This window comes from Photobacterium sp. AWH4_225 (assembly GCF_056158405.1).
Genome location: NZ_JBSWTF010000002.1, coordinates 65,172 through 122,842, shown reverse-complemented (window position 1 = coordinate 122,842; position 57,671 = coordinate 65,172). Strand labels below are relative to the sequence as shown.

Annotated in this window: 49 protein-coding genes and 1 tRNA gene (2 of these 50 cut by a window edge); 22 read left to right on the top strand and 28 right to left on the bottom strand. The window is 51.7% G+C overall.

Going from position 1 to position 57,671, the window contains the following annotated elements; genetic code table 11:
* The 8 genes from arcA to ACXAD4_RS16740 all read left to right on the top strand — a co-directional run.
* Positions 1–696 carry the 3' portion of an arginine deiminase gene (gene arcA / locus ACXAD4_RS16775; protein ID WP_107299565.1) on the top strand. It extends 525 nt beyond the left edge of the window, so only the last 696 of its 1,221 coding nucleotides appear in the window; the start codon falls outside the window, past its left edge; it ends in the stop codon at positions 694–696.
* Between the two features lie 136 nt (positions 697–832).
* Positions 833–1,744 carry a carbamate kinase gene (arcC, locus tag ACXAD4_RS16770; RefSeq protein ID WP_475242907.1) on the top strand — a complete coding sequence of 304 codons (912 nt, stop codon included), beginning with the start codon at positions 833–835 and terminating at the stop codon, positions 1,742–1,744.
* Between the two features lie 127 nt (positions 1,745–1,871).
* Positions 1,872–2,882 (top strand): ornithine carbamoyltransferase, encoded by a 1,011-nt coding sequence (locus ACXAD4_RS16765; RefSeq protein WP_107299567.1) that lies wholly within the window; start codon positions 1,872–1,874, stop codon positions 2,880–2,882.
* Positions 2,883–3,324: 442 nt separating this feature from the next.
* A complete protein-coding gene (pyrB, locus tag ACXAD4_RS16760) occupies positions 3,325–4,254 on the top strand; it encodes an aspartate carbamoyltransferase (RefSeq protein ID WP_475242906.1) in 930 nt (309 codons plus the stop codon).
* A gap of 15 nt (positions 4,255–4,269) precedes the next feature.
* A complete protein-coding gene (gene pyrI / locus ACXAD4_RS16755; RefSeq protein ID WP_317523820.1) occupies positions 4,270–4,734 on the top strand; it encodes an aspartate carbamoyltransferase regulatory subunit in 465 nt (154 codons plus the stop codon).
* Positions 4,735–4,935: 201 nt separating this feature from the next.
* Positions 4,936–5,874 carry a serine protease family protein gene (locus tag ACXAD4_RS16750; protein ID WP_475242905.1) on the top strand — a complete coding sequence of 313 codons (939 nt, stop codon included), beginning with the start codon at positions 4,936–4,938 and terminating at the stop codon, positions 5,872–5,874.
* Positions 5,875–6,112: 238 nt separating this feature from the next.
* On the top strand, positions 6,113–6,592 hold the full coding sequence (locus tag ACXAD4_RS16745) for an arginine repressor (RefSeq protein ID WP_317523911.1): 480 nt from the start codon (positions 6,113–6,115) through the stop codon (positions 6,590–6,592).
* A 115-nt stretch (positions 6,593–6,707) separates the two neighbouring features.
* Positions 6,708–7,094 carry a RidA family protein gene (locus tag ACXAD4_RS16740; RefSeq protein WP_039456204.1) on the top strand — a complete coding sequence of 129 codons (387 nt, stop codon included), beginning with the start codon at positions 6,708–6,710 and terminating at the stop codon, positions 7,092–7,094.
* Between the two features lie 65 nt (positions 7,095–7,159).
* Here ACXAD4_RS16740 and idi read toward each other — a convergent pair whose 3' ends face one another.
* The 8 genes from idi to nudF all read right to left on the bottom strand — a co-directional run bounded on the left by idi (position 7,160) and on the right by nudF (position 15,600).
* A complete protein-coding gene (gene idi / locus ACXAD4_RS16735) occupies positions 7,160–7,690 on the bottom strand; it encodes an isopentenyl-diphosphate Delta-isomerase (RefSeq protein WP_475242904.1) in 531 nt (176 codons plus the stop codon).
* An 82-nt stretch (positions 7,691–7,772) separates the two neighbouring features.
* Entirely contained in the window at positions 7,773–8,495 is a 723-nt protein-coding gene (locus ACXAD4_RS16730) for a 1-acylglycerol-3-phosphate O-acyltransferase (protein ID WP_475242903.1), read from the bottom strand.
* A 173-nt stretch (positions 8,496–8,668) separates the two neighbouring features.
* Complete coding sequence (gene parC, locus ACXAD4_RS16725; RefSeq protein WP_475242902.1) at positions 8,669–10,933, bottom strand: DNA topoisomerase IV subunit A; 2,265 nt, start codon at positions 10,931–10,933, stop codon at positions 8,669–8,671.
* Between the two features lie 105 nt (positions 10,934–11,038).
* Positions 11,039–12,922 carry a DNA topoisomerase IV subunit B gene (gene parE, locus ACXAD4_RS16720; RefSeq protein ID WP_475242901.1) on the bottom strand — a complete coding sequence of 628 codons (1,884 nt, stop codon included), beginning with the start codon at positions 12,920–12,922 and terminating at the stop codon, positions 11,039–11,041.
* A gap of 153 nt (positions 12,923–13,075) precedes the next feature.
* The gene (yqiA, locus tag ACXAD4_RS16715; protein WP_475242899.1) at positions 13,076–13,654 is read right to left on the bottom strand and encodes an esterase YqiA; all 579 of its coding nucleotides are present in this window, start codon (positions 13,652–13,654) and stop codon (positions 13,076–13,078) included.
* Positions 13,655–14,479: a 3',5'-cyclic-AMP phosphodiesterase gene (gene cpdA / locus ACXAD4_RS16710; RefSeq protein WP_475242897.1), complete on the bottom strand. Its 825-nt coding sequence runs from the start codon at positions 14,477–14,479 to the stop codon at positions 13,655–13,657.
* 30 nt (positions 14,480–14,509) lie between these two features.
* Positions 14,510–14,938: a DUF1249 family protein gene (locus ACXAD4_RS16705; RefSeq protein ID WP_317523829.1), complete on the bottom strand. Its 429-nt coding sequence runs from the start codon at positions 14,936–14,938 to the stop codon at positions 14,510–14,512.
* Positions 14,939–14,964: 26 nt separating this feature from the next.
* On the bottom strand, positions 14,965–15,600 hold the full coding sequence (nudF, locus tag ACXAD4_RS16700; RefSeq protein ID WP_475242895.1) for an ADP-ribose diphosphatase: 636 nt from the start codon (positions 15,598–15,600) through the stop codon (positions 14,965–14,967).
* A gap of 279 nt (positions 15,601–15,879) precedes the next feature.
* Here nudF and tolC point away from each other — a divergent pair, with 279 nt between their 5' ends.
* A complete protein-coding gene (gene tolC / locus ACXAD4_RS16695) occupies positions 15,880–17,163 on the top strand; it encodes an outer membrane channel protein TolC (protein ID WP_475242893.1) in 1,284 nt (427 codons plus the stop codon).
* A gap of 89 nt (positions 17,164–17,252) precedes the next feature.
* On the opposite strand, the gene hldE is transcribed toward tolC, so the two are convergent.
* From hldE to ACXAD4_RS16680, 3 genes are all read right to left on the bottom strand, one after another.
* Positions 17,253–18,683, bottom strand: coding sequence for a bifunctional D-glycero-beta-D-manno-heptose-7-phosphate kinase/D-glycero-beta-D-manno-heptose 1-phosphate adenylyltransferase HldE (hldE, locus tag ACXAD4_RS16690; protein WP_317523832.1), 1,431 nt, complete (start codon positions 18,681–18,683; stop codon positions 17,253–17,255).
* Positions 18,684–18,814: 131 nt separating this feature from the next.
* On the bottom strand, positions 18,815–21,670 hold the full coding sequence (gene glnE, locus ACXAD4_RS16685) for a bifunctional [glutamate--ammonia ligase]-adenylyl-L-tyrosine phosphorylase/[glutamate--ammonia-ligase] adenylyltransferase (protein WP_475242891.1): 2,856 nt from the start codon (positions 21,668–21,670) through the stop codon (positions 18,815–18,817).
* Positions 21,671–21,810: 140 nt separating this feature from the next.
* Positions 21,811–23,412 carry a methyl-accepting chemotaxis protein gene (locus ACXAD4_RS16680; protein WP_475242890.1) on the bottom strand — a complete coding sequence of 534 codons (1,602 nt, stop codon included), beginning with the start codon at positions 23,410–23,412 and terminating at the stop codon, positions 21,811–21,813.
* A gap of 171 nt (positions 23,413–23,583) precedes the next feature.
* Between ACXAD4_RS16680 and ACXAD4_RS16675 the strand changes: the two genes are divergently transcribed.
* Complete coding sequence (locus tag ACXAD4_RS16675; protein WP_475242889.1) at positions 23,584–24,357, top strand: potassium channel family protein; 774 nt, start codon at positions 23,584–23,586, stop codon at positions 24,355–24,357.
* Between the two features lie 60 nt (positions 24,358–24,417).
* On the opposite strand, the gene ACXAD4_RS16670 is transcribed toward ACXAD4_RS16675, so the two are convergent.
* Positions 24,418–25,935 carry a CYTH and CHAD domain-containing protein gene (locus ACXAD4_RS16670; protein ID WP_475242887.1) on the bottom strand — a complete coding sequence of 506 codons (1,518 nt, stop codon included), beginning with the start codon at positions 25,933–25,935 and terminating at the stop codon, positions 24,418–24,420.
* A gap of 184 nt (positions 25,936–26,119) precedes the next feature.
* Between ACXAD4_RS16670 and ACXAD4_RS16665 the strand changes: the two genes are divergently transcribed.
* The 3 genes from ACXAD4_RS16665 (at position 26,120) to ACXAD4_RS16655 (ending at position 28,845) form a co-directional block, all read left to right on the top strand.
* Positions 26,120–26,800: a TIGR00153 family protein gene (locus ACXAD4_RS16665; protein ID WP_039456252.1), complete on the top strand. Its 681-nt coding sequence runs from the start codon at positions 26,120–26,122 to the stop codon at positions 26,798–26,800.
* 32 nt (positions 26,801–26,832) lie between these two features.
* Positions 26,833–28,101: an inorganic phosphate transporter gene (locus tag ACXAD4_RS16660; protein WP_107299584.1), complete on the top strand. Its 1,269-nt coding sequence runs from the start codon at positions 26,833–26,835 to the stop codon at positions 28,099–28,101.
* A gap of 129 nt (positions 28,102–28,230) precedes the next feature.
* Positions 28,231–28,845 carry a TIGR04211 family SH3 domain-containing protein gene (locus tag ACXAD4_RS16655; RefSeq protein WP_475242885.1) on the top strand — a complete coding sequence of 205 codons (615 nt, stop codon included), beginning with the start codon at positions 28,231–28,233 and terminating at the stop codon, positions 28,843–28,845.
* A 92-nt stretch (positions 28,846–28,937) separates the two neighbouring features.
* On the opposite strand, the gene ACXAD4_RS16650 is transcribed toward ACXAD4_RS16655, so the two are convergent.
* Positions 28,938–29,924: a general secretion pathway protein GspB gene (locus ACXAD4_RS16650; protein WP_475242884.1), complete on the bottom strand. Its 987-nt coding sequence runs from the start codon at positions 29,922–29,924 to the stop codon at positions 28,938–28,940.
* Positions 29,924–31,654, bottom strand: a complete 1,731-nt coding sequence (locus ACXAD4_RS16645; protein WP_475242883.1) for an ExeA family protein — start codon at positions 31,652–31,654, stop codon at positions 29,924–29,926. The genes ACXAD4_RS16650 and ACXAD4_RS16645 overlap by 1 nt, the downstream gene beginning before the upstream one ends.
* 204 nt (positions 31,655–31,858) lie before the next feature.
* Between ACXAD4_RS16645 and ACXAD4_RS16640 the strand changes: the two genes are divergently transcribed.
* On the top strand, positions 31,859–33,085 hold the full coding sequence (locus tag ACXAD4_RS16640) for a multifunctional CCA addition/repair protein (RefSeq protein WP_475242881.1): 1,227 nt from the start codon (positions 31,859–31,861) through the stop codon (positions 33,083–33,085).
* A gap of 114 nt (positions 33,086–33,199) precedes the next feature.
* On the opposite strand, the gene ACXAD4_RS16635 is transcribed toward ACXAD4_RS16640, so the two are convergent.
* The 3 genes from ACXAD4_RS16635 to folB are packed head-to-tail and all read right to left on the bottom strand — an operon-like array spanning position 33,200 to position 34,856.
* On the bottom strand, positions 33,200–34,003 hold the full coding sequence (locus ACXAD4_RS16635) for an undecaprenyl-diphosphate phosphatase (protein ID WP_475242880.1): 804 nt from the start codon (positions 34,001–34,003) through the stop codon (positions 33,200–33,202).
* Positions 34,004–34,011: 8 nt separating this feature from the next.
* Positions 34,012–34,500 carry a 2-amino-4-hydroxy-6-hydroxymethyldihydropteridine diphosphokinase gene (gene folK / locus ACXAD4_RS16630; RefSeq protein WP_475242878.1) on the bottom strand — a complete coding sequence of 163 codons (489 nt, stop codon included), beginning with the start codon at positions 34,498–34,500 and terminating at the stop codon, positions 34,012–34,014.
* Entirely contained in the window at positions 34,497–34,856 is a 360-nt protein-coding gene (folB, locus tag ACXAD4_RS16625) for a dihydroneopterin aldolase (RefSeq protein ID WP_475242877.1), read from the bottom strand. The genes folK and folB overlap by 4 nt, the downstream gene beginning before the upstream one ends.
* Before the next feature lie 209 nt (positions 34,857–35,065).
* Here folB and plsY point away from each other — a divergent pair, with 209 nt between their 5' ends.
* Positions 35,066–35,689, top strand: coding sequence for a glycerol-3-phosphate 1-O-acyltransferase PlsY (gene plsY / locus ACXAD4_RS16620; RefSeq protein WP_107299592.1), 624 nt, complete (start codon positions 35,066–35,068; stop codon positions 35,687–35,689).
* 75 nt (positions 35,690–35,764) lie between these two features.
* Here plsY and tsaD read toward each other — a convergent pair whose 3' ends face one another.
* Positions 35,765–36,787 (bottom strand): tRNA (adenosine(37)-N6)-threonylcarbamoyltransferase complex transferase subunit TsaD, encoded by a 1,023-nt coding sequence (gene tsaD / locus ACXAD4_RS16615; RefSeq protein WP_317523847.1) that lies wholly within the window; start codon positions 36,785–36,787, stop codon positions 35,765–35,767.
* A gap of 184 nt (positions 36,788–36,971) precedes the next feature.
* Between tsaD and rpsU the strand changes: the two genes are divergently transcribed.
* The 7 genes from rpsU to ACXAD4_RS16580 all read left to right on the top strand — a co-directional run bounded on the left by rpsU (position 36,972) and on the right by ACXAD4_RS16580 (position 44,735).
* Positions 36,972–37,187, top strand: a complete 216-nt coding sequence (gene rpsU / locus ACXAD4_RS16610) for a 30S ribosomal protein S21 (protein ID WP_005301411.1) — start codon at positions 36,972–36,974, stop codon at positions 37,185–37,187.
* A 27-nt stretch (positions 37,188–37,214) separates the two neighbouring features.
* Complete coding sequence (locus ACXAD4_RS16605; RefSeq protein WP_317523860.1) at positions 37,215–37,658, top strand: GatB/YqeY domain-containing protein; 444 nt, start codon at positions 37,215–37,217, stop codon at positions 37,656–37,658.
* A gap of 175 nt (positions 37,659–37,833) precedes the next feature.
* Positions 37,834–39,594, top strand: a complete 1,761-nt coding sequence (gene dnaG / locus ACXAD4_RS16600; protein ID WP_475242875.1) for a DNA primase — start codon at positions 37,834–37,836, stop codon at positions 39,592–39,594.
* A 93-nt stretch (positions 39,595–39,687) separates the two neighbouring features.
* Entirely contained in the window at positions 39,688–41,529 is a 1,842-nt protein-coding gene (rpoD, locus tag ACXAD4_RS16595; protein WP_475242874.1) for an RNA polymerase sigma factor RpoD, read from the top strand.
* Between the two features lie 194 nt (positions 41,530–41,723).
* Positions 41,724–41,799: transfer RNA gene (locus ACXAD4_RS16590), tRNA-Ile, on the top strand.
* 612 nt (positions 41,800–42,411) lie between these two features.
* Positions 42,412–43,824, top strand: a complete 1,413-nt coding sequence (pykF, locus tag ACXAD4_RS16585) for a pyruvate kinase PykF (protein WP_475242873.1) — start codon at positions 42,412–42,414, stop codon at positions 43,822–43,824.
* A gap of 242 nt (positions 43,825–44,066) precedes the next feature.
* Positions 44,067–44,735 carry a GntR family transcriptional regulator gene (locus ACXAD4_RS16580; RefSeq protein ID WP_475242872.1) on the top strand — a complete coding sequence of 223 codons (669 nt, stop codon included), beginning with the start codon at positions 44,067–44,069 and terminating at the stop codon, positions 44,733–44,735.
* Positions 44,736–44,746: 11 nt separating this feature from the next.
* Here ACXAD4_RS16580 and ACXAD4_RS16575 read toward each other — a convergent pair whose 3' ends face one another.
* The 10 genes from ACXAD4_RS16575 to ACXAD4_RS16530 all read right to left on the bottom strand — a co-directional run.
* Positions 44,747–44,875 (bottom strand): hypothetical protein, encoded by a 129-nt coding sequence (locus ACXAD4_RS16575; protein ID WP_261396954.1) that lies wholly within the window; start codon positions 44,873–44,875, stop codon positions 44,747–44,749.
* Between the two features lie 148 nt (positions 44,876–45,023).
* Positions 45,024–45,521, bottom strand: coding sequence for an acetolactate synthase small subunit (gene ilvN, locus ACXAD4_RS16570; RefSeq protein WP_317523877.1), 498 nt, complete (start codon positions 45,519–45,521; stop codon positions 45,024–45,026).
* Between the two features lies 1 nt (position 45,522).
* Complete coding sequence (locus ACXAD4_RS16565) at positions 45,523–47,241, bottom strand: acetolactate synthase 3 large subunit (protein WP_475242871.1); 1,719 nt, start codon at positions 47,239–47,241, stop codon at positions 45,523–45,525.
* 598 nt (positions 47,242–47,839) lie between these two features.
* Complete coding sequence (locus tag ACXAD4_RS16560; protein ID WP_475242869.1) at positions 47,840–49,654, bottom strand: AMP-dependent synthetase/ligase; 1,815 nt, start codon at positions 49,652–49,654, stop codon at positions 47,840–47,842.
* A 296-nt stretch (positions 49,655–49,950) separates the two neighbouring features.
* A complete protein-coding gene (gene leuO, locus ACXAD4_RS16555; RefSeq protein ID WP_475242868.1) occupies positions 49,951–50,907 on the bottom strand; it encodes a transcriptional regulator LeuO in 957 nt (318 codons plus the stop codon).
* Between the two features lie 348 nt (positions 50,908–51,255).
* Positions 51,256–52,362 (bottom strand): MJ1255/VC2487 family glycosyltransferase, encoded by a 1,107-nt coding sequence (locus ACXAD4_RS16550; RefSeq protein WP_475242867.1) that lies wholly within the window; start codon positions 52,360–52,362, stop codon positions 51,256–51,258.
* A 14-nt stretch (positions 52,363–52,376) separates the two neighbouring features.
* Positions 52,377–52,880, bottom strand: coding sequence for a phosphatase PAP2 family protein (locus ACXAD4_RS16545; protein ID WP_475242866.1), 504 nt, complete (start codon positions 52,878–52,880; stop codon positions 52,377–52,379).
* A 152-nt stretch (positions 52,881–53,032) separates the two neighbouring features.
* On the bottom strand, positions 53,033–56,143 hold the full coding sequence (locus tag ACXAD4_RS16540) for an efflux RND transporter permease subunit (protein WP_475242865.1): 3,111 nt from the start codon (positions 56,141–56,143) through the stop codon (positions 53,033–53,035).
* Positions 56,140–57,504 carry an efflux RND transporter periplasmic adaptor subunit gene (locus ACXAD4_RS16535; RefSeq protein ID WP_475242864.1) on the bottom strand — a complete coding sequence of 455 codons (1,365 nt, stop codon included), beginning with the start codon at positions 57,502–57,504 and terminating at the stop codon, positions 56,140–56,142. The genes ACXAD4_RS16540 and ACXAD4_RS16535 overlap by 4 nt, the downstream gene beginning before the upstream one ends.
* Positions 57,498–57,671, bottom strand: partial view of a TetR/AcrR family transcriptional regulator gene (locus ACXAD4_RS16530; RefSeq protein ID WP_475242862.1) — the 3' end only. Its footprint extends 474 nt past the window's final position; the window shows 174 of its 648 coding nt (coding positions 475–648); the start codon falls outside the window, past its right edge; its stop codon occupies positions 57,498–57,500. The genes ACXAD4_RS16535 and ACXAD4_RS16530 overlap by 7 nt, the downstream gene beginning before the upstream one ends.

The window sequence follows — 57,671 nt, the reverse complement described above, 5'->3', positions numbered from 1 at the left end:
GCCCGCCAGCGTGAAACCAACCATGTTCGCGCTATCTACCGCTGGCACCCAACCTTCGCAGGCCAAGACTTCATCAAGTACTTCGGCGACGAAGAGAAGATGTACGACAACTCAACTATCGAAGGCGGCGACGTATTGGTTATCGGTAAAGGCGCAGTGCTTATCGGTATGTCTGAGCGTACGACTCCACAGGGTGTTGAGCAGTTGGCATCTAGCCTGTTCAAGCATGGCGAAGCGAAGCAAGTTATCGCGATGCAGCTACCTAAGCACCGCTCTTGCATGCACCTAGATACAGTAATGACGCACATGCGTGAAGATACGTTCTCTGTTTACCCAGAAGTTGTGCGTAAAGACGTACAGTGCTGGAGCCTAACTGGCGACGAATCTGGCGCGGTGAAAGTGAAAGAAGAAGGCTACTTCGTTACTGCTATCGAGAAAGCACTAGGTGTAGACAAGCTAAACCTAATCACTACTGGTGGTGACAGCTTCGAAGCTGAACGTGAGCAGTGGAACGATGCGAACAACGTACTAACTGTTAAGCCTGGCGTAGTTATCGGTTACGAGCGTAACACCTACACCAACGAGAAATACGACAAGGCAGGCATCACAGTCCTACCTATCCCAGGTGATGAGCTAGGCCGCGGCCGTGGTGGTGCTCGCTGCATGAGCTGCCCAATCGAGCGTGACGGTATCTAATACCGAAGCACTTAGCCAAACCTGACGGCCGGTGCTCGGCACCGGCCACACAACAGCAAGACCTCTCAGAATCGATTTAGGCGAAAAGCCAAACAAAACACAATAACACTGAGAGTACATCAAGAGAGACGATCACATGACCAAACAAACTGTTGTAGTGGCACTGGGCGGCAATGCCCTACTTCGCCGCGGCGAGCCACTCGAAGCTGATATCCAACGCCAGAACATTGCTAAGGCAGCCCAAACCATTGCGGAAATTGGCAAAGAATACAATGTGGTTCTAGTGCACGGCAATGGCCCACAGGTTGGCCTGCTAGCCCTGCAAGGGTTGGAGTACAAAAAGGTTAACCCGTACCCATTGGACGTACTGGGCTCAGAGACCCAGGGCATGATTGGCTACATGCTAATGCAGGAGCTGAAGAACCTGCTGCCGGAGCAAGACGTTTCCTGCATGCTAACCCAAATGACCGTAGACCCGAATGATCCTGCCTTTGCAGATCCAACCAAGCCTATCGGCCCAGTCTACGAAGAAGCCGAAGCCCGCGAAATGGCTGAGAAATACCACTGGACTGTCAAGCCTGACGGCCAGTACTTCCGTCGCGTCGTACCTAGCCCGCTTCCAACCGGGATTGTTGAAAGCGATGCGATCACCACCCTGATCAAACAAGAGCACCTAGTGATCTGTACCGGCGGCGGCGGTATCCCGGTGAAAAAAGAAAATGGCAAATTGGTTGGTGTAGAAGCGGTTATCGACAAAGACATGTCTGCGGCATACCTTGCCCAGCAGCTTGATGCCGATGCCCTGCTGATCCTGACCGATGCCGATGCGGTTTACCTTGACTGGGGTAAACCAACCCAGAAAGCACTGCGCAGCACCAACCCACGCGAGCTGGCTCAGTACGCTTTCGATGCTGGCTCCATGGGGCCAAAGATCGATGCCTCATGTGACTTCATCAAAAAAGGCGGCAAGCTGGTTGGTATCGGTGCCCTTGCAGATGGCCTAGCCATCCTAAAAGGTGAAGCTGGCACAAATATTATTGCAGAATAAAAGAATATTTATTCACAAAACACAAATAATACGTTAAACAATACATAATAGCTTCCGGCGGCGGGGCAACCATTACAACCCAGCCCTTCCCCGGACAGAGAGATACAGATTCAGAGAGGATAACATCATGGCTTTTAACCTTCGCAACCGTAACTTCCTAAAACTTCTAGACTTCACTCCACGTGAAATCCAGCACCTGCTAGAGCTATCTGCTGAGCTGAAAAAAGCGAAGTACAACGGTTACGAGCAGCCTCGCCTAACTGGCAAGAACATCGCACTGATCTTCGAGAAAACATCTACTCGTACACGCTGTGCATTTGAAGTAGCAGCATTCGACCAGGGCGCACAAGTTTCTTACCTTGGCCCATCTGGCTCTCAAATCGGCCACAAAGAATCAATGAAAGACACCGCCCGCGTTCTTGGCCGCATGTATGACGGCATCGAGTACCGCGGCTTCGGTCAGGAAATCGTTGAAGAGCTAGGCGCTTACGCTGGCGTGCCAGTATGGAACGGCCTGACTGACGAATTCCACCCAACACAAATCCTGGCTGACTTCCTGACTATGATGGAGCACGGCCGTGGCAAGCAGCTACACGAAATGAAATTTGCCTACCTAGGCGATGCGCGCAACAACATGGGTAACTCCCTAATGGTTGGCGCAGCGAAAATGGGTATGGACATCCGCCTAGTGGCACCTAAGCAGTTCTGGCCTGAAGAAGCACTTGTTGCTCAGTGCCGCGAAATCGCAGAAACCACTGGCGCGAAAATCACTATGACCGAAGACGTACAAGAAGGCGTTGAAGGCGTAGACTTCCTATACACTGACGTTTGGGTATCTATGGGTGAAGCGAAAGAAGCATGGGCTGAGCGTATCAACCTAATGCTGCCTTACCAGGTCAACATGGACATGATCAAAGCCACTGGCAACCCACACGTTAAATTCATGCACTGCCTACCTGCCTTCCACGGTGAAGACACAACTGTTGGTAAGCAGCTAGCAGCAGAATACCCAGTACTGGCACAAGGCTGTGAAGTAACTGATGAAGTGGTTGAGTCTGACTACTCTATCGTATTCGACGAAGCAGAGAACCGTATGCACACCATCAAAGCTGTGATGGTTGCCACACTGGGTCAGTAATCGACTCTCTTGAGTGTAACAACTCTCAAACCCATACCGGCCTTCGGGCCGGTATTTTTATGCCTGCCAAAAACACAAAGCTCACTCTCTTCGTTCAAAAACAAACCCTTACAGCTCACAGGGTTAGAGTGCTATTCCTAGCCCGTAAAACACCCCTGTAAAATGCATAAAATTCCGCTAAATGAATACTTTAGGCAAACGCTTGCGTTCGCTAAAAATGGGGGTATAATCCTTCGCAATTTGTCTAGAGAGAGATAAAAAATGCGCCCGTCTTTTCAGCTAAACCTGATGACCCTTCGCCGATTTTCGGCGGAAGCGCCGTTTTTTGTTTTTCCTGTTTTTGTAAAAAGAGCCTCCTTTTTTAAGGGGGCTTTTTTTTGCCTGCTGTCCACACCAGCCGGCACCTGTCGTTCATCATCGTAATTAAAAGGGAAGAGAAGCCATGGCGAATTCGCTATTTCAAAAGCACATCATTTCCATTCCGGAACTGAGCCGTAGTGAGCTTGAGCTAGTTGTCGAGACTGCAGGCAAACTTAAAGCCGAGCCGAACCCTGAACTTCTGAAGAACAAGGTTGTTGCAAGCTGTTTCTTTGAGCCATCTACCCGTACCCGCCTGTCTTTCGAGACGGCTATCCAGCGCCTGGGCGGTACCGTAATTGGTTTTGACAACGGTGGTAACACATCACTGGCGAAGAAAGGTGAGACCCTAGCCGACTCGGTACAGGTCATTACGTCCTATGTTGATGCCTTCGTCATGCGCCACCCACAGGAAGGGGCAGCACGCCTTGCCTCTGAGTTCTCCAACGGCGTACCTATCATCAACGGTGGTGACGGTGCCAACCAACACCCAACCCAGACCCTGCTTGATCTGTTCACTATCTACGAAACCCAGGGCACGCTGGATAACCTGAATGTTGCCTTCGTCGGTGACTTGAAATACGGCCGCACGGTTCACTCCCTGACCCAGGCGCTAGCCAAGTTCAACAACGTGAAGTTCTTCTTTATCGCCCCAGAAGTCTTGGCGATGCCAGATTACATCTGCGAAGAGCTGGACGAAGCAGGCATCAGCTACAGCGTTCACAGCACAATGGAAGAAGTGATCCCTGAGCTGGACATCCTGTACATGACCCGCGTCCAGAAGGAGCGCTTCGACGAGTCGGAGTACGCCCACATGAAAGCCGCTTACATCCTTACCGCACCAATGCTGTCCGAAGCGCGCGACAACCTGAAAGTACTGCACCCGCTACCACGTATTGACGAAATCACTACCGACGTCGACAAGACCAAGCATGCTTACTTCTTCCAGCAAGCAGAAAACGGTGTGTACGCACGTGAAGCCCTATTGGCACTGGTCCTAAACGAAGCAATCTAAGCAGGAGATAAAATAATGGCGAAGGAAACACAACTACAGGTCGAAGCGATCAAAAACGGCTCAGTGATCGACCACATTCCTGCGAACATTGGCTTCAAGGTACTGAAGCTGTTCAAGATGCACAAAACCAACCAGCGCGTCACCGTTGGTCTGAACCTGCCGTCTTCGGCGCTGGGTGCGAAAGATCTCATCAAGATTGAAAACATCTTCATCAGTGAAGAGCAGGCAAGCCAGCTGGCTCTGTATGCACCACAGGCGACAGTGAACCAGATCGAAAACTACGAAGTCGTGAAGAAGCTGAACCTGACCCTGCCAGAGCAAATCAACGCTGTGTTCAAATGCCCGAACACCAACTGTATTTCACACGGCGAGCCGGTCGACAGCAGCTTCAAGGTTATTACCAAAAAAGAAGATATCCAGCTCAAGTGTAAGTACTGCGAAAAAGTGTTCTCGCGCGAAATCGTGACAGAGAGCAACTAAGCAGCGTAAGAAGTGCTACGCTAACCGGCTGAAAAGAGTCTTAATTGCGACATTTCCTGCCCTAGGAAAAAGAAAGCCTGCTCAACTTTGAGCAGGCTTTTTTATTCTCATTTCCGGCAAAGAACACTCCCACCTTCCTCACTACCTTTAAGTTTCCGGCCCCGCGTGCCGGCAATACAAAAACAATAAAAGGCTAGTGGAATGAAAAAACTTGCGCACCTTATCAGAGCAGTCTGGTGCCTGCTTACCCGACCCTGTCACATCATACTTACTTCCGTTTTATTATCCGGCTGTGTCGCCAGTAACGGCCCTGTCCAGCAGACCTACCAGCACTCCGCCAATGAAATGGTGGTGATTGGTGTTCCAATGCTGATGGGGGGATTCGGCTCTGCCGTCCCAGTCAACAATGATTATATGATAACTGCGAAGCATGTAGCCCAACTGTCCTGGGATGCTGGGGTCATTTACCACCCGGCCTGCGACTTGGCACTGATCCCTCGCAAGTCCAGCGCCCAGCCAACCTGGGGACTGATCTATCCCGACCAATCTGTGATCCACCACGGTCACTCATTGGTGGGCACCACCGTCAGCGGTGAAGGCAAATATCTCCAGGATGTGGTCGACACTAATACCGATTGCCTCTATTCCCTCAGTGATGCGCCTGTCATGTCGGGTATGAGCGGTGGGCCGGTATTTAACGAAGAAGGCGAAATCGCTGGTATCACAGTCGCTATTGTCAATAACCCGGAAGATCTGCAAAACTTGAAGCCGGCAACCCGGTACAGCCAGTTTGTCCCTTCTCCGCTGATTTTCGACTGGCTGGACGCGCTGGGTATCGAAGTGAAATCGGCCAGCTCCGAGCTTGCCGGCATCAAGGTGTCGGACTATGTCACCACTCTCAACCGCCCAGGTACGGATACCGTACAAGTAGCCAACAACAACACACAGGCAGCAGTGGACAATACGCAGAGGCGTACCTTTCTGCCTGTCACCCAGTACAGTACTGATACCCCGAATAATTTATCGGGCCTGAATCTTCCCGAGGAAAATGATGGTGTTGCCGCTAACCAGTCCAAGCCATCGGTCAAGTTAAATCCTCGGACCCTACTTGATCAATCGGGATATAATTCCTCATTCTAACCAAATAGATGGCGTTTTGTTTTGGTGATAGGGGTCAATAAATTACTCTGACATTGTTGATATGATGCCCTTGCAAGATTATGCAACCGAGGCATTATATCTTGCGACAGGGTAGCCATTATATCGCGCCGATAAGAAGCACAGACTTCCAGACAAATCAGACGGGGCGAAGGCTGCTAACGAGATACGATCAAAGACCCAACAGAATAACAAGGAGTTGCCCGTGAGTGGATACAGTATGCACGGAGCGATGGACGCTTTCTGTCAAGAAGAAAGCATCACTTCCGCCTGCAAACGACTATTGCAGCAACAGAGCTTTTCAACCCAAGATGATATCCGCAAACAGCTTATCGCAATGGGTTTTGAAGATGTGAGCCAATCGACAGTGTCCCGCCTGCTTTCAAGGCTGGGCGTCGCTAAAGTGCCCAACGCCTACGGCAAGAAAGTCTATTGCCTGACCGTTGAGAGCGAACCGGTACAGGTCGGCTCTTCTATCGCTTCACAGATTGAGTTTATTACCCACAACCAGTTGGTTGTCGTGGTGAAAACCCACCCTGGCGGTGCCCAGCTGGTCGCCAGGCTGATCGACATCCAGCCCCATGCCGAGATCCTCGGTACTGTAGGCGGTAATGATACCGTGATGGTGGCACCGAAGGACATTAGCCGCATCGATGAGTGCGAGAAAGTGGTCAAGGCAAGGCTCGGGATCCCTGCCTAAGCATATCCATGCTGTCTTTTTGCCCAGCCTATCTGAAACCCTTTGACCTCTTCGCCATAGGGTTGCAAACTAGACCTCTAACGATGACCTACAAATATTTTAGTAAGGACAAGTAATGACTCAAGTACTTCACACAGAGCAGGCTCCAGCTGCAATCGGCCCTTATGTACAGGGTGTTGACCTAGGTAACATGGTTCTGACTTCAGGCCAGATCCCAGTGAACCCTCAAACCGGTGAAGTGTCTGACGATATCGCTGAACAAGCTCGCCAGTCACTGGAAAACGTTAAAGCTGTGGTTGAGTCTTCTGGCCTGAAAGTGGCTGACATCGTAAAAATGACGGTTTTCGTAAAAGATCTGAACGACTTCGGTACGGTTAACGAGGTATACGGCAAGTTCTTCGACGAGCACAATGCACCATACCCAGCTCGCTCTTGCGTTGAAGTAGCACGCCTGCCAAAAGACGTAAAAATTGAAATCGAAGCGATCGCCGTTCGCAAGTAATTGCCCTCGGCTCGCTGCACAAAAAAAGCTGCCTCTGGCAGCTTTTTTTGTTTCTGTCTTTATCGTCAACCATTTGCCAAGGTCAGTGACAACACCTGCGGAAACCAAGCGGTAAAACGTTCAGGTTCTTGGTCCAAAGCCATCTGAAGTTCACTTTGCGTCCACCAGCGGTAGGTTAAGACCTCATCGGGATTGGGCGTGATCGCGATATTGGCAGCCTCAGCGACCAACACATGATCCAATTCGTGTTCGACCAAATCATTGTCCAGCTCGGCGTGATAAACGAAACTGGCGACATCTGACAATGCACGGATATCGACAATGCCCATTTCCTCAGCCAAGCGGCGGATCCCAGCCTGCTCCATGGTTTCCCCTTTACGGGGATGCGAGCAGCAGGTGTTAGTCCACAGCCCACCACTGTGATACTTACCCAAGGCACGTTGCTGCATCAGGAATTCCCGCTCATTGTCACCGTCGCGGTACAGCAGGACCGAAAAGGCCAAATGCAATACACCGTCCCGGTGCGCCTGCATTTTTTCCTCTACGCCAAGCTCCCTGCCCTGCGGATCGACTAATATAACCTGTTCTTCAATCATGGTTCTTCAACTACACAAAAACAAAAAGGACACGCTGGGGCATGTCCTTAATCATTCACACAATGGCAAGAGAGCTGGTTAATTAACGTGCTGAGCGGCTGTCCGCTTCTGCATTGAGCTCTTCCAATTTCGCCGCCATCAGATCACGACACTGATTCGACAACTGACGGACATCTTCTTTGGTCAGCCCATCTACTGGTACAGGTGGTAACATTTCAACGATCACCACACCGTTGTCCCATTTGTTAAGTTTAACATTTTCCGTGCTACTACACACAATCGGCACCACCGGAACACCAGCGCCGATAGCTGCATGAAAAGCGCCGGTTTTGAACGGCAGCAAACCACGGCCGCGCGAACGAGTACCTTCAGGGAACATCCATATAGAAACATTGCGCTCTTTGATTTGCTCAATCACCTGGCCAATGGTACCGACAGCCTTGCTGCGGTTGGCACGGTCAATCAAGATGTTCCCGGTGAGCCAGTAAAGCTGGCCAAACAACGGCATCCAAGCAATGCTCTTCTTGCCCACAGTAACGGTACGAGGTTGAATAGCGCCCGATACGGTGAACATATCGTAGTTATTCTGGTGGTTCGCCAGGTATACGCTTGGTACAGGCTGCTCTCCCTCAGGGAAACGAAGCTCCAGCTTAATGCCGAAGATACGGGCCATCTTGCAGAAATGACGACCAACGATATAAACATTCTTGGGATTACGAGGGCTGAGCAAACAATAGCCACAGCCAAATACAAACATGAACACAGCAAATACTGCGACAGCAATCATGCGCAATAGAAACAACATCAGACTCTCCTCAGCGTACAAGCGTTCGCTAGTATACTTAGGCTGCGGGAAAAAACACCTTTTATGTGCAGAAATTAGACCACATCCTACCTCTTTCTGCCCCGAACTGCGGGAAAACACCCCAAAAAAAAGCCCTCCATCAGGAGGGCTTCCATTATGCTTCTTTAGCAAACTTATTCAGCATCAGGCTCTTGTGGAGCATCAATTTCAAAACGCGTCACCCGCTGCAGGCCACGAGGAAGCATACTGCCACGGCGGCCACGCTCACCACGGAAGTTATCCAAATCAGCCGGCTTAAGACCCAGCTTACGCTTGCCAGCATACAAGGTCAGATGGCTGCCTTTTGGCAGTACCACCAACTGGGACAGGAACTCTTCCCTAGCCTTAGAGCGGGCTGCCGGGATATTGATGATCTTGTTACCCTTACCTTTACCCAGCTGAGGCAGCTCCTTGATTGGGAACAACAACATCCGGCCCTCATTGGTGATGGCCAAGATCTCATCATTTTCCAAATCCGCAATGCACTGAGGCTGCATCACCTCGGCCTTTTCCGGTACCGTCAACAAGGCTTTACCGTTCTTGTTCTTCGACACCATATCGCTACACTTACAGATGAAGCCATAACCGGCATCCGAGCCCATTAGCCATAGCTGATCATCATCGGCCATCATTACCTGGCGGATGTGGCTTCCCGGCGTCAGATTTAGGCGGCCAGTGACTGGCTCGCCCTGGCTGCGTGCCGATGGCAGGGAGTGGGATTCAAGCGCATAGCTGCGTCCATCAGAGCCAAGGAAAACCGCTGGCTGGTTGCTCTTGCCGCGGGCATGGGCCAAATAGCCATCCCCCGACTTGTAGCTCAGTGAGGTTGGGTCAACCTCATGACCTTTAGCATGGCGGATCCAACCTTTCTCTGACAATACAACGGTGATCGCTTCCGATGGGATAAGCTCTCGCTCGGTCAGTGCCTTGGCTTCTTCACGCTCTACCAATGGTGAGCGGCGGTCATCACCGTACTTCTCGGCATCAGCCAAGATTTCTTTCTTGATCAGAGTGCTCAGGCGACGCTCTGATCCCAGTAGCTTCTCAAGGTGATCGCGCTCTTTCGACAACTCATCCTGCTCGCCACGGATCTTGATCTCTTCCAGTTTGGCCAACTGACGAAGCTTGATCTCCAAGATTGCGTCCGCCTGGATAGCAGACAGACCGAAACGCGACATCAGTTCGGCTTTCGGATCATCCTCGGTGCGGATGATCTCGATAACCTCATCAATGTTCAGGTAGGCTGCCAGCAAGCCCTCAAGGATATGCAAACGGGCATTGACCTTGTCCAAGCGGTGCTGCAAGCGGCGACGTACGGTAGTACGACGGAATTCAAGCCACTCCGAGATGATCTGCACCAGCCCCTTAACCTGCGGACGGCCATCAAGACCCAGCATGTTGAGGTTTACACGGAAACTCTTTTCCAGATCGGTCGAGGCAAACAGGTGGTTCATCAGCTGCTCGCTGTCCACGCGGTTAGAGCGCGGTACAATCACGATACGGGTTGGGTTCTCGTGATCCGACTCGTCACGCAAGTCTTCTACCATAGGCAGCTTCTTGGCGCGCATCTGGCTGGCGATCTGCTCAAGCAGCTTAGAACCCGACACCTGGTGTGGCAGCGCCGTGATCACAATATCACCGCTTTCCTTGTGCCAGACCGCACGCATCTTGATACTGCCGCGACCTGTTCGGTAGACCTTCTTCAGGTCTGTCTTCGACGTGATGATCTCCGCTTCGGTCGGGTAATCCGGTCCCTGAACGAATTCCATCACCTCATCAAGTTCTGCCTTCGGGTTCTCGATAAGATGCACTGCCGCATTGGCCACTTCACGGGCATTGTGCGGCGGGATATCGGTAGCCATACCAACGGCAATACCGGTCACACCGTTAAGCAAAATATGCGGCAAGCGAGCTGGCAGCATCTTCGGCTCTTTCATGGTGCCATCAAAGTTCAGCCCCCAGTCAACCGTGCCCTGTCCTAGCTCATTGAGCAGGACTTCCGAGAAGCGCGACAGGCGCGATTCGGTATAACGCATCGCCGCGAAAGATTTCGGATCGTCCGGTGCACCCCAGTTGCCCTGACCGTCAACCAGCGGGTAGCGGTAGGAAAATGGCTGTGCCATCAGAACCATAGCTTCGTAACACGCCGAGTCGCCGTGCGGGTGGTATTTACCCAGTACATCACCGACGGTACGGGCTGACTTCTTGTATTTCGCGGTTGCCGACAGGCCCAGCTCGGACATCGCATAGATAATACGGCGCTGTACCGGTTTGAGGCCATCGCCGATAAACGGCAGGGCACGATCCATGATCACGTACATGGAGTAATTGAGGTAGGCATCTTCGGTAAACTTCCGTAGCGGAAGCTGTTCAACGCCATCCATTGAGACATCAGTCATCGTTGGGTATTCCGTTTACGTTTCCAGCCCGGGCATCTTCGCACGGGCCATCAAATCATCAGGTAGGGCCGACTGGCAAGCTTATTGACCAACCGCCCCAATCAATCACACTTCGGCCATGTCGCCTTTGCTCTGCAGCCAGTGGCGGCGGTCTTCCGCCCGCTTCTTGCCCAGCAGCATATCCATCATCTCATTGGTCTGCTCATCGTCATCGATAGTCAGCTGAACCAGACGGCGGGTATTCGGATCCATGGTGGTTTCGCGCAACTGGAGTGGGTTCATCTCACCCAGACCTTTGAAGCGCTGTACGTTGACCTTACCTCGCTTGTTGCTCAAGCGATCGAGAATGCCGTCTTTCTCGGCGTCATCCAAGGCATAGTAAACTTCCTTGCCAAGGTCGATACGGTACAGCGGCGGCATCGCAATATAGACGTGACCAGCACGCACCAGAGATTCGAAGTGACGGACAAACAATGCGCACAACAGGGTGGCAATATGCAGACCATCCGAGTCAGCATCGGCCAGGACACAGATCTTGCCGTAGCGCAAACCGCTCAAATCATCACTGTCCGGGTCGATACCCAAGGCCACCGAAATATCATGGACTTCCTGCGAAGCCAGTACCTGATCGGCAGAGACTTCCCAAGTATTCAGAATCTTACCGCGCAGCGGCATGATGGCCTGAAACTCACGGTCACGGGCCTGCTTGGCAGAACCACCCGCCGAGTCACCCTCGACCAAGAACAGTTCGGTGCGAGACAAGTCCTGCTGCGAACAGTCTGCCAGCTTGCCCGGAAGTGCCGGACCCGAGGCGACCTTCTTACGCACCACTTTCTTGCTGGCACGCATACGGCGATGGGCATTGGCAATACAGACTTCCGCCAGTTGCTCGGCGATCTGCGGACGTTCGTTCAGCCACAGGCTGAAGGCATCTTTGACCACACCGGAAACAAACGCGGCGCACTGGCGTGATGACAAGCGCTCTTTGGTCTGGCCGGCAAACTGCGGATCTTGCATCTTAACCGACAGCACATAGGCACAGCGGTCCCAGATATCATCTGCAGTCAGCTTCACACCACGCGGTAGCAAGTTGCGGAACTCACAGAATTCACGCATTGCATCCAATAGGCCCTGACGCAAGCCATTGACGTGGGTACCGCCCTGCGCGGTAGGAATCAGGTTGACGTAACTTTCGGTGATCAGCTCGCCGCCTTCCGGCAGCCACAGCAATGCCCAGTCAGCAGCTTCAGTCTGGCCACTGAACACACCGGTAAACGGCTCTTCCGGCAACAGGGTATAACCCTTGACGCCTTCGGCTAGATAGTCCTTCAAACCATCTTCATAACACCAGCGGAAGGTTTCATCGTTGGTCTTGTCGGTAAAGACAATTTCCAATCCTGGGCAAAGCACCGCTTTGGCCTTGAGGTTACTTTTCAGGCGAGAGACAGAAAATTTCGGGCTATCGAAATATTTGGCATCCGGCCAGAAGTGGACACTGGTTCCCTTGGCACGGCGGCCACAGGTACCGATCACTTCCAGCTCGCTGGCCTTGTCACCGTTTTCAAAGGCAATTTGATATACCTGGCCGTCACGTTTTACCGTGACCTCGACGCGGGTCGACAGGGCGTTAACCACCGAGATCCCCACCCCGTGCAAACCACCGGAGAACTGGTAGTTTTTGCCTGAGAATTTACCACCGGCGTGGAGCTTACATAGGATAAGCTCGACCCCAGACACCCCTTCTTCCGGGTGAATATCTACCGGCATCCCCCGGCCGTCATCAATCACTTCCAGTGACTGATCCGCATGAAGAATGACCTCTACCTTGCGGGCATGGCCAGCCAAGGCTTCATCGACACTGTTATCGATGACTTCCTGGCCTAGATGGTTAGGCCGTACCGTGTCGGTATACATCCCCGGACGGCGGCGTACTGGCTCAAGGCCATTTAGAACCTCAATGGCTCCAGCGTTATAGCTTTGCTCTGTCATAATTACGGAAAGTTACGGAAAAATTTCTGCCACAATAGTCAGTAACCCCAGCTCGGTTGTCAAGCTGGGGTCGAATATGTGGCCCACAATTGTGAGTCGAATTTGATCCAAGTCGGGACAAATTCCTCTCAAGCAACAGGTGCTCGGAAGGTATTACAAGCCCAAGAATCGAATGATTTGTTCAGGGTAACGATCAAATCCGACAAAACTATGATCCCCTTCGGGCTCAACCGTTTGCCGGCAGGCCGAGTATTTCTCGACAGCCTGGCGGTAATCCAGTACCTCGTCACCTTCTTGTTGGAGCAACCATAGCTGCTCGGGGTGGCGGAGTTTGGCCACATCCATCTGGCGCAGTTCATCCATATGTTTGGGCTCTAGGAAATAGCGCTCCCCGGTATAAGGGTTTTCCTGCTCACCCAGGTAATCCTGCAATAATTCGTAAGGTTTAACTGCTGGATTAACCAATACCGCAGGAAGCTGATAGCGGTCATTGAGCCAAGTGGAGATGAAGCCCCCCAGCGAGCTGCCGACCAAGCCTATCTGGTATTCATGACGCAATGATTGCACCAGCTCATCAATAAACACTTCAGCCTGATCAGGATAGCAGGGCATCTGCGGGATCTCGACCCGGATATCCGGTCGCTCAAGACGGCAGTATTCCGCCATAATCGTTGCCTTGAGGGATTTCGGCGAGCTGTTAAAACCGTGGATATACAGTAGCAACGGCTTCATCTAGTAACCTGCTGATTCAAAATTCGGGGTAAAGTCATGGCCTTCCAAGCGATAGACCTTTGTTTCAAGGCGTCCATCACTGTGCAATGTCAGATAACGCCAGCCCGGACCTTTCTGATCCAAGGCAAAGTCATGAGAATCAGGCTGGAACTGGATACAGGTCGACGGTGTCGCCAGTACCCTGACATCCTGATGAACTCGGTCCAGCTCCTGGTGGATATGCCCGCACAAAATCGCCTTAACCTGCGGATAACGGCCAATAACCTGCCAGAACGGTTCGCTGTTGTGCAGCTGATGCTGATCCAGCCAAGTACTACCTGCCGGTAGCGGATGATGGTGCAACAGAACTAACGCATGGCGCTCTGGGTGAGCCGACAAAGACGCGTCTAGCATCTCGAGCTGTTCTTGGCTCAGCTCACCGTGCGGTACCCCTTTGACCTGGCTGTCCAGCAAGATCACCTGCCAGTGGTCACCCGCCAGTACCTGATGGCAAGGCTTGATCTGCGGCGATGGCAACACCGCCTGCATGCTAGGCTGGTAATCATGGTTACCCGGCAACCAGAAACATGGCTGCGGCCAGCGCGCGATACCATCGCAAAAGCGCTGGTAGGAATGTTCGGTATGGTCTTGGGAAATGTCGCCCGTCGCCACAATGGCGTCAAAAGGGCGTGCAGCAGTATCTACCGCATTCAATACGGCATGAAAGCTGTCTTTTGTCGCGACCCCCAGTAAACTGCCGCCGTCATCGGCAAACAGGTGGGTATCGGTAATTTGCAGGAGAACCACACTATCGCGGTTCGTCTGTGGCAGAGTAAAAGTCTGCAAAACGTCAAAAACCTTGTCTATCTGATTCTGTTAACAAACCGACTGTCTGCTGATCCCGTTTTTTAGGCAATACGCCAACCAGTCTCCCAGAAAACGGTTAACTTGATGCTTCTCATCTTTCTGATGCATCCGCATATTGGGGTAATCATACCTTGGCTTCAGACGCGAAGTCTGCTGAGCGGAACACACTTCTGCGACCCTGGCGTCGTGGTACAACCTGATCGTCATTTTCGGGATCAGGTAATCCGGCAGCGATTCTTCTGCCTGGAGATGTATTTCAACCACCGTGGTATAACGGGTCGACTCAGTAATGGTCAGATGATATTCCTGTTCCGAAACACAATAAATGCATTGGTCCCCTACCTGATCGCTTTTTGGCAGCAATGGGAGCAACTTCGCATAGTTAGTTTCGTAAAGTCGCATGATACCAGCAAAATCAACAGTGTATCTTCTATTCAATCGGTATCCTCAGTGAGTGTGGTTGTCTAACGGGCAGCCTGCAACCGAGTGTAGTTCAATTGCAACCATTGCAGGGCAATGATCGAGGCTGCATTTTCAATTTTACCAGATTCTACCCACTGGTAAGCCTCTTCCCGAGAAACCACATGCACTTTGATATCTTCGCCTTCCTCTTCCAGGCCATGGATACCTTCTGCCGTGGTGCTATCCACCTCACCGACAAAAATATCCAATGTTTCCGAACAGCCGCCCGAGCTGGACAGGTAGCGGGTAATTTTATGGAGCAGGCCGACTTCAACCCCCGCCTCTTCCACTGACTCTCGGCGGACAACATCATCTACCTGTTCACCAGGCTCGATAATGCCGGCCACAATCTCCAGTTGCCATGGCGAACAATCAGCTGCCATCGCCCCGACCCGGAATTGCTCAACCAACACCACCTGATCGGTGACGGGATCATATGGCAACATAGCTGCAGCATGGCCGCGCTCAAACATTTCGCGGTCCAATGGCTGACTCCAGCCCCCTGCAAACAGGCGATGGCGAAAGCGATACTTCACCATACGAAAAAAACCTTGGTACAAAGGCTCCTGTGAGATGACTTCAATGTCATCTTGGGAAAACTGCCCAGGTCCGACTTGCTTAGCGCCTGTTTTTGCCATGGTTTTTATTCCTTTTGCCCTTACTCACACGGCCTCCGGCCGACGAAGGCATATATCATTCCATTCCCGCCAAGGATCGGCAATGATTTAATTCAACATTTATGACAATTATTGTGATTTTTTTTAAGTCGCTTTTCGCCACGAAAAGCTTAAAATCACATTTAATCCAGTAAAATATCGTAAAATAAAGTAAATTGTTCAATGATCAGTTTCAGGCAAGGAAACATAGGTTAAACTGGAGCCTTGCTCTTATTTTTGTCAGGACCAGGAAAGGCATACATGAAAAAATTGCTTCCGCTTTTTGTTAGCTTTGCGCTTGGCGGTCTTAGCCATACTGCACTGGCTGATGATCTCGCCGAAATCTACCAACAAGCAAAACAAAATGACCCTCAGTTGCTGCGTGCGGCTGCCGATAAAGACACTGCGTTCGAAACGATCAATTCAACCCGAAGCGCATTGCTACCACAGATTGACTTGACTGCTGGCTACAACACCTACCACATGGACTCTAACCTTGATGATGGTTTCAATGTTGGCCTTGGACTTAGCCAGTCTATCTACAACCGTACCAGCTGGGTAAACCTAGATATCAGCGAAAAGGTAGCGCGCCAGAGTGATGCATTCTATGCCACCACTCAACAAGGCCTGATCCTGCGTGTTGCTGACGCCTACTTTGCCGTGCTTCGCGCAATGGACGACCTAGAATTCGTCCGTGCCGAAAAAGCCGCCGTTGGCCGCCAGCTAGAGCAAACCAAGCAACGATTCGAAGTGGGCCTGTCAGCGATCACTGACGTTCATGATGCCCAGGCTCAGTACGACACCGTACTGGCTGATGAAATCCTGGCAGAAAACTCACTGACTAACAGCTACGAAGGCCTACGTGAAATCACCGGCCAAGAGCATACTGACTTGAGTATTCTTGATACCCGCCGCTTCAGTGCCAGCGCGCCTAAGTCCCGTGTCGAGAGCCTGATTACAGATGCTGAAACAGAAAACCTCAGCCTACTGACTTCCCGTATCTCACAAGATATCGCCCGCGACCAAATCGCACTTGCAGAGTCTGGCCACCTGCCAACCCTGTCGTTCAACGCCGGCTATAACTACGATGAGCCGTCAAACTCTGACGATGGCACGCTAACCGCTGGTATTAACCTTGCGCTACCTGTTTACACTGGTGGTCGTGTGACCTCGGAAGTGAAACAAGCCCAGTACGGCTATGTGGCAGCAAGCGAAGATCTGGAAGGCTCTTACCGCAGCGTTGTCCGTGACGTTCGCGCCTTCTACAACAACATCAACGCTTCTATCGGTGCCCTGCGTGCTTACCAGCAGTCTGTGGTTTCTGCCCAGTCTGCACTTGAAGCGACCGAAGCCGGTTTCGATGTTGGTACCCGTACCATTGTTGACGTACTGGATGCGACCCGTCGCCTATATGATGCCAACCGTCAGCTGGCCAATGCCCGCTACGACTACATCATCAGCCAGCTTCAGCTAAAACAAGCCGTTGGCTCACTGAACGAACAAGATATCTTGGACGTTAACGCCGGTCTGGTAAAAACGAAGTAATCGTAGCCCAGCTTAAGCTAACCGCATAAAAAAAGCGCCATCAGCAATGACGGCGCTTTTTTAATGTCTGTGGCAAGAGGAAAGGCCTATTAGCCCCGCCCCCCTTTAATTGCTTCGATGATCTCTGTGGTCGAGCAACCGTCCTCGAAGTTCAGCACCCGAACCTCACCACCAGCGGCAATCACTTCCTGGCCACCGGCAATTTCTTCCGGCTTGTAATCACCACCTTTGACCAATAGCGTCGGCAATATCTCACTGATCAAGCGTTGTGGGGTTTCTTCACTGAACGGCACCACCCAGTCAACCGCACCTAGCCCTGCCAATACCGCCATACGGCGATCTTCAGGGTTAACCGGACGGCCTGGACCTTTGAGTGTCTGAACCGAGCTGTCAGAGTTCACCGCGACAATCAGGCGATCGCCAAGTTTGGCTGCTTCATTGAGGTAAGCCACATGACCGGCATGCAAGATATCGAAGCACCCATTGGTCATCACCACTTTCTCGCCCCGGGCTCGTGCCGCTTTAACCGCTTGTTTCAGCTGGGCTTCACTGATCACGCCAAAACCGCTGTCCTGGCTGCCGTGAATAGCTTCGGTCAGTTCAATGGTCGACAAGGTCGATGTACCCAGTTTGCCCACTACGACACCCGCTGCCGCATTGGCCAGCTTACAAGAGTCAGACAGTGATTTACCTGCAGCCAGAGAAGCCGCCAGTACAGAAATCACCGTATCACCAGCACCGGTCACATCGTAGACCTCTTTGGCCTGAGTCGGCATGTGCAGCGGCTCTTGGCCTTTTTGCAGCAAGGTCATACCGTGCTCACTGCGTGTCACCAGCAGTGCTTCCAGCTCAAAACGCTCAATCAATGCCAAGCCTTTTGCCACCAAGTCTTCTTCAGACTGGGCTTTGCCCGCCACCGCTTCGAACTCTGACAAGTTCGGCGTCAGCAGGGTTGCACCGCGGTAGCGTTCGAAATCCGCCCCTTTCGGGTCAACCATCACTGCAATACCAGATTTACGAGCCAACTGGATCATTGCCTGGACATGCTCAAGGGCCCCCTTGGCATAATCCGACAACACAACCACCTTGCTTGATGCCAGCGCCTGCTCCATACGAGGCAAAATCACATCCGCCGGCACATTATGGAAACCTTCTTCAAAGTCCAAACGGATCATCTGCTGACCGCGGCTCATCACTCGTAGCTTGGTAATAGTTGGATAGTCCGGCAGGGTCACAAAATCACAGCGAACATCCAACGACGAAAGCTTTTCCGACAGCGCACGGGCCGGCTCATCAATACCGGTCAGTCCAACCAAACGGGCATGACCGCCCAGTGCGGCGATATTCATGGCCACGTTGGCCGCTCCACCCGGACGCTCCTCTACCTGATCGACTTTTACTACAGGAACGGGGGCTTCAGGGGAAATACGACCTGTCGGCCCATACCAGTAGCGATCCAGCATGACATCACCCACGACCAGCACGCCTGCTTGATCATAATCAGGAAGAGTCAGTTTCATTTTTTTCTCCGGGATTGTGATAACCCCCAAATATTAACACAAAGCCAAATTAGCATGCATCTGCTCGGGGGATTTCAACGGTGATTCAACTACAAAGGGCGAGAAACCGTCCTCGCCTTCATAGTCCAATATTAAGCCTCAGGCTCCAGCAATGACTGCCAGATCGCCTGTACACATTGGCGCTCATCAGCAAAACGTCCTTCTTCGACATAGGCAGGTAGCCCCAGCAAACTCAGGCGATGGATTTCATCCCGCATCGCACAATAGGCCTGCTTGAGCTTCATTGCTTGCTCCGGCGCCAAAATATCGTAATCGGCCATGGTATCGAACAAGCGGACATTGTCCGACCAGCGAGTCAGCGCTTTCTCTTCGGCGGCATGCTGCAAGACCAAGTACTGGGCCAGAAACTCAATGTCGGTGATCCCGCCCTTGTCCTGCTTGAGGCCGAACATCCCGGCTTTCTTGCTACCAAGGTGATCGCGCATCTTGTGGCGCATATCGACCACTTCCTTACGCAGCGGCTCGGCTTCTCTGCTGGACATCAGAATGGATTTTCTCACATCGGCAAACGCCTGCTGCAACGGGGTATCGCCATAAATCATTCTCGCCCTGACCAAGGCTTGATGCTCCCAGGTCCAAGCTTCTTTTTGTTGGTAATCGGCAAACGCTTCCATGGTACTGACCAGCAGCCCCGAAGCACCGGATGGGCGCAAGCGCACGTCCACTTCGTATAGCACCCCAGAAGCGGTGCGGGTAGAGAACAAATGGACAATACGCTGGGCGAGGCGCAGATAGAACTGCCTGCCGTCTATTTCCTTGCGGCCATTGGTATATACGTTATCCGGACAGTCATGAAGGAACACTAAGTCCAAATCGGATCCGTAACCGAGCTCCCAGCCACCGACCTTGCCGTAGCCCAATACCGCAAAGCCTCGCCCGCTGCGCTCGAGCAAATGCCTCGGCTCACCGAATTTTTCCACCATCTGCAGCCAAGCCTGGTTAACCACGGCAGCAACAATGGCTTCTGACAGGTAGGTCAGATGATCGCTGACCTTCATCAAAGGCAGTGCGCCAGCGATATCTGCCGCAGCGATACGCAGCAGCTGAGTCTGTTTGAACTGGCGGATCGCCTCCATCTGCTGTTCCATGTCCTCTTCCGGGATCCGGGCAAGGAATTCGCGCAACTCGTCACCGTAGTGCTCAAGCGGCGTCGGGTTGTAGAGATGCTGGGGATCAAGCAGCTCATCGAGCAAAATCGGATATTGAGCCAGCTGGGTAGCAACCATCGGGCTGGCCGCACACAGGCGCACCAGTTGCTCGAGTGCCGCCGGATGCTCGCTGAGCAGCTCGAGGTAAGTGGTTCGGGTTGCGATCCGGACAATGAGTTTACTGACCCGCTCCAGCACTGCTGGGGCATCGTCACGGGTTACAATCAGCATCAGTACCGCGGGCATCAGCTTGGCGAGAACTTCCCGGCCGCGGGGGCCAAGCGTGCGCTTCGATAGCTCGGCCTTCATATTGGCCAGAACTGAAAGTTGGCTCTCTGCCTCCGGGGCATTGAGCTCAGCAAGGATCGCGGTCACCACTTCAGGATCTTTGATCATGGCCCACATTTCATGGAACTGAGCCGTGGCTTCACTTTGCGACTCTTCCTCATCGCTGCCAATGATGTCATCAAACACCGCATGGATTGCCGCCATATGGCGGCCAACAGCCAGCTCTAGCCCTTCCCAATCCGCAAAGCCCATCGCCAATGCCAAGCGACACTGATCAAGTGGTTTATCCGGCAAGGTTTGGGTCTGCTTGTCATCGATTGCCTGCAGCAGATTTTCCAACTTGCGCAAGAACGCATAGCCCTGCTCGAGATCATCAACTTGCAAAGAAGGCAACAAGCCTTGTGCTCTTATCGCCTGAAGGGTCTCGCGCAAGCCACGTCCCCGCAACTCAGGCGTGCGCCCGCCACGGATCAACTGGAATGACTGGGCGATAAACTCCACTTCGCGGATCCCGCCCGGCCCGAGTTTGATGTTGTTGGTGAGGCCACGGCGACGCACTTCGCTGCTGATCATCGCCTTCATCCGCCGCAATGACTGGATGGCACTGAAATCGATATAACGGCGGAACACAAAAGGCCGCAGCATCTGGCGTAATTCTTGGTACTGGGAGAAGCTTTCTTTTCCCATCACCCGTGCTTTGATCATGGCATAGCGCTCCCAGTCACGCCCCTGCTCCTGGTAGTAATCTTCCAGCGCGGCATAGCTCATCACCAATGGGCCACTATCACCAAATGGCCGCAGGCGCATATCGACCCGGTAGCAGAAGCCATCGAAGGTCTGCTGATCGAGCGCCTTGATCAGACGCTGCCCCAAGCGGGTAAAGAACTGGGCATTGGCCAGGCTACGGCGTCCGCCTTGGGTTTCGCCGTTTTCGGGGTAGGTAAAGATCAAATCGATATCGGACGAGAAATTGAGTTCGCCGCCACCGAGCTTGCCCATCCCGAGGATCAACATCGGCTGGGCTTCACCACCGCTGTTCATCGGCGTGCCCCACTCAGCGCAACATTGCGCATAGAGCCAGTTGTAGGCTTCCATGATCATCGCCTCCGCCAACATAGAAAGATGACCGAGACTTAAATCCAAAGAGTTATGACCGATAAAATCACGCCAGGCTATCCACACCATTTCGCGGCGGCGGAACTGACGCAGCACCCGCATCATTCCGGCTTCATCATTCACTTTAGCCAGATCGCCAGCCAAGTCAGAGCGATAGTCTTCCGCTCTTGTTGAGTCATCCAAATGCTGGGCTAACCATGGCAACAAAGCAGCATCACGCACTACCGAGGCGGTAATAAAATCACTGTAGGCCAGTGCCTGCTTGAGCTCATCAAGCTTCTCCTGTGGCCAGTTGGCTATTGCATCCGGTTGGGCACAGCTAACTTTATCCCACGCCTTGTCCATTGCGGTTTGGAAGCGATCCTGCACAGTCATAGGGGTTCCTTTTCAAATGCCGTTGTCTTACCTACCCACGTTGACCAAAACCATACTGGCCGGCTGGGTATTGATTGTCCTTACGATAGCACAACGCCCGCACGAGGCGGGCGTTGATTTGATGATAAAAGTGTATTTAATTATACGTGGAAGGCTTGGATTTTCTTTTCCAATTCAGTGGCATGATTTTGCATCGCATCCGATGTTTCCGACAATTCAGTCACTACCACGACCGATGCTTCCACCAGCTCGCGAACATTGGTCAGGTTCTGGTTCATCTCGTCAGCAACGGTGCTCTGCTGCTCGGCTGCCGATGCGATCTGGAAGTTCATGTCATTGATCAAACTGACCTGCTCCACAATTTTATCCAGCTCACCACCGGCACTGGTCACCAGATCTACCCCTTCTGCAGCTTCGACCACACTCTGCTCCATCAGGCCCACCGCCTGCTGGGCACTGGTTTGCAGCTGGGAGATCATTTCCTGGATCTCAACTGTTGCAGTCTGGGTGCGTTGGGCTAAGTTACGTACCTCGTCTGCCACCACGGCAAAGCCACGTCCAGCATCACCGGCACGGGCCGCTTCAATAGCCGCATTAAGCGCCAGCAAGTTAGTTTGCTCGGAAATACTCTGGATAGTAACAATCACAGTGCCGATCTGCTCAACACGCTCTTCCACCTGATTAACCGCATTGGCTGACTGGCTGATATCCTGCGACAACTGGTTGATGGTGCCGATAGTCTGGGACACGAACTGCTGGCCCTGAACCGCCTGACCCGATGTCCCTTCCGTCGCGCTCGATGCTTCGCGGGCATGCTCGGCAACGGTCTGCACTGTCGAGGTCATTTCGCTCATTGCCGACGCCAGCTGGTCAATCTCATTGAACTCTTCCTGCGCCGACTCCTTGGTTTCAACCATGCTGATCGACATGACTTCAGCCAAACCAGATAACTCGCCGGCAGCATCACGCTGGTTGCTGATCACCTCGCGTAGCTGAAGACGGGTCTTCTCAAGTTCTTTAGCCAGATCACCGTATTCGTCACGGCACTCCATCACGATAGGCTGGGTCAGATCCCGGGCAGCCAATCGTTTAATACTCTCTGCCAGGTATCGGGTCTGGCGCAGCATGACATGGGAGCCACCTAGCAAAATCACCACAAAGGCAATAATCATCAAGGCCGTTTGCCAGGCCACCTGCACAAGGTACTGCTGGTAATAGGCGTCGGCTTCCGAGGCTGGTTGCGATGCAACAACCACCCAGTTCAATCGAGGGAGTTCAACCGCATACTCAAAGCGCGATTGATCAGAAAAGATCAGACTGGCCTGTCCGGACAGTTGCTGCAAGGCACGGTTAAGGCTGCCTTGGCTATCAATCTCTCCCTGCAGCCCAGACAAAGCGCTGGCACTCGGGTGACCGATAACTTTGTTGCTGCCGCGCTCGACCAAATAGACATAGGCGCCGCTGTTCATGGCTGCCGCCTGTGCAGCAACCACCTGTTCAACTAGCACAACGTCCTGCTGGCTCGTCGATGGCAGCGCCTGAATAACCGCTGCGGTTGCCTGCGCTTGCTCCTGCGCCCTGTCTTGTTGGATATCCACTACCGATTGATAGAAGGTGCTGGCATCCCACAGCTGCTTGCCAACCAGCAAGATGGTGCTGAACACCATCAGCAATAACAGCTTGGGGATCAACCGGATATTTGTCAGCCCTTTCTCCCAAGGCTTGAAAACCATTTTGGTCATGTGGTATCTCCATATATTCTTATTACGCCCATGCAGAGTCAGTTGGTCACGTAAAGGTCCTCAGCTTTGCATAGGGTGTAGGGAAGTCGGTGCCTAGAAATCTATTTATTTTTCGCACCGAAACAATACTTCTCATTCTATCTATCGGCTGCGCAGTACAAAAATTTAATGATGAAAAAGATCGACCCCGTCAAATATGAGCTCAATCCAATGAGCCTGATGTCATTGGTATTGTCGTTTGTATCACTGACCATAGTGACCACGATGATCTTCCTGCCCAAGCAAAGTAACGGCTATTTGTTGCTGCTCGGCATCGATACCTTTATCTGTCTGGTCTTCTGGTGCCAGCTGCTTGCGGACTTTTTCCGAAGCAAGGAGAAGATCACCTATCTCAAGACCCACTGGCTCGACTTCATCGCCAGTATCCCGATCATCGAACAAATACGATTTGCCCGCCTGCTGCAAATCTTCCGGGTGATCCGCCTGATCCGCTCCAGCCATCAGGTTCTCAACCAAATCCGAAGCAACCGTCGTGAAGCAACCGTTGCCAGTATCTTCCTGCTATTAACCGTGTTGGTCTCCGTCGGCTCGGCCCTAATGTTGATCCTCGAAGGCAACGTCCCCGAGTCCAACATAAAAGATGCCAGTGATGCCCTGTGGTGGGTATTCGTGACGATTTCGACCGTCGGCTATGGTGACCATTATCCAGTGACCGTGATGGGTAAAATACTCGCTGCGGTCATTATTGTTTGTGGGGTGGGTTTGTTCGGTATGGTGGCCGGCCTGGTGAGCTCCATCATCTCCGATCCCGAACAGAAGAAAGAGCAGGACGATGCCCGCCATGAACGCGAGTGGCAGACTATGCTGGCCAATCAGCAACGTTTAATGGATCGCCTTGAAACTATTGAAAGAAAACTGGAAGAGCAAAAGTCAGAAAAAACGTAACTTAGGTATATGACAAAACACCCGGCCTAAGCCGGGTGTTTTCAAGTCCTTGCCATTACTTTATGGCCAGTATGGGAGAAGCTCGATACCCATTTGGCGGGTCTGATCCATCGCATGGATCAACGACTCTTCCTTACGCTGGAGCCATTTTTCAATCTGGCTGCGATCCTCGTCGTCTTCCTGTTCATCCAACAATTGGCGGATAGGCTCAAGGTGGCGAAGATCATCAATTCCCTGCAGCAAGTCCAGCCATGGCATGCGAAATGCCATGCGCTTTTCTTCTTCATATAAAGAAGCAAAGCTCAAACCGCTCATCAGGTTGCGAAGCAAACGCGGTTGCTGGTCGAGATAATCGACACGATTGAGCTGGCGCTCGGCCGGAAAGACATCAAGCAATTCCTGCCACGAACGTCCCAGCATATTATCGGCAAAACCTTTGACCGGCTCGGCCAAACGTGCCCGGGACTTGTCATCGAGAAACGGCTGCCAGCCTCGGCTCAGGATCCAGCGACTCAAGTTGAGCAGCAAACCACAGTAACGTGACGAGCTGAGCAGAAGTAACATTTCATTGTCGTCTGGCAGTTCCGATTGAACAACTTCAAGTTGCTTCACCAGTTGTTTGCGCGCATTGAGCTTTTTCAGCGCATGGCCTTTTTCGGCCAGCAAATACTCCAAGCCTGCGGCATCAGCCAGCCAATCCAGCTCGCCTTCTAGCCACTGCAGTTCCTGGCGTAATAGGGCACTGGCCCGACGCGGGATCATGCCACCGAAGGTGACCAGGGTTTGGCGGATCAAGCCAAGCGCCTGCTGAATTTGGACCAGAGCCTTCGGCTCTTGGCGTTCAGCAAAGATTTGTTCATGGTAATGCCAATGGCCCAGAGCATGTTCAAGGGTTTTGACAAACACGGTTTCGACCGACTCACTGCCGTCAAGTTTGACCGCTACAAGCTGAGTCACTTCATCACCCTGATAGCCTGCCGCCAAACGGTAACCCCGGGCAGCTTTGCTCAGGTTACCCAGGCGCATGCCACCGTCGGCGCACAATTCACGGGCCAGAGTAAACAAGGCATCCGTTTGGCCTGACTTCAGCTCCAGCTCGACTTCGCAAATCGGTGTCGTTTCACCGTTAGCACTTACTTCCCCTTGGTCAAAGGCCAGTTCGACCTGGCTGCCATCGGGCATCGCGACCAACCATTGCTGACGGACGAAATCAGTAGAGAAAAGCGGGGCAAGCTGCTGCTGGGTTCGATCAACATCAAAACCTTCCGGCCAAGCATCTGCAGGATGCAGGGCGAGAGCAGGCTCGGTGCTGTTGGTTTCGGCATTGTATTCCGGACGCTGGTGCAGTCCGGCGACCACACGACCGGCGGTCTTCAATGTTTGGACAAATACATCATCAAAACGACGGATCCGAAGACCGATATCGTGCTGGCGAAGAATTTGGTCTGGGGTGTCGAAGTAGACATTGCCTAACTCGCGACGACTTTGCTGCAGAACTTTCGCTTCAGCGATTTTTTTCAGTAACTGGCTCGAAAATTCTGGTGAGACGAAAAACTTCAGTTCTATCTCAGTTTCCATAGTTCTACCTATAAACAGTGGCAAACCAAGGATATTGGCAATTGCACTCCGGGGCAAGTCTGAAATATAAACAAAACCTTGATCGAAATTAGTTCCCCTATACTTACTTATGCGTTACCATGCGCGCCTTAATGACCATCGCTCAAGAATTAGCCATTTAAGGCACTTTCTAGGTTATTCGGCTATGCCAGTAAATACTATTATGGGGCTATTTGCTAAGTCCCCGATCAAACCATTGCAACGTCACGTTACCCGTGTAAATGAGTGTTGCGAATTGCTAGTCCCTTTCTTCGAAGCCTGTAAGGCGGGTGATTGGGATCAGGCGGCTGTCCTGCGCGAGCAAATTTCCCAGCTTGAAAAAGATGCGGATGTGCTTAAGCGAGAAATCCGTCTGAAGCTTCCTCGTGGCCTTTTCATGCCAGTCGATCGTACTGACATGCTTGGTCTACTGACCCAGCAAGATAAGCTTGCCAACTTGTCGAAAGACATTGCGGGCCGCGTCTTGGGTCGCCAGCTTCAAATTCCTTCCGAAATGTATCCTGACTTTATCGCCTACGTTCAACGTTGCCTTGATGCCGCCAACCAGGCAAACCGTGTCATCAACGAACTGGACGAGCTTCTTGAAACAGGCTTTAAAGGCAGAGAAGTGACGCTCGTGGCTGAGATGATCAACCAGCTTGACGTTATCGAAGACGATACCGACAGCATGCAGATCAAGCTTCGCCAACAGCTCATGTCCATCGAAGACCAACTCAGTCCGGTGGATATCATGTTCCTTTACAAGATTCTCGAGTGGGTTGGTGCTATCGCTGACCAGGCACAACGTGTCGGCTCTCGTCTTGAAATCATGCTATCGCGCTCATAAGCGAAAGAGTGTAACAAAAACAAGGTTTTACAATGGAAATCCTGGCTAACTACGGCACCATTCTTATTTTGGTGGCGGCTTTTTTTGGTCTATTGATGGCTATTGGTATTGGTGCGAACGACGTTGCCAACGCCATGGGTACCTCGGTCGGTTCTAAAGCTCTGACCGTTAAACAAGCAATCATCATTGCGATGATCTTCGAGTTTGCAGGTGCTTACCTAGCAGGTGGTGAAGTTACAGATACCATCCGCAAAGGGGTTATCGACACCTCGCTATATGCTGCCAATCCGGAAGTATTGGTGTACGGCATGATGTCAGCCCTATTGGCTGCTGGTACCTGGCTACTGGTTGCGTCCTACATGGGCTGGCCGGTATCTACTACTCACTCCATTATTGGTGCCATCATCGGTTTTGCCTGTGTTTCAGTAGGTACTGACGCTGTTGACTGGAGCTCTGTTCAGGGCATCGTCGGCAGTTGGCTTATCACACCGTTGATCTCGGGGCTGTTTGCTTATGCTATTTTCATCAGCGCCCAGCGCCTGATCTTCGATACTGATAACCCAGTAATCAATGCTAAGCGCTTCGTGCCTGTCTACATGTTCATGACCACGATCGTAATCGCTCTAGTTACGATCAAAAAAGGTCTGAAACACGTAGGCCTTCACCTCTCGAGCGGTGAAGCATGGCTGGCATCTGTAGCTGTGTCCCTCATTGTAATGGTGTTTGGTTACATTTATATTAACCGTAAATACACAGACGACGGTTCGACCGTTGATAGCAATGGATATGCCGGTGTTGAGCGTATTTTCAGCCTGCTGATGGTGGTTACAGCTTGTGCGATGGCCTTTGCCCACGGCTCTAACGATGTAGCCAATGCTATCGGTCCTCTTTCTGCCGTTGTCACTACCGTTCAGAACATGGGTGAAATCACCGCCAAGAGTCAAATCGCTTGGTGGATCTTGCCGTTAGGTGGTTTCGGTATCGTTATCGGCCTAGCAACAATGGGTCACAAGGTTATGGCCACCGTTGGTACCGGTATTACCGAACTAACGCCAAGCCGTGGCTTTGCTGCCCAGCTAGCGACTGCATCTACCGTTGTGCTTGCATCGGGTACGGGTCTTCCTATTTCAACCACCCAAACATTAGTCGGTGGTGTCATTGGTGTTGCCTTTGCCCGTGGTATCGCAGCACTGAACCTGGGTGTGGTCCGTAATATCGTTGCCTCTTGGGTTGTTACCCTGCCAGCTGGCGCCTTGCTTGCAGTCATTTTCTACTACGTAATGCAAGCTGTGTTTAGTTAAACACCGTCAAAGCGGGCTCAAGATCAAAAGAGGGAGGCTATGCCTCCCTCTTTTCTTGCACCCAACGCACAAAATTCTTAGACTTCCTCTCTTAGAGAAAAAACAGGCTCTCCCCCAAGGAATCAAATTGTGAAGCAGCTAATCAGCTTACTATTACTCGCTTGTGCCATGGTGACCATGCCTGCGCAGGCCCAAACTCGGTATATCTCCGACAACCTATTTACCTACATGCACAACGGCCCAAGTACGCAATACCGTATCATGGGTAGTGTGAATGCCGGTACCAAAGTCGATCTATTGGAAACTAACCGCGAGACTGGCTTTAGCAAAATCCGTGATAACCGCGGCCGCACCGGCTGGGTTAACTCTGACTTCGTTTCGCCTCAAGTTGGCCTTAAAGTGCGTTTCCCTGCGCTGGAAAAAGAGCTGACTGAAGTGAAAGCACAGCTAGAGGAAGCGCTGGAATCTGGCGATGAGAAAACGGCTAGCCTGCAAAACTCACTGAAGCTTCGCAACGAACAAATTTCTGATCTGGAAACCCAGAACGGCCAGCTTAACGAGCAGCTAATGACCTCGCAGGCTGAGATCCGCGAGCTACGTGCCCGCCTGGACACTCAGAAAGATGACCTGCTGATGCGCTGGTTCACCTACGGCGGTATGGTTGCCGGCGGTGGTCTGCTATTCGGCCTGATCCTGCCTCACCTTATCCCGCGTCGCCGCAAGCGCAACAACGGCTGGGCATAATCTCCCAAACAGAGATGACAGCAACAGAGCGGAATCAAAAAAGGCAGCTAAGCTGCCTTTTTTATTGTCCAATATTGAGTGCTATTGCCTGTTTACCATTCCGACAGGGCTGGCATTGATATAAGGTAAGACTCGAAATCAAACATCACCTCGCGCGGCTCAATCCTCCGTAACACCACGCCAGGTGCAATCTCATCCCCTTCATAAGCCTCGCTACCATTAACCTTGACCCAGCGGCTATCTGCCGATGACGAGTAGATATGAGTCTGGAAGTTCAAATGCGGGATCCTATCCTGAACCGAAGAGGGAAGATCACCAATGGAAACCGCACTGAGCGGAGCCTGCGGCTCAGGCATTGCCGGCAAGCGCTCTTCCTGCAGCAATTGCGGCAATGTTTCCCCGTCACCAGTAGCTGCAATCGCGGCCTTCAGTTGGCTCGCCAACTGTGGCGATAACTCGGAGTAATCCAGCCCTTCCAAATCCCAGCTATCGTCAACGGAATTACTGGCTGGTCGACGGACGGACTGATCCACCGAGGTAGGCAACGGCAGTGGCTCGCTATCCCAGCCACTTGGCTCACTGGCCGCTTGAACGGGTGTTGAAGAGGTCTGAGTATAACTCACCCGATACGGTTGTCCTGCTTGATGAGGGAGAGGTTCGGCATAAAACTGCGGGTAATCCAATCTCTCAATGCCTTGCGGATATTGCGGCCTCTCAGTCACCGCTGCGACTTCAAGTACCGAGGCTGGTGTCAACTCAGATGCAACCTCAAGTGTCGGTGCCGACACCGGCTGCACTGTCGCCAAGGATGCAGAGGCCACGGATGCAGATGCCTCAGTAGCAGCGGCCTGATGTTCAACGGTATGAGGCTGAGGCGCTATACCACTTTCCGTTTGTTGCTGCTGGAAAAACAGATACCCCAGCATCCCGATCACCGGCAGGGCAAAACCGGCCCCCGTTAGCAACCAAGGATTAGTTTGCTTTGGAGCTGGCCCCGTTCGATATGCCGCCCCCGATGGCAATGTTGCCGGTGCGCGCTGGGCATCCGACTGAGCCAGAGCTGATAATAACTTCGACATTAGCTTTTCTCCGGTTGCAGGGTCGGACCCGGTAAATTCAGGGCTGAATCAATCACCATCAAGGTGCGAGGTCCGGCGATCCCATCCACCGATAAATCTTGGGCGCGCTGGAAGCGGCGCAGTTTATTGAGCAGAGCCTGCTCAAAAGTATCCTGGTTCTCCGGCATCACGCCCAACAACTGGCTCAGCTGACGGTCGAGCCATTGTACCCTAGGCCCTTGCTGGCCGTAACGAATAGCGGTTTTGTCACCCAGCGGCGGTCGCCACAGCAAGGTGTATTCACCATTCCAACGCTGAATCAGCCATTGAGCACTGACAGCAAAACGCTGCCCGGCCAACAGCAACTCAACCCTTTCATGGCCAATTGCGTACAAGGTTGCAAAATAGGTTTCCCCACTCGGCTCACTGAGCTCAATAATCGCCGGGCGGTTGATCAATGCCAGCTGCTCAAGTGAACCCGTTCCGTTAAAACAGCTTAGCTGGACACGGCTGCCTGACTCACAGTTGGCCTGATTGAGTTGGGTGCTGTACCCCCAAAGCTTATACAGTGTCTGCATCGCCAGACGCTCAGAGCCAGCCTGGCTAACCACCTGCTGCCACAGCTCCTGTGGCGACAGCCGTTGTGGCCTAACCTGTTGAGAAGTGCTCTGCACCGCCTTAATGACCGGCTGCGTCTGTGACGACGAAGAAACAACAGGCTTACTGGCTGTCATAGGCTCTTGAGCCGTGGCAGTCACAGCGACTGAGGCTTGCACAGCAGCATCAGACACTACCGGCAAAGGCTGACTGTTAGGTTGCGACAAAATACCCGACCAGTACCCCAACCCAATAGCAGTGACAACACCTGCGGCCAAAGCAACAGCCAAAGGTTTGCGAGAAGCCGTAGGCGTATCCGTATTATTGGGAGCCGTGTATTGCGGTAATTGCCAGCTCAAGACATCACTGCACGCCCGCTCGACCAGCTCTTTGTTCAGCAAATGGGTCGATTGTTGGTGGGCCAGCTGCATCGACTTGTCACATACCAGGTTGATAAGACGAGGGATCCCGCCGGTGGCCTTGGCAATTTGCTTGGTCTGGGCCGGGGCAAACACTTCATGCAAACAATCCACCGCCTGCAGGCGGTAATGGATATACTCCCGCACTTCATCTTCAGTCAACGGAAGCAAGTGGTAGCGGGAAGTGATCCGCTGGGCGAGCTGGCGCAGCCTGTCCTGCTGTAACAGCTGCTGCAGCTCTGGCTGCCCCACTAGCACCACCTTAAGCAGTTTGACACTGTCTGTTTCTAGATTGGTCAACAGACGCAGCTGCTCGAGCACTTCCGGCAATAGGTGCTGAGCTTCGTCAATCAACAACAGGGTCTGGCGTCCCTCACGATGGTTGGCCAGCAAATGCTGGTAGATGCCATCGGTCAGGGTTTTGATGGTTGCCTCATCGGTATAATCAATTCCCAACTCATCACAGAGACTGGCAAGCAGCTCTCGAGTCGACAGTGACGGGTTCATAATAACCGCCACCTGGGTTTCCTGAGGCAGACGCGATACCAACGCGCGCAGAACAGTTGTCTTACCGGTACCCACCTCACCGGTCAACAAACCGAAACCGCCCCCTCCATTGAGGCTGGATAACATGTGGGTCAATGCTTCACGGTGACGCTCACTCAGATAAAGGAAACGTGCGCTGGGCACAATAGAAAATGGTGATTCGGTGATCCCAAAAAAGTCCTTGTACATGCCTTTTGATCTCTTATTGTCGGCCTGGAAGGGGAAGCCCCCTACGTTACCTGTCCCTTAAATGAATGTATAGCCCTTCAGATAAGGCCTGACAAGGGTTTTGCCTCTAAACCTCGGCCTGCCGCAAGCCATTCGTGAGTACACCTAAGGTTTGGTATACTGGAGCAATAACAGTCTGCAGTCAGAACGAAAAAGGATAAATCAGTGCAAACGTATTTAGTTGGCGGGGCTGTGCGAGATGCCCTGCTTGAACAGCCAGTGAAAGACAAGGACTGGGTCGTTGTCGGAACGACGCCCGAGCAAATGCTGGAGCAAGGCTACAGCCAGGTCGGTAGCGATTTCCCGGTTTTCCTGCACCCGAAAACCAAGCAGGAATATGCCCTCGCCCGTACCGAACGTAAATCTGGCCAGGGCTATACCGGATTCACCTGCTACTCTGCCCCGGATGTGACCTTGGAGCAGGACTTGATGCGCCGGGATCTGACTATCAACGCGATTGCCCAGGCCGAAGACGGCAGCCTGATAGACCCTTACCACGGCCAGCGCGATCTTGAGCTGCGCCAACTTCGCCATGTCTCTCCTGCGTTTGTCGAAGATCCTTTGCGTGTACTGCGCGTTGCCCGCTTTGCTGCCCGGTTTGCCCATCTTGGCTTTTCCGTCGCTGCCGAAACCATGGCACTGATGCAGGATATGGTGGTAGCTGGCGAGCTTTCCGCCCTGACACCGGAGCGGGTGTGGATCGAATGGGAAAAGTCTCTACAGTCCGACAACCCTGAAGTCTTTCTCAAGGTATTGCGCCAGTGCGGTGCCCTTGCGGTGATCATGCCGGAAATCAACGCCTTGTTCGGTGTTCCCCAGCCGGAAAAATGGCACCCGGAAATCGACTGCGGTATCCACACCCTGCTGGTTACCGAGCAAGCGGCAAACCTCAGTACGTCCAAGGCGATCCGTTTTGCCGCCCAGGTCCACGATCTTGGCAAAGCCCTCACCCCCAAAGAAGAGCTACCGAGTCATAAAATGCACTGCCATACCGGGCTCGATGCCATTCGTGGCTTATGCCAGCGCCTGCGGGTGCCGAACGAGTATCGCGATATCGCCCTGATGGTCTGCGCCCAGCATACCAAGTTGCATTTTGCCGCCGAGCTGCGCCCAAGCACCTTTATCAATATCTTCGATCAAATCGATGCCTGGCGTAAGCCAGAGAGAGTCGCCCAACTGGCTACCTGTTGTCGGGCCGATGTAAGAGGCCGCACCGGGTTTGAAAACGATCCCTACCCGCAGGCTGATATCTTCGAGGGTGCCTTTGCCGCCGCCCAGGCTGTTGAGGTGAAACCGATTGTCGAAGCTGGTTTCAAGGGGAAAGAGATCAAGGAACAACTTGCCCTACGCCGTGCGGAGGCTGTCAAAAACGCACTGGTAGATCTACGCTAGCCACGGCTCTATGACTAATTGAATATCGGGCTATCTGATTACCAAGTCGTGAAGAAATAAAAAGCCCGGCATTAATAGCCGGGCTCTCTGTATCAGTTCAATATGGATGCGCTATTACTGAGTAAGCAAAAACGCAATCAGACCTGCGCCAAGTAGTAAGCGGTATACCACAAACGGGAACATCCCCAAGCGGGTAACCAGCTTAAGGAAGGCGTGGATACAGGCATACGCACTGACAAAGGAGACGACAATACCGATCAGCAAAGCATCCAGCTGGATTGGTGCACCGCTCACTACCATCTTCATACTCAGGTAGCCACCGGCAAGCAGGATGATAGGGATCGACATCAGGAACGAGAAGCGCGCTGCCGCTTCACGGGTAAAGCCAAGGTACAGTGCCGCTGTCATCGTTGCACCGGAGCGCGAGGTACCCGGGATCATCGCCGCCGCCTGAGCTAGGCCGATAAATAGCGAACGCTTCCAGTCAGCTTGGTATTCATCATCTTTTTGGGAAGCACGTACATCCACCCACCACAGCAGCAAGCCGAAGAAGATCGTAGTACCTGCAATCACCCACGCCGAACGCAAGTAGATCTCGATGATGTCTTTCATGAACAGGCCGAAGATACAGGCTGGGATCGTGGCCAGCACAATCATCCAAGCCAGCTTGGATTCAGCGCTGTGCTCTTTCTTGAAGATAGAGCTGATCCACGCCGACAGCAGGGCTACTACTTCCTTGCGGAAATACCAGATCACTGCAGCCAAGGTACCCACATGCACCGCCACATCAAACGCCAAGCCCTGATCGTCCCAGCCCAAAATGGCCGATGGCAAAATCAAATGGGCAGAGCTCGAAATCGGCAAAAACTCAGTCAAACCCTGGATCAGGGCCAGCACAAAGGCTTCAAAGTAACTCATAACAATCCCTAAACGACAAAATGATATTCAACAGGCCAAAGTGCCTGTTCAAAACGAGAATCATGCCAAAGCTCGGTCACCGTGCGACCATCTCCCGGGATCACCCGTTCAGGGCACAGCTCCATCAAAGGCTGCAACACAAAGGCAAACTTATATATATCGCTACGTGGCAAAACGGGGTAGGTGCTCTGCACAGTATCGCCATAAAGGAGAATGTCCAGATCCAAGGTGCGACTTTGATTTTTGGCTGCATCGGACGAGCGGCCATGTTGCAACTCTAACTGCTTCAGCGCATCCAAGAGTGTATCCAAAGACAAAGACGTTTCGATGACAGCGACACAGTTATAGAAGTTCGGTCCACTAAAGCCCACCGGCTCGGCTTCATAGATGGTAGAAACCTGCATCCCCGTACCCAGCCGACTCAACCCCAGCAAACCAGCCTGCAAATAGCGTTCGCGGTCTATGTTGGAGCCAAGGCTGATATAGACAGTGGTCACTTGCTTCCCCGCTCGATCACCACCCCGACACCACGGGCATTGGCAACCGCACCCGGCTTGGTCACACGTACCTTGATCCAAGGCACTGAGAACTGGGTCATGATCAGGTTAGCGATTTCCTCAGCGACACGCTCCACCAACAGGAAACGGCCATTTTGAATATGCTGTGTCACCGCATCACTCACCGCCGCATAATCCAGGGCATAAACGACATCATCGCTTTGTGCAGCAGGACGATTATCGTGAGCCATTTCCAAATCAAGCACCAATTTTTGCTTAATTTCCTGTTCCCAGTCATACACACCAATGGTGGCGATGACTTCTAGATGTTCGATAAATACTGAATCCATGTTCAATCGCTAATAATGTTAGAGGTCGGATACCTAATTTGAGCAAAAACGCGTATTATCAGGTCGTAATCGTCTATATACTATGATCTTGATTTATATGATCATCGTATTGCCTAAGAGGCTTCGGGGGAGCACTATACCATATGCCGGCCCATGCATCATGGCTGACGATAGATTAAATCGGCGGCTCATTGCCACTTGCTACAGGATCTTGCATGACACCACTTGTACTCATGATCATCATCGGCGCCTACCTGCTGGGTTCAATATCCAGTGCCGTCTTGATCTGCCGCTTGTACGGCCTGCCAGATCCGCGAGAAAACGGCTCGGGCAACCCCGGGGCCACCAATGTCTTGCGTCTCGGCGGCCGTGGTGCTGCTGCCAGTGTACTGGTGTGCGATATCCTCAAAGGCATGCTACCGGTCTGGCTAAGCTACTTCATCGGCATCAACCCGTTCATGCTGGGTTTCATCGGCATTGCCGCCTGCCTTGGCCATATCTACCCGATATTCTTTCATTTCCGAGGTGGTAAAGGCGTCGCGACCGCGTTGGGCGCACTGGCTCCCATTGGCTGGGATCTCAGCGGCTTGCTTATCAGCACTTGGTTACTTACTGTATTAGTTACCGGTTATTCTTCGCTAGGCTCCATGGTCACCGCTCTGGCAGCCCCGCTATTTACTTGGTGGGTCAAACCGGAATACACCATGCCGGTCGCCATGCTGTCATGCCTTATCGTGTTCCGTCATCACGACAATGTCCGCCGCCTGCTCGAAGGGGAAGAGAGCAAAATCTGGAACAAATTCCAGCGCAGAAACAAAACAACCCCGCCACAAGACTGATTGTCAGCCTGTCACGGGGTTGCTGCTTTACCTAGCTCATCGATTTACTGCCCATTCGTTTCTAGGCAGACGTCTTTACTCGCCTTTGATCGGCTTGAGCTGATCGATAGGCCAACGCGGATAGGCTTTCACACCCAAATCCATCGTTTCTTGGTTTTTCAGTCGCTGCATACCGGCAAACGCAATCATCGCTCCGTTATCGGTACAGAACTCGGTGCGTGGGTAGAATACTTCTCCCCCCATTTTCGCCATCATGGTTTCCAGCTGCTCACGCAAGTGCTTGTTTGCACTCACACCACCGGCAATCACCAAGCGCTTGAAGCCTGTCTGCTTCAGGGCACGCTTACATTTAATCGCTAGCGTATCAACAACCGCTTCCTGAAACGCATAAGCGATGTCGGCACGAGTCTGCTCGTCATCATCGTTGGCGCGGATAGTGTTTGCTGCAAACGTCTTCAGGCCAGAAAAACTGAAATCCAGCCCCGGACGGTCAGTCATCGGACGCGGGAAGGTAAAACGACCTGCCGTGCCTTTTTCGGCCAAACGCGACAGCAGTGGGCCTCCCGGATAATCCAGTCCCATCAACTTGGCGGTTTTATCAAACGCTTCACCGGCCGCATCGTCAATCGACTCACCCAGAATTTGGTATTCGCCAATGCCCTTCACTTCCACCATCATGGTGTGACCGCCAGACACCAGTAGCGCTACAAACGGGAACTGAGGCGGGTTATCTTCCAACATCGGTGCCAACAAGTGGCCTTCCATATGGTGTACCGCGACGGCTGGCAGATCCCAGGCATACGCTAGGCTGCGGCCAATAGTCGCTCCGACAAGCAGTGCGCCAACAAGCCCAGGGCCTGCTGTGTATGCCACTCCGTCCAAATCTGCAGGCGTCAAACCGGCATTGTTAAGCGCTTCCTTGATGAGCGGAATCGTCTTCTTTACATGGTCACGCGAGGCCAGTTCAGGCACGACGCCACCGTAATCGGCGTGCAGTTTTACCTGGCTGTAAAGTTCGTGTGCCAATAGGCCTTTTTCATCATCGAAAATAGCCACACCTGTTTCGTCACAGGAGGTTTCGATGCCCAGTATACGCATAACAACCTCTATACTTATGGTAATTGGGGGCCATACTACCGCCCTTGACAGAAATTAACCAGTTCGGGGTTGCAGAATGCTTTACAAATGCCCCCAGATCAGATTAGAATTTCGCACCATTTTTAATCAGCTGACACTTTATTGAACGTCAGCATTAACCGAATCACTCTGAGGTGAGTATTACATGCCAGTAATCAAAGTACGTGAAAACGAACCGTTTGACGTAGCACTACGTCGTTTCAAGCGCTCTTGCGAAAAAGCAGGTATCCTTTCTGAAGTACGTCGTCGTGAGCACTTCGAAAAGCCTACTACTGTACGTAAGCGTGCGAAAGCAGCGGCAGTTAAGCGTCACCTGAAGAAATTGGCTCGCGAAAACGCGCGTCGCGTTCGTCTGTACTAATCTGCTGATTAACAGAAGGAACGTGTTATGACCCTGATTGAACGTCTTAAAGACGAACAAAAAGCAGCGATGAAAGCCAAAGACAAACCTCGTCTTGGCACAATTCGCTTGGTAATGGCTGCCATTAAACAGCGTGAAGTTGATGAAAAGATCACTCTTTCCGAAGACGACGTGCTGGCAGTGTTGACCAAAATGGTAAAACAACGCCGTGACTCTGTTGCTCAATTCGAAGCAGCAGGCCGTCAAGATCTTGCTGATGCAGAGCTTGCTGAGATCACAGTTCTGGAAGAGTTCATGCCACAGCCGCTGACCGACGACGAAGTCGCCGCTCTGCTGGATGAGGCTATTGCTGCGACCGGTGCTGCCAGCATGCAAGACATGGGCAAACTGATGGGCGTGTTGAAACCACAGGTTCAGGGTCGTGCCGATATGGGTAAAGTTAGCCAGCTGGTGAAAGCCAAGCTAGGTTAATCCCTACCCTATTTCTGCAACAAGCCGTGCTATCCGTTACCGGACTGCGCGGCTTGTTCGTATTTACTGCTCCATCAGTTTTTATTCAACGATGGCAAATCAAAGTGCTATTATCATTTATCTATAACACTTTGATTTGACACTCCATTCCAACGCAAGCAGGTATCACCACTCTATGGCTGGAAAAATCCCACGTACCTTTATCGATGATCTCATCTCTCGGCATGACATCGTGGATATTGTGGATGCCAGGGTAAAGCTCAAGAAACAGGGCAAAAACTTTGGTGCCTGCTGCCCGTTCCATAACGAAAAGACCCCGTCATTCTCTGTCAGCCAGGAAAAGCAGTTCTACCACTGCTTCGGCTGTGGCGCCCACGGTAACGTCCTTGATTTCGTGATGGAATTCGACCGCTTGGAGTTTGTCGAAGCCATCGAAGAACTTGCTTCACAGCTAGGTCTCGAAGTGCCGCGCGAGCAAGGCAGCGGTGGTGGCCAATCCGGTGCCCGCAGCAAAGAAAAACTTGGCCTTTATGAGATGATGGGACAGATCTCCCAGTTCTACCAAGGCCAGCTGCGTACCCAGGAAGGCCAGGTGGCGATTGACTACCTCAAGGGACGCGGGCTTTCCGGTGAAGTGGTCAAAAAGTTTGGTATCGGCTTTGTACCGGATCAGTGGGATCAGGTTCGCAACCGCTTTGGCCGCGATATGCAGGCCCAACAGGCGCTGGTTAGCGCCGGTATGCTGATCGAAAATGACAACGGCAGACGCTACGACCGCTTCCGTGGCAGGGTGATGTTCCCGATTCACGACCGTCGCGGCCGGGTGATCGGCTTTGGTGGCCGAGTCCTGGGTGATGGTACCCCGAAGTACCTCAACTCACCGGAAACGCCGATTTTCCACAAAGGGCGTGAGCTCTACGGCTTGTACGAAGTACTGCAAGCTCATCGCGAGCCGGAAAAACTATTGGTTGTCGAAGGCTATATGGATGTCGTTGCCCTGGCCCAGTTCGGGGTCGACTATGCCGTGGCCTCGCTGGGTACCTCGACCACCGGTGACCATATCCAAATGATGTTCCGCCAGACCGGCACCGTAGTATGTTGCTACGATGGTGACCGTGCCGGCCGTGACGCAGCCTGGCGTGCGATGGAGCAAGCCCTGCCGTATCTCAACGACGGGCGCCAGCTCAAATTTATGTTCTTGCCCGACGGCGAGGATCCCGACACCTATATCCGCCAATACGGCCAGGAAGGGTTCGAGCAGCAAGTCGATCAGGCCATGACCCTGTCGGATTTTATGTTCAGCACCTTGCTGCAGCAGGTGGATACCAGCAGCAACGAGGGCAAGGCCAAGCTTAGTACCCTTGCCGTTCCGCTGATCGACAAGGTACCCGGCGGCACGCTGCGCCTCTATTTGCGTGAGATGCTTGGCAGAAAATTGGGATTGCCCAACGAAGAGCAATTGCAACAGCTAATCTCAAAACAAGGAGCTGAGGCGCCGAAGAAAGCCGGCCAGCCGGAAATCAAACGTACCCCGATGCGTGAAGTTATCGCCTTGCTGATCCAGAACCCGGATTTTGTAAATAGCCTAGAATTTGATATGGCCGCATTTGAAGGGATTGATGTCGCTGGACTAAATTTATTGATAACAATAGTTGAAAAGTGTCGGGCCAACCCCAATATTAAAACTGGACAACTCCTAGAGGGTTGGCGCGGAAGCAAAAGTGAAGGGATGCTGGCACGTCTGGCAGCCTGGGAACTGCCTCTTGCCAAAGAAGAGGACAACACTCTAGATGTTTTTCTTGACGCAATGGACAAAGTCATTGACCAGTGCGTTAAACAACAAATCGAAAAGTTGCAGGCTAAATCGAGAACCGTCGGCTTATCAGTCGAAGAGAAGCGGGAATTGCAGTTGCTGATACTCAACCGTCCCGGCTAGTAAGTAGTCATCAATTAAGAAATTTGTTATAATTATTGGTTTGCATCTCTGCATACTACTATTCTCAATCAGACCCTAAGTTGGATATCGTCTATGGAGCAAAATCCGCAGTCACAGCTAAAGTTACTTGTTGCTAAAGGCAAGGAACAAGGCTATCTGACCTACGCCGAAGTAAATGACCACCTACCAGAGGACATCGTCGATTCTGATCAGGTGGAAGACATCATTCAGATGATTAATGACATGGGTATTAAGGTGGTTGAAACTGCCCCTGATGCCGATGATCTGATGATGACAGAAGACAATGCGGACGAAGACGCGATTGAAGCCGCGGCCCAGGCCCTATCAAGTGTAGAAAGCGAAATTGGCCGCACCACTGACCCAGTACGTATGTACATGCGTGAAATGGGTACAGTAGAACTCCTTACCCGCGAAGGCGAGATTGATATCGCAAAGCGCATTGAAGATGGTATCAACCAGGTTCAGTGCTCTGTTGCCGAGTACCCAAGCGCCATCGCCTACTTGCTTGAGCAGTTTGACAAGGTAGAAGCAGAAGAGCTTCGCCTGACTGATATCATTTCTGGTTTTGTCGACCCGAATGAAGAAGAAACAGCTGCACCAACAGCAACGCACATCGGCTCTGAGCTAAGCGAAGCAGATCTTGAAGATGAAGATAAAGATCTGGAAGAAGATGATGATGCCGATGAAGAAGAAGAAGATACTGGTATTGATCCAGAGCTAGCTCGTGAAAAGTTCAACGACCTGCGTATTGCCTATGACAATATGGCCTTGGCGATTGATACTCACGGCCGCCAGGATCCAAAAACAGCGGTTGCTGTTGAAGAGCTATCTGAAATCTTCAAGCAGTTCCGTCTGATCCCTAAACAGTTCGACAAACTGATCAGCTCTCTACGCGAATCGATGGACAAGGTTCGTACCAACGAGCGCCTGATCATGCGTATGTGTGTCGACAACAGCAAGATGCCGAAGAAAACGTTTGTAAGCCTGTTTGCCGGCAACGAAGCCTCTTCGGAGTGGATTGACGAAGCACTGAACTCGGGCAAGCCTTACGCAGAACGCCTGAAAACATACGAAGAAGATCTTCGTCGTGCTACAACCAAGCTAAGTATTCTGGAACAAGAAACTGGCTTGTCTATCGAGCGTATCAAGGACATCAGCCGTCGCATGTCTATCGGTGAAGCGAAAGCCCGCCGAGCGAAGAAAGAGATGGTTGAAGCAAACTTGCGTCTTGTAATCTCGATTGCCAAGAAATACACCAACCGCGGCCTGCAGTTCTTGGATCTGATCCAGGAAGGTAATATCGGCCTGATGAAAGCGGTAGACAAGTTCGAATACCGTCGTGGTTACAAGTTCTCGACCTATGCGACATGGTGGATCCGCCAGGCAATCACGCGTTCTATCGCTGACCAGGCGCGTACTATCCGTATCCCTGTTCACATGATCGAGACAATCAACAAGCTGAACCGTATCTCTCGCCAGATGCTTCAGGAAATGGGCCGCGAGCCATTGCCGGAAGAGTTGGCAGAGCGTATGCAGATGCCTGAAGACAAGATCCGCAAGGTACTGAAGATTGCCAAAGAGCCGATCTCGATGGAAACCCCAATCGGTGATGATGAAGATTCGCACCTAGGTGATTTCATTGAAGATACCACGCTTCAGCTGCCTATGGATGCCGCTACCGCAACCAACCTGCGTATGGCAACCAACGACGTTCTGGCTGGCCTGACGCCACGTGAAGCGAAAGTACTGCGTATGCGTTTCGGTATCGACATGAACACTGACCACACCCTTGAGGAAGTGGGCAAGCAGTTCGACGTTACCCGTGAGCGTATCCGTCAGATCGAAGCCAAAGCACTGCGTAAGCTACGCCACCCAAGCCGTTCAGACGTTCTGCGCAGCTTCCTGGATGAATAAGCACGCACTCAAATAGCATGACTAAAAACGGGCCCCATGGCCCGTTTTTTTATTTCTTCCTTCTTACCATCAAACACTTACTTATCCCATCACCAGTTAGCAGGCAGGAACCTTTAACTGCCTAAAAAGCAAGCAAAACAACCACTTTATTCGCTAGACAAGCCGACAGCCTTCCCATATAATTTCACGCATTCGGCCCCTTAGCTCAGTGGTTAGAGCAGGCGACTCATAATCGCTTGGTCCCCAGTTCAAGTCTGGGAGGGGCCACCACTTCTCTTGTGGTAAAGAATTCAGAAAAGCCCGATGAGGAAACTCATCGGGCTTTTTGCTTTTCTGGTATCCACATAACGAGCATTCTTTCGCATAACTTGCTGCAACCTTAACCTACTAACAACCTTGTTATTTATTTTTCCCTCCTAAATAAATCATCAATTGATAAGAAACAAAAAAAATCTGTGAAATATGTAGATAATCTCACCCTCTCTTTGAGCAGGCGTTAAAAATTTGCGCACTATCACAAGGTGATTAAAGAGATTGACTATGTTAGTATATGCCCCTTGTTTGACCTGCTGATTTATGTAAGGCAGACATACAAGCGTCATGCGACTACAGTATAGTCATGACAACTTGCCAATAACCTTCTCGGTGAACGGCAGCTTTGGCTCACAGAGATGCCTTACAAAAGCAACACCACTGCTTTTGTAAGGCAATATTTTTGAAAAAATTTGTATTATCACTGGTGATAGCTGGACGAAAGTTACATTTTTTTGAGGTCCGCCACACTTTGTAGGCGTATTTCAACATCAATGGCACTTCGTTTTCGGGTATAACACTGTGAATCAAATTTCCCTTGGGTAAAAGTTCGTCCGGAGACCATTCTCAATGAAAAAGACCAAGATCGTATGTACGATTGGACCTAAAACTGAATCTGTAGAAATGCTTACTAAGCTAGCTAACGCTGGCATGAACGTAATGCGCCTAAACTTCTCACACGGTGACTTCGCTGAGCACGGCCAGCGTATCCAGAACCTACGTGACGTTATGGGTGAAACAGGTAAGCAGCTTGCGATTCTTCTAGACACTAAAGGTCCAGAAATTCGTACTATCAAGCTTGAAGGCGGTCAAGACTTTTCTCTTGTTGCTGGTCAGGAGTTCACGTTCACAACTGACACTTCTGTAATCGGTAACCAAGACCGCGTGGCGGTAACTTACCCTGGCTTCGCTAAAGACCTGGCTAAAGGCAACACTATCCTTGTTGACGACGGCCTGATCGAAATGGAAGTACTAGAAACCACAGACACTGAAGTTAAGTGTAAAGTACTTAACAACGGCGACCTAGGTGAAAACAAAGGTGTTAACCTACCTGGCGTTTCTGTGAAGCTTCCTGCACTGTCTGAAAAAGACAAAGCTGACCTAGTATTCGGTTGTGAGCAAGGTGTTGACTTCGTTGCAGCTTCTTTCATCCGTAAAGCGTCTGATGTTAAAGAAATCCGTGAGCTACTAGTGGCTAACGGCGGCGAGAACATCCAGATCATCTCTAAGATTGAAAACCAGGAAGGCGTTGACAACTTCGACGAAATCCTAGAAGCATCTGACGGTATCATGGTTGCTCGTGGTGACCTTGGTGTTGAGATCCCAGTTGAAGAAGTTATCTTCGCTCAGAAGATGATGATCGAGAAGTGTAACCGTGCACGTAAAGTGGTTATCACTGCAACTCAGATGCTTGACTCTATGATCAAGAACCCACGTCCAACTCGTGCAGAAGCGGGTGACGTTGCGAACGCAATCATGGACGGTACTGATGCAGTAATGCTATCTGGTGAGTCTGCGAAAGGTAAGTACCCAATCGAAGCGGTAACTATCATGGCTCAGATCTGTGAGCGTACTGACGCTGCTCTAAAAGCAGAGCTTGGCTCTCGCCTAGACAGCCCTCGCCTACGTATCACTGAAGCAGTTTGTAAAGGTGCTGTAGACACGTCTGAGAAGCTAAACGCACCTCTTATCGTAGTAGCAACTGAAGCAGGTAAGTCTGCACGTTCTGTACGTAAGTACTTCCCAACTGCAAACATCCTAGCTGTTACAACTAACACTAAGACTGCTGCTCAGCTAGCACTAACTAAAGGTGTTACACCAGTCGTTGTTGAGTCAATCGACAACACTGATGCGTTCTACGGCCGCGGTAAAGAGCTTGCACTAGAAACTGGTCTAGGCGCTAAAGGCGATATCGTTGTTATGGTATCTGGCGCGCTAGTTCCTTCTGGTACAACTAACACAGCTTCTGTACACGTACTATAAGTGTTATTTCGCTGATTGTTAAAACGGGAGCCTCGGCTCCCGTTTTTTATTTGCTAACTGTGCTGCTGATTTCATAACCATCCATCACGCTGAACTGTGATGACCTCTCACAATTATGAAACTTTGCGATCGCACTCGATTTTTTTCCTCGATATACTTCACTCTGCAGTATTCCCCCCAAGCATACCCTTATGGACTTAACTTAGCGGGTAGCACTGCTTATTCTGAGCTGAAACCACACAATGAGGAAGAACGTGTCCAGCCCTACCCTTGCCGATAAAGTCATGGAAATGATCCGCCAGGATATCTTGACGGGTGAACTCTCTCCCGGCCAAAAACTGGTTGTTGCCGATCTTAAACAGCGATACAACGTCGGCGCATCTCCGATCCGCGAAGCCCTCGTCCAACTGGCCTGGCGTAAGTACGTCCACTTTGCGCCGCAAAAAGGATGCTGGGTAGCCGATGTTTCAGCCGCCGAACTGGAAGATTTATTCGATACCAACCAAGAACTCTCAAAGATCCTGCTGCAACGCGCGATTGAACAAGGTGATGAAGCATGGGAAATCAATATCCTTACCAGCTTCCACAAGCTCAGTAGACTTAACCCTGCAGAGGCCAATACCGATTTTTCAGAATGGGAGCAAAGGCACAGCGACTTTCATCACGCCCTGCTTGCCGGCAGCCAGTCGCCAACAATGCTGGCACTATATCGTCAGGTGTATGAGCAAATCGAACGCTATCGCCATATCTGGGTAAGCAAGCACCGCCAATATGAAGAACGATACCATGACAACGGTGAGCATGAGGCAATGATGAAGGCCGTGCTGGATCGCAATACCGAGCAGGCACTGGCGATTATGGCCTCCCATTCAGAGCGCGCCTTGGAAATGATTAAGGGCGATCTCGAATAGTCCAAGTGGTACTACCAGAAAATTTCCTTGTGATGAGTGTTAAGCAGTAGCACAGCCAGCAAGAAATATAGCGCGCTGACATTGAAGCCGAGCAAGAACAGGCTAAGCACTGTCAGCCTTGCCAAAAATTTACGGTTCATCATTTCCCCCCTGTGCCATACCACCCGATTGGCACCTGACCTTATTAGACTTTAGTCTAATAAGGTTTGATTTTCAGGGAGACAAATAGACAAAACCCGGTGACAAGCACCGGGTGTGTTAAGGCTGAGACATACTATTTCGCTGGGCTTAGGCTTTCAGCGCCCGCTCACCCCGGGCAATACCGACCACGCCACTGCGTGCCACCTCGATAATCTCCGTCGCTTCACCGACAGCTGCAATAAAGGCATCTAGCTTCTCGCTCGCCCCTGCCAGCTGAACGGTATAGATCTGGCTTGTCACATCAACAATTTGGCCTCGGAAAATATCCGCAGTACGCTTCACTTCCGCACGGGCAAAACCGCTCGCCTTCACTTTGACCAGCATCAGCTCACGCTCGATGTGCTCGCTTTCAGTGACGTTACTGACCTTGAGGATATCAATCAGCTTGTGCAGCTGTTTCTCAATCTGCTCCAGTGCTGCGTCATCCTCAACGTTGGTGGTAATATTCAAACGGGACAGCGTTGAATCATCGGTAGGAGCCACGGTCAACGATTCAATGTTGTAGCCACGCTGGGAGAATAACCCGACCACCCGTGACAATGCGCCCGGCTCATTTTCAAGAAGTACTGATACAATCCTGCGCATATTAAGTTCTCTCCGTTTTACTCAGCCACATTTCACTCATTGACCCACCGCGGATCAACATTGGGTAGACATGCTCTGTCTCATCGACACTGATATCGATAAACACCAGCCTGTCTTTCAGCGCCAGCGCTTTTTCCAGCTCATCTTCCAGTTTGTTCGGATCGGAGATCCGTACCCCGACATGGCCATATGCCTCGGCAATGGCAGCAAAATCAGGTACCGAGTCCATGTAGGAATGAGAGTGGCGGCCTTGGTAAATCATGTCCTGCCACTGCTTTACCATTCCTAAGAAACGGTTGTTGAGGTTGATGATCTTAACCGGGATATCGTACTGCAATGCGGTGGAAAGCTCCTGGATATTCATCTGGATACTACCATCACCGGTTACACAGACCACCTCGGCATCAGGCAGAGCAAACTTCACCCCCATCGCGGCTGGCAAGCCAAAGCCCATGGTGCCAAGACCACCGGAGTTGATCCAACGGCGAGGCTTATCAAACGGATAATACAAAGCGGCGAACATCTGGTGCTGGCCAACATCCGAGGCGACGTAGGCATCGCCGTCAGTCAGCCGGTGAAGCACCTCAATCACTTCCTGCGGCTTGATACGCTCGTTATCCTTTTTGTAGCTCAGGCACTGGCGCCCGCGCCAAGATTCAATTTCGCTCCACCAGCTATCAATGGCAGCATCATCGTTTTGGCCATTTTGCTCATCAAGCATTTTCAACATGCAGTTAAGCACCGTATCGGCCGAGCCAACGATCGGAATATCTACTGCAATGGTCTTGGAAATAGATGACGGGTCGACGTCAATGTGCATGATGGTTGCATTCGGACAGTACTTCTCGACATTGTTGGTGGTACGGTCATCAAAGCGTACCCCGATACCGAAGATCAGATCCGAGTTGTGCATGGCCATATTGGCTTCGTAAGTGCCATGCATCCCCAGCATACCCAGGTTGTTCTTGTGCGAACCAGGGAAGGCACCCAAGCCCATCAGGGTATTGACCACCGGGATATTCAGGCTTTCTGCCAGCTTGAGTAACTGCGGGCTACAATCTGCCATAATCGCACCGCCACCCACGTACAACACAGGTTTCTTGGCCGCTAACAGGGCTTTTAGGCCGCGCTTGATCTGCCCCTTGTGCCCTTGCGTCGTCGGATTGTACGAGCGCATCGCAATCGACTCAGGATATTTATACGGGAAGCTCTCAGCCGGGTTGAGCATATCTTTAGGGATATCGATAACCACAGGGCCTGGACGGCCGCTCGAGGCGATATAGAAGGCTTTTTTGATGATCTCTGGGATGTCTTCAGGCTTTTTCACCAAGAAGCTGTGTTTGACGACAGGACGGGAGATCCCCACCATGTCACACTCCTGGAAGGCATCGTTACCGATGAGGTTACTCATGACCTGGCCGGAGAGCACGACCATTGGAATGGAGTCCATATAAGCGGTAGCAATACCGGTAATGGCGTTGGTTGCTCCGGGGCCGGATGTCACCAGCACCACGCCAACATCACCAGTGGCACGGGCATAACCATCTGCCATATGCACTGCCGCTTGCTCATGACGGACCAGTACGTGCTCGATATCGCTTTTCTCATGCAGCGCATCGTAGATATCAAGTACTGAACCACCAGGGTATCCGAAGATATGTTTCACGCCTTGATCGATCATCGAACGAACGATCATATCGGCGCCGGACAACATTTCCATATTTCTGCCTCCAGGTCGCGTATACCACCCTGCATAGCTAATTCATTCCAAACCTCATGCTAGCGGCCTGATCCCATCTGTTTGACTGGAGGGACAAACAAACTGGGCATCAGCACGGGTTGCGCTAGCCTGACTCAGGAAATACAGCGACCAGAGTACCTGGTGCCTCAATTAGCTATACAGGCTGATATAACATAGTTAGGGCTTATTTTTAGCCTAATAAAATGAAATCGTGCTTTCATGCTATGTCACCTACTCGGGTCATAACCCGAGCAGTAAACCGCAACAACTGTAACGTTTTTTTAGCAACTAAGTCTATTGGTTAAAGGCAGTTAACTCGTATCCTCTAAAATGAGCAAATATCCATCAAGATCATCACGGAACGTGCTACAGATTGCAGAATATATTCCTCTTAATAACCGACAAATTCAGAATGTTTAACTGTTCGAACCAGAACATGTAACCGAAAATAGATAGTCGCCAAAATGACGTCAAAGGCATGCTAACCGCCAAGGGGTGAGCATCAGGCATAAAAAAGGAGAGCCGCGGCTCTCCTCTTGAAACAAGTTCAGCTAATTCAGCAGTAGATTCAGCAATATTACTTCGTCGCTGCTTTATGGCTCTCTTCGTACATACGTTCAATTTGCTGATGGTAGCGATCCTGGATCACTTTACGACGCAGTTTCTGGGTCGGGGTCAACTCACCTTTATCCATCGAGAACGCGCTTGGCAGCAGGGTAAACTTCTTAACCTGCTCGAAGCGTGCCAGATCTTTCTGTAGCTCGACCACACGCTTTTCGATCAATTCGATGATCTGGCTGTGCTTGACCAGCTCCATGCGATCCTGGTACTTGATGTTGAGCTCACGGGCATGCTCTTCCAAGGTTTCGAAACAAGGAACAATCAGGGCCGAGACAAATTTACGGGTATCAGCAATCACCGCGATCTGCTCGATGAAGTGATCTTTACCAATCGCGCCTTCGATCACCTGCGGGGCAATATACTTACCACCCGAGGTCTTCATCAGCTCCTTGATACGGTCGGTAATAAACACATTACCTTTCTCATCAATATGACCGGCATCACCGGTTTTCAGGAAGCCGTCTTCTGTAAAGTTCTTGGCGGTCTCTTCCGGCATGTTGTAGTAACCACGCATAACCATCGGACCACGGACCAGAATTTCGTTGTTCTCGCCAATCTTCACTTCCGCACCCGGCATCGGCATCCCGATAGAATCCGGATTAAAGCAGCTATCATCCCAGCACGATACTGTTGCAGTAGTCTCGGTCATGCCGTAGCCCAGCTTGACGTTGATGCCGATAGCATGGAAGAAGCGGCCGATGCTCTCATCCAGCTTAGCGCCACCACACGGCATAAACTTGATGTTACCGCCCAGAATAGCGCGCAGCTTCGACAGCACGAGCTTGTCTGCTAGGGCATGGCTTTTCTTCAGCATCCAGGATGGCTCACGGCACTCCTGATGCGCCAGTGCCATACGGGCGCCCATATTCACCGCCCAAGTAAAGATCACCTTGCGCTGGAAAGGCGCACGGGACACTTTGTCGTGGACAGTTGAGTAAATCTTTTCGTAGACCCTAGGCACTGCCGCCATCACATTCGGCTTCACTTCGGCCAGAGCTTCTTTAAGCAGGTTGGTATCAGACAGGTAGCAGTTCACACCGCCGCGGTGTAGGACATAGAAAGTCCACGCGCGCTCAAAGACATGTGACAACGGCAAGAAACAAAGCGATACATCGCCTTCTTCCAGAGCCAGCTTCTGGTCGTGGCCTTCAATCTGCGAGGCAATATTGCTGTAGTCCAGCATCACCCCTTTTGGCGTACCGGTCGTGCCTGAGGTATAGATAAGCGTCAGCAGATCGTCCATTGCCGCTTCATCAACACGCTGGGTCAGGGTCTGAGTTGGCGCAGAATCAGCAGCGGCAAGGAAGTCTTCAAAACGGATCACCAACGGATGTTCGGTCAGGTTTTCTACCTCACCCATCACCACTATATGTTCCAAATCAGGGCAGTCTGCCGCAACCGATACTGCAGCATCCAGCTGAGCCTGCTCGCCGACAAACAGAATACGCACGCCAGCGTCGTTAATGATGTACGCGGCTTGCTGTGGAGTATTGGTTGGATAAATTGGGACAGTTACAGCTCGGTTGTACAAGGTTGCGAAGTCAGCCACTGTCCATCGCGGCATATTGTTGGAGAAAATACCGACTTTGTCTTGGACATTAAGACCATGTCCAATCATTGCCAGTGCTAGTTGTTGGATCTGATCGCCAAACTCAGTCCAGCGGATATCTTGCCATTGACCCGCCACTTGGTGGCGTAATGCAACCTGGTCACCTAAACGCTCAACTTGAGAACGAATGCGGTTGACGATATGAAATTCACGTTTAGCCATAACTACTCTGCCATTCGGGCTTACACCTGTAAGCCTATTCCGCTGGGGAGTCTACCCGTGACGCAGGGAAAAAGGCAACTCTGTGACCTCACAAAATCCCCATTTCTCTGGTACGACCAGAACTGAAAAGCCAGATATTACAAAGGCTCTACGTTTCCCTAATAGCATGGCTACAAAGTGTAAGGAAATACGTCTAACTTTCCGCCTACTACCAGTATAACGGTACGCACAGACTCGCTAACAAAAAGAAAAGCCAGCTCACGCTGGCTTCATAACAATAAGGTAACCACCCGGACTTAGAGAGAGCTATCACCACATACAGCAAGTAGCTGATCGCGCATCCAGATGTGACCTTTGTCCTTCTGTGACGACTCATGCCAGCTCAGGTAACCGGCAATCTTGGCCGACTCAACCGGTAGCGGTAAGATCTTCAGCTGTTGGCTGGCAGCGGTCACATTAGCAAGCCAGCGCGGCACTACAGCAATCAGCTCAGACTGGCTAACCACATACATGATGTTGCTCAGGCTCGCGCCTTGGTAGGCTTCCTGGTAGCTGGTATGAGAATGATAGATGTGGTCGGCAAACATCTTCACCCCAGGGATCGACTTCATTACCGCATGTTGCTCTTGGCTAAATTCAGCCTCACTGATCGTCTCGCCGATACGCGGATGGTTACCCGCAGCCACGACAACCAACTCATCGGTAAACAGTTCAGTACTGCAGAAGCCCGGCTCATCAAAGCGCACGTAATCAATAACAAAATCGATATCCTGGTAACGCATTTTCTGGGTCAGTTCAGCGTCCAGTTCAGCTTCAACCTGCACACGTACATACGGTGCTTGTTCGGCAACATTGCTCAGAATACGCGGTGCAAAACGCATATCAGAAGGGCTGCACACCGCCAGCTTAAAGGTACGGGTTGACGTTTCTGGTGAAAAAATAGAAGACGGCAGCTCATTTTTCACCAACTGCAGTGCCTGACGTAGAGGACCAAACAACTGCTTGGCACGCTGGGTAGGCTGAATACCGCGACCATGACGGATAAACAGCTCATCGTTGAACATCACCTTCAAGCGAGCAACGGCATTACTTACTGCCGGCTGGGACATACCCAAGTTGTGTGCTGCACGGGTGATGTTCTGCTCCTGCATCACTGCATCAAATACAGTCAACAGGTTCAAATCAACGCTACGTAAGTTGGATTCCATTTTGTACCCATCAGCAGGGTGAATAGATGAATTTCTGCGTGCCATTATTTGCCTCTATAGATTACCGTTATGGGGCAAAATCCATTATGCCGCCGGTGAATAACTGGGCATTCCAATGCCTCTGAAAACTGACTCCCTCTCTCGGGGTGGTGCCAGTATGTTTCAAATAGATTGACGAAATAAATAGGCGAGTGTCAGCAAATTGATGCAGTGATATATAAAAATCTGAATTCAGAATACAAACACTTACATTTCATGACGTTAGGTTGGATATAAAAAGATCTAAAATATCTATAATTAAAATAAAGCTTCAATTATAAGCAAAATTAAAGGGTTGGAAGAGACAAAAAAAGGCCTAAATCGGCCTTTTAAAATAAGGTGAGCGTCGAAAAATCACACCGATGTTATTGAAGATTTGTAGCGGCTTGGCTCAGCGTTTGTATACCATTCAATCATCGCTTCTTCGACAACCTCAGGGTACTCAACCTTATCCCATAACTGCTGCCATAATTCATCACAGTTATGCCACTCCCCCGAGAGAACCCAGCTAGCAACAGCCTTTGCCACATCTGGGATGTTAACCCTGCCGGCTGGGATACTATCCAGCCAATTTCTCACCGCAGCAGGGTCAAGGTAGCTCATCGAGTTAGCCAATCCCATCATCTCCAGCGTCATCACATTGCTGAGCTGCTCATACTGGCCATGGAGCGGTTTGAGCAATAACTTCTTGCCGAGGTTCATCGCTTCCGAGGGCAGTTCGAACCCACCATTGGCAATCACCCCACAACATTGATGCAAGCGGTGGTGAAAGCTTTCCCGGTTGAGCTGACGAACGCTGACATTGTTATACTCACTGTCTTCACTAGCTTCAGGGTGGTAGCAGTAAAAATGAATTTGAGTAAATCGAGTCAGCAGCTCAAGCACTGCTGGCAAGCTCTCAAATGGTAAATAAACCAACACCGACCTATCATTGGCTCTCGGCGCCTCGGTAACGGGCACGATCGGCGGTAAGATCATCTGGTTGAAGTGAAACCAATGCACCCCTAATTGCTGAACCGTCGGGGCAAATCCTCTTATAACCATACTATCAAACCAAGTTTGTCCCTGAGTCGGGATATCATGCAAAAAGGCATTCTGATGGCTAATGCCAATACTGTGGACCTTCTGCCTCTTGGCAGCCCAAGCCGACACCGGCTCAAAATCATTAAGCACTACATCATAGCCAGACACATCGAGATTGCTGACATCCCTGACAAAGGTGCCAATCTGGTTACTGGTCAGGGTTTTCCAGCGGCTCACTTCGCCGTTTTCAGTCACAAAGGTTAGCCCGCGCCGGGTTTGGAAATCACCGAAGCAGTCCATATCGAAATAGCGGTTGTCCGGTCGACCTGAGAACAGGAAGTCCACATCGGCTCCCAATGCCGAAAACGCCCTCGCCATTTCACGCGCTCGAGAAATATGACCGTTCCCTGTTCCCTGAATACCATAAAGGATTTTCATCTATTGGATACTCCTTAAAAGCTCACCAGCTGGAAGCAGAAAATGCCCAGCAAAGCCCCGGCAATGACATCGGTAATGTAGTGCACGCCTAGCAATACTCGGGAAAAGCCGATAGCTATCGCCCACGGCCAAATAAACCAGGCTGTATCGGGGTAGAACGCTGTGATAAGCGACGCCATCACAAACGCCGCTGCAGTATGGCCCGATGGCAGGCTGTATTTATCCGACGGGGTAATGAAGCTCGGCAACGCAGCCGGGCGATTGCGCTTTAAGCTGTTTTTTAGGACAAGGTAAACGGGGAGCTCAAGGGCAAAGGCCAGCAGGCCTGTTTCCACGACCTCTGCGCCCTGCAAGGGATCGGCGATCCACACCAGTGCCGCGAAAATCACATACAGGTGACCATCCCCGGTGTGGGAAACCGCGCGACTTAACTGCGCAACCTGAATGTTGAAACGGTGACAAAGGCAAAGTGCCGAAAAAGCGTAGTCCATTCGCTGTAACGGTGTCAGTAAGGTCATTGTCCAGATCCTAAGCTGATTAACTCTTGTTCAGATTAGGAAAGGGATATGACATCGCAGTGACGCTTTGGAGGAGGGATAATGACAATCCTTCCGCGCCCTGTACAGAAAAGAACAACGGAAGGATTATCTGTAGCTATGAAAATTAAACGCTACGCAGAGACCAATTTTTCGTGGCGGTGCACCAACTTGAAGTCAGAGAGAATGACATACGCCGCCGGGATCATAAACAGCACCAGCAAGGTCGAGGTGAAGATCCCGAACACAATCGAAATCACCAAAGGCTTTATCACTTGAGCCTGTAGGCTGGTTTCCAACATGAGAGGCAACAAACCAGCAGCCGTCGTCAAGGAGGTAAGGAACACCGCCCGGAATCGCTCGCGACTCGCTTGTACCACGGCCTTCTCAATATCGTCACCATCATCGAGATGATGCCGGATGTACTGCACCAGCAAGATAGAGTCATTGACTACTACCCCGGCCAGCGATACAAAGCCCATCATACTCGGCATACTCAGCGGGTGCCCCAGCAGTAAATGGCCCCAGAATACCCCGATCAACGCGAGTGGTATCGCCAGCAATACCACGAACGGCTCGAGGTAACTGCGGAACTGGAAGCTGAGGATCACAAACACACCGAAGATACCCAGCATAAAACCGGTCGCCATCGACTGGCCGGTTTCCGCGGTATCCTTAGCCGCCCCTTCGAAATCAAAGCGCAGTCCCGGGTAGTCCTGCTGCAATTGGGGCATCAGCTTGGTTCTGAACTGGTTCAGGACTTCGCCAGAGCTGATCACACTCTCTTGCAGGTCACCATACACACTGAGTGTGCGCAAACCATTGATCCGCTGGATACGGACATAATTACGCTGATGCTCGAGAATAGCCACTGAGGCCAGTGGGATCTGGCTGCCATCGGACAAAATGATCGGGAAACTCGATAAGTTTTGCAGATCTGCCGCCCGCTCTTTGTTGAACATCACTTCGATTTCAATGTTCTCGGGACCAATCTGGATTTCATCAGCAGTCTGGCCGAAATAGGCCGAACGGAGCTGGGAAGCTATCATCTGGCCATCGACACCAAACGCCTCCGCACCAGGACGCAATCGGATCAGCACTTCAGGTTTACCCATCCGCATATCATCTAGCACGCCAGAGACCCCAGCAAACTCATTGAAGAACTGCTGCGTTTCGATAGATGCGGCCTTGAGCATCGCCAAGTCATCGTGCTGCATCCGTACTTCAATAGCACGCCCACCCGGCCCCATCATTGGCTGCTTGTAAACCAAGGCCACCGGGGCGGCCAGCTCGCCAACATCTTCCCGCCAGGCATCGATAAACTCATCAATCATACTGTTGCGGATCTCGGCACTGAGCAAATCAAGCCTAACTGTAGCGACATGCGGCCCGTTCTCGTCAGCATCGGCATTGAAGTTGAATTGCTCGGTGATATTCCTCACCAAAGACTCACCGCCTTCGTTACGTTCGCTCCATTCTTCATTAAGGCGTTTTGCCGAAGCCACGATTTCATCGACCACCGCTTCGGTCTGACCCAAGGTAGAACCCGGTGGCAAAATGACCCTCGCTTCGGCAATGTCGCCATCCAACTCGGGAAAACCAACAAACTTGAGCCCTCCACCTGCCAGTAAGGCAAATGAGGCAAACAGCAAACCAATAACTCCGCCGACAAACAGATAGCGCCACTGTACGACCACAGCCACCATTTTCACTAAGCGCTCATTGCGGAACCGTTCAAACCCGGCCAAGAATCGCTGCTTCCAGCGGGGCGGAAGCTTCTCTTGTTTCTGGCGATGCAAGGAGTGACTGAGGTGACTTGGCAGGATCAAAAACGCCTCGATCAAACTGATCGACAGTACCAAGATCAACACCTGCGGCACTACCCGCAGCACCGCCCCCATCTCCCCTTCGAGGAAAATCAAGCTGCCGAAAATACAGATGGTGGTAAGGAATGACGACACGACCCCCGGCAACACTTTCTTCACTCCGTTGTATACCGCATCCTGGATCTTTTGCCCGCGATCAAGGTGGGAGGCTATCGACTCGGAAATCACGATCGCATCATCCATCATGATCCCGATCGCCATCAGCAAGCCAACGAGGGACATGATGTTGATTGACAGCGAGAAGGTCGCCATCAAGTACATACTGCCGAGGAAGGCGACCGGCAGCCCTGCGGCAATCCAGAACGAATAGCGGAAAGAGAAAAACAACCACATGACGGCAAAGACCAATATCACCCCCTGCCAGCCATTTTTGACCATCATGGTCAAACGGTCCCAAAGCAAAGAAGAAAGATCATTGGTCAAAGTCAGGGTTACGCCAGTCGGCGCGCGCTGGTTTTCAGCCTCGACAAAGGCTTCGACCCGCTCTTTGATCCGCAGTGCATCATCTGCTTTATTCTTGCTGATCCGCAGCATTGCCGACGGCACACCATCAAACAACACCTTCTGTTCATCAAGGGCAAAACGGTCGGTAATGGTCGCCACATCCCCTAACCGCAGCACCGCCCCCTGGGCATCGGCGCCGACAACTGTGCGGGCAATCGTCTCAGGCGTAATTTTCTGCTCATCAAAACGAATCAACAAATTACGGTCTGCCAACTCGATATTGCCGCTAGGCAGTTTAATATTCTGCCGGCTCAGCTTGCTGGCGATATCACTGACACTGAGCCCTAGCTGGCGAATCGCCACCTCATCGAGTTCCACCCGAAGCTGGTGATCGGAAAAGCCACTGACTTCGACCAACGAGACACCGTAGTCGAGCTTGAGGGTTCGTTTGAGCTGTTCGGCATAAGCTTTGAGGTGCGGCAAGCTGGTGTCGGCTTTGATCGCGACATCTACCACCGGCTCGTTCCAGTCCAGCTCACGGACAATCGGTGACTCGATTTCAGTCGGGAAATCATTAATCGCGTTGATCTGGGTCTGAACATCCACCAGCATCCGCGATACGACTTCGCTATTGGTTAACTTGAGGATCAAAGATGCCGAGCCTTCCACCGCTTCACAGCGGGTCTCAACAATATTGGCCAGCCCATCAACGGCATCTTCCATTCGCATACAGATGCTCTCTTCCACTTCCTGTGGCGAAGCACCCGGATAAACCACCGAGGCAATGATGTAAGGCGGCGCAAACTCAGGGAAGGTTTCGCGTTTGATCTTCGGCAGCGACACTAGGCCTAAAATGATCAGTGCCAACATCATCAGATTGGCAGCGGTTGGGTGGCGGGAGAAATAACGGATCATGATGCCGGCTCCAGATCATATACCTGACCTTGATCTTGGTCTTGAGCCTCTTCAACAGGCTTGCCATTAACCGTCACAACTTTAAGCGCCATACCCGCCACAGCAGGCAAGAGATCATTAACCACCAGCTGGGTACCGGATGCTAGATCACCGTTAATCGCCACTTGGCCGTCACGGCGAAACAATACTGTAACCGGCTGAATTTTCAGGTTGCTATCGCCATCGACCAAATAGACTTTATCCCCATGCAGGGCCCGCTCGGGGATCACCCAATGCGGGTTAGGCTGGCCCGAAAGCCTGGCTTCGACAAACATACCGTTGACCAATGGCGGAGCCGTTTCTGGTGATAATTGGCTATAGTCCTGATCCACCTCGAGGATCACCCCGACGGTTGCCTGGTTGGCACTCACCGTATCGCTGATCCGGGTCACCTCAGCCGGCCACTGTTGGATAAAGCTACCACTCGAGAGCTGGATACTGGCACTGAGATCCAGCTGATCGGCGCGCGGCTTACCATCAGCATGGGCAGTGTATTGAGTCAGGCTGGCCGCCAATACCTGCATGTCATGCAGGGCGATTTGGGCATCAATTTCTACCGTATCTATACCGTGAGCCACTACCATCACCTGCTGGGTATTGACGACCTGATCCTGCTCGATATCGACCGTGGAGATCCGGGCATCAATCGGCAAGGTGATCACGGTTTTTTCCAGCGAGCGTTTCGCCTCCCTCACTTGCGATTGGTTGACTTCCAGCTGGGCGAGCGTCACTTTTCGCTCATTGGGCAGCACGATGAGTTGGTTCTCGATTTCCTGCACCACTTTTTGGCTGGCCAATGCATTCTGCTGCTCAAGGTCAACCGTCGATTGCGAGGTTAGCCCTTTGGTTCGTAGCTCCTGCTTTCGCGCTAACTCTTTCTTGCTGATTGCCAGGCGATTTTTTTCTATCTTAAGCGTCGTTTTGAGATTTTGCTCTTCCTGCCCGAGCTTGGCCAACTGGGCCTGACTAGCACTGACGTCTGCTTCGGCCTGTGCCAAACGCAGCTCGTAATCAAGCGGGTCAATTTTCAGCAACACCGTTCCGGCGTCGAGCACCCGCCCCTTGTTCAAATCAGGGTGGCGATATACCACCTTGCCCGAGACTTCGGCGATAGCCTGCCATTCTACCTTGGGGGCAACCCGGCCAAAGCCCGCCGCTTGTGGTGCGAGCAACTGCTGCTCAAGATTAATCACATCCACCACCCGGGCCCGCTCGAGCGCCGGCTTCACTTCCGGTGACGGACGCAGGTTAATGGCCAGTACCAAAATCACCACACCAACCAATACAGCAGGGAACAGGAGTAATTTTCGATTCTTCAGCATGGTTTATTCTCTTCCTTTGGCATTGTCAGGCCACGTACCAGCAAATTGACATTGTGCTCGGCCAGTTCAGCCAGATAAACTTCATCCATTTCAATATTTTGCAGTGTCAGCAACGAGGGCGGAATGAGAAAAGGGAATACCATCAAACTGATAAAACTCATTCTCGC

What these genes read in the sequence shown, in the direction of transcription:
- arcC (WP_475242907.1), top strand. Translation starts at nt 833, where the DNA reads ATGACCAAACAAACTGTTGTAGTGGCACTGGGCGGCAATGCCCTACTT.
- ACXAD4_RS16765 (WP_107299567.1), top strand. Translation starts at nt 1,872, where the DNA reads ATGGCTTTTAACCTTCGCAACCGTAACTTCCTAAAACTTCTAGACTTC.
- pyrB (WP_475242906.1), top strand. Translation starts at nt 3,325, where the DNA reads ATGGCGAATTCGCTATTTCAAAAGCACATCATTTCCATTCCGGAACTG.
- pyrI (WP_317523820.1), top strand. Translation starts at nt 4,270, where the DNA reads ATGGCGAAGGAAACACAACTACAGGTCGAAGCGATCAAAAACGGCTCA.
- ACXAD4_RS16750 (WP_475242905.1), top strand. Translation starts at nt 4,936, where the DNA reads ATGAAAAAACTTGCGCACCTTATCAGAGCAGTCTGGTGCCTGCTTACC.
- ACXAD4_RS16745 (WP_317523911.1), top strand. Translation starts at nt 6,113, where the DNA reads ATGCACGGAGCGATGGACGCTTTCTGTCAAGAAGAAAGCATCACTTCC.
- ACXAD4_RS16740 (WP_039456204.1), top strand. Translation starts at nt 6,708, where the DNA reads ATGACTCAAGTACTTCACACAGAGCAGGCTCCAGCTGCAATCGGCCCT.
- idi (WP_475242904.1), bottom strand. Translation starts at nt 7,690, where the DNA reads ATGATTGAAGAACAGGTTATATTAGTCGATCCGCAGGGCAGGGAGCTT.
- ACXAD4_RS16730 (WP_475242903.1), bottom strand. Translation starts at nt 8,495, where the DNA reads ATGTTGTTTCTATTGCGCATGATTGCTGTCGCAGTATTTGCTGTGTTC.
- parC (WP_475242902.1), bottom strand. Translation starts at nt 10,933, where the DNA reads ATGACTGATGTCTCAATGGATGGCGTTGAACAGCTTCCGCTACGGAAG.
- parE (WP_475242901.1), bottom strand. Translation starts at nt 12,922, where the DNA reads ATGACAGAGCAAAGCTATAACGCTGGAGCCATTGAGGTTCTAAATGGC.
- yqiA (WP_475242899.1), bottom strand. Translation starts at nt 13,654, where the DNA reads ATGAAGCCGTTGCTACTGTATATCCACGGTTTTAACAGCTCGCCGAAA.
- nudF (WP_475242895.1), bottom strand. Translation starts at nt 15,600, where the DNA reads ATGGCAAAAACAGGCGCTAAGCAAGTCGGACCTGGGCAGTTTTCCCAA.
- tolC (WP_475242893.1), top strand. Translation starts at nt 15,880, where the DNA reads ATGAAAAAATTGCTTCCGCTTTTTGTTAGCTTTGCGCTTGGCGGTCTT.
- hldE (WP_317523832.1), bottom strand. Translation starts at nt 18,683, where the DNA reads ATGAAACTGACTCTTCCTGATTATGATCAAGCAGGCGTGCTGGTCGTG.
- glnE (WP_475242891.1), bottom strand. Translation starts at nt 21,670, where the DNA reads ATGACTGTGCAGGATCGCTTCCAAACCGCAATGGACAAGGCGTGGGAT.
- ACXAD4_RS16680 (WP_475242890.1), bottom strand. Translation starts at nt 23,412, where the DNA reads ATGACCAAAATGGTTTTCAAGCCTTGGGAGAAAGGGCTGACAAATATC.
- ACXAD4_RS16675 (WP_475242889.1), top strand. Translation starts at nt 23,584, where the DNA reads ATGAAAAAGATCGACCCCGTCAAATATGAGCTCAATCCAATGAGCCTG.
- ACXAD4_RS16670 (WP_475242887.1), bottom strand. Translation starts at nt 25,935, where the DNA reads ATGGAAACTGAGATAGAACTGAAGTTTTTCGTCTCACCAGAATTTTCG.
- ACXAD4_RS16665 (WP_039456252.1), top strand. Translation starts at nt 26,120, where the DNA reads ATGCCAGTAAATACTATTATGGGGCTATTTGCTAAGTCCCCGATCAAA.
- ACXAD4_RS16660 (WP_107299584.1), top strand. Translation starts at nt 26,833, where the DNA reads ATGGAAATCCTGGCTAACTACGGCACCATTCTTATTTTGGTGGCGGCT.
- ACXAD4_RS16650 (WP_475242884.1), bottom strand. Translation starts at nt 29,924, where the DNA reads ATGTCGAAGTTATTATCAGCTCTGGCTCAGTCGGATGCCCAGCGCGCA.
- ACXAD4_RS16645 (WP_475242883.1), bottom strand. Translation starts at nt 31,654, where the DNA reads ATGTACAAGGACTTTTTTGGGATCACCGAATCACCATTTTCTATTGTG.
- ACXAD4_RS16635 (WP_475242880.1), bottom strand. Translation starts at nt 34,003, where the DNA reads ATGAGTTACTTTGAAGCCTTTGTGCTGGCCCTGATCCAGGGTTTGACT.
- plsY (WP_107299592.1), top strand. Translation starts at nt 35,066, where the DNA reads ATGACACCACTTGTACTCATGATCATCATCGGCGCCTACCTGCTGGGT.
- tsaD (WP_317523847.1), bottom strand. Translation starts at nt 36,787, where the DNA reads ATGCGTATACTGGGCATCGAAACCTCCTGTGACGAAACAGGTGTGGCT.
- rpsU (WP_005301411.1), top strand. Translation starts at nt 36,972, where the DNA reads ATGCCAGTAATCAAAGTACGTGAAAACGAACCGTTTGACGTAGCACTA.
- ACXAD4_RS16605 (WP_317523860.1), top strand. Translation starts at nt 37,215, where the DNA reads ATGACCCTGATTGAACGTCTTAAAGACGAACAAAAAGCAGCGATGAAA.
- dnaG (WP_475242875.1), top strand. Translation starts at nt 37,834, where the DNA reads ATGGCTGGAAAAATCCCACGTACCTTTATCGATGATCTCATCTCTCGG.
- rpoD (WP_475242874.1), top strand. Translation starts at nt 39,688, where the DNA reads ATGGAGCAAAATCCGCAGTCACAGCTAAAGTTACTTGTTGCTAAAGGC.
- pykF (WP_475242873.1), top strand. Translation starts at nt 42,412, where the DNA reads ATGAAAAAGACCAAGATCGTATGTACGATTGGACCTAAAACTGAATCT.
- ACXAD4_RS16580 (WP_475242872.1), top strand. Translation starts at nt 44,067, where the DNA reads ATGAGGAAGAACGTGTCCAGCCCTACCCTTGCCGATAAAGTCATGGAA.
- ACXAD4_RS16575 (WP_261396954.1), bottom strand. Translation starts at nt 44,875, where the DNA reads ATGAACCGTAAATTTTTGGCAAGGCTGACAGTGCTTAGCCTGTTCTTG.
- ilvN (WP_317523877.1), bottom strand. Translation starts at nt 45,521, where the DNA reads ATGCGCAGGATTGTATCAGTACTTCTTGAAAATGAGCCGGGCGCATTG.
- ACXAD4_RS16565 (WP_475242871.1), bottom strand. Translation starts at nt 47,241, where the DNA reads ATGGAAATGTTGTCCGGCGCCGATATGATCGTTCGTTCGATGATCGAT.
- ACXAD4_RS16560 (WP_475242869.1), bottom strand. Translation starts at nt 49,654, where the DNA reads ATGGCTAAACGTGAATTTCATATCGTCAACCGCATTCGTTCTCAAGTT.
- leuO (WP_475242868.1), bottom strand. Translation starts at nt 50,907, where the DNA reads ATGGCACGCAGAAATTCATCTATTCACCCTGCTGATGGGTACAAAATG.
- ACXAD4_RS16550 (WP_475242867.1), bottom strand. Translation starts at nt 52,362, where the DNA reads ATGAAAATCCTTTATGGTATTCAGGGAACAGGGAACGGTCATATTTCT.
- ACXAD4_RS16545 (WP_475242866.1), bottom strand. Translation starts at nt 52,880, where the DNA reads ATGACCTTACTGACACCGTTACAGCGAATGGACTACGCTTTTTCGGCA.
- ACXAD4_RS16540 (WP_475242865.1), bottom strand. Translation starts at nt 56,143, where the DNA reads ATGATCCGTTATTTCTCCCGCCACCCAACCGCTGCCAATCTGATGATG.
- ACXAD4_RS16535 (WP_475242864.1), bottom strand. Translation starts at nt 57,504, where the DNA reads ATGCTGAAGAATCGAAAATTACTCCTGTTCCCTGCTGTATTGGTTGGT.